Annotated in this window: 51 protein-coding genes (1 of these 51 running past the window's edge); 17 read left to right on the top strand and 34 right to left on the bottom strand. The window is 46.0% G+C overall.

Annotation, left to right across the window (positions count from 1 at the left end; all coding sequences use genetic code 11):
- Both HMPREF1548_RS20680 and HMPREF1548_RS20675 read right to left on the bottom strand, forming a co-directional pair.
- Nucleotides 1-290 carry the beginning of an ABC transporter permease gene (locus tag HMPREF1548_RS20680; protein ID WP_021638489.1) on the bottom strand. 646 nt of this gene lie to the left of the window's left edge, so only the first 290 of its 936 coding nucleotides appear in the window; it begins with the start codon at nt 288-290; its stop codon lies beyond the left edge, outside the window.
- An 82-nt stretch (nt 291-372) separates the two neighbouring features.
- On the bottom strand, nt 373-1,989 hold the full coding sequence (locus tag HMPREF1548_RS20675) for an extracellular solute-binding protein (RefSeq protein WP_021638488.1): 1,617 nt from the start codon (nt 1,987-1,989) through the stop codon (nt 373-375).
- A 283-nt stretch (nt 1,990-2,272) separates the two neighbouring features.
- On the opposite strand from HMPREF1548_RS20675, the gene HMPREF1548_RS20670 reads away from it, so the two are divergent.
- The 4 genes from HMPREF1548_RS20670 (at nt 2,273) to msrB (ending at nt 7,842) form a co-directional block, all read left to right on the top strand.
- A complete protein-coding gene (locus tag HMPREF1548_RS20670) occupies nt 2,273-4,081 on the top strand; it encodes a cache domain-containing sensor histidine kinase (RefSeq protein WP_035323195.1) in 1,809 nt (602 codons plus the stop codon).
- Nucleotides 4,059-5,657 carry a response regulator transcription factor gene (locus HMPREF1548_RS20665; protein ID WP_021638486.1) on the top strand — a complete coding sequence of 533 codons (1,599 nt, stop codon included), beginning with the start codon at nt 4,059-4,061 and terminating at the stop codon, nt 5,655-5,657. The genes HMPREF1548_RS20670 and HMPREF1548_RS20665 overlap by 23 nt, the downstream gene beginning before the upstream one ends.
- 53 nt (nt 5,658-5,710) lie before the next feature.
- Nucleotides 5,711-6,505, top strand: coding sequence for an SGNH/GDSL hydrolase family protein (locus tag HMPREF1548_RS20660; RefSeq protein ID WP_021638485.1), 795 nt, complete (start codon nt 5,711-5,713; stop codon nt 6,503-6,505).
- 329 nt (nt 6,506-6,834) lie between these two features.
- Entirely contained in the window at nt 6,835-7,842 is a 1,008-nt protein-coding gene (msrB, locus tag HMPREF1548_RS20655; protein WP_286138171.1) for a peptide-methionine (R)-S-oxide reductase MsrB, read from the top strand.
- Nucleotides 7,843-8,056: 214 nt separating this feature from the next.
- Here msrB and HMPREF1548_RS29145 read toward each other — a convergent pair whose 3' ends face one another.
- From HMPREF1548_RS29145 to HMPREF1548_RS20615, 9 genes are all read right to left on the bottom strand, one after another.
- The gene (locus tag HMPREF1548_RS29145) at nt 8,057-8,248 is read right to left on the bottom strand and encodes a flavodoxin (protein WP_418504465.1); all 192 of its coding nucleotides are present in this window, start codon (nt 8,246-8,248) and stop codon (nt 8,057-8,059) included.
- A gap of 345 nt (nt 8,249-8,593) precedes the next feature.
- A complete protein-coding gene (locus tag HMPREF1548_RS20650) occupies nt 8,594-8,809 on the bottom strand; it encodes a hypothetical protein (protein WP_021638482.1) in 216 nt (71 codons plus the stop codon).
- 208 nt (nt 8,810-9,017) lie between these two features.
- Nucleotides 9,018-9,548, bottom strand: a complete 531-nt coding sequence (locus HMPREF1548_RS20645; RefSeq protein ID WP_021638481.1) for a hypothetical protein — start codon at nt 9,546-9,548, stop codon at nt 9,018-9,020.
- On the bottom strand, nt 9,524-10,093 hold the full coding sequence (locus HMPREF1548_RS20640; protein WP_021638480.1) for a hypothetical protein: 570 nt from the start codon (nt 10,091-10,093) through the stop codon (nt 9,524-9,526). Before HMPREF1548_RS20640 ends, HMPREF1548_RS20645 begins: the two co-directional genes overlap by 25 nt.
- Nucleotides 10,068-11,015, bottom strand: a complete 948-nt coding sequence (locus HMPREF1548_RS20635) for a ComEC/Rec2 family competence protein (RefSeq protein ID WP_021638479.1) — start codon at nt 11,013-11,015, stop codon at nt 10,068-10,070. The genes HMPREF1548_RS20640 and HMPREF1548_RS20635 overlap by 26 nt, the downstream gene beginning before the upstream one ends.
- Before the next feature lie 111 nt (nt 11,016-11,126).
- Nucleotides 11,127-11,759 carry a hypothetical protein gene (locus tag HMPREF1548_RS20630; protein WP_021638478.1) on the bottom strand — a complete coding sequence of 211 codons (633 nt, stop codon included), beginning with the start codon at nt 11,757-11,759 and terminating at the stop codon, nt 11,127-11,129.
- Nucleotides 11,749-13,032, bottom strand: coding sequence for an AAA family ATPase (locus HMPREF1548_RS20625; protein WP_021638477.1), 1,284 nt, complete (start codon nt 13,030-13,032; stop codon nt 11,749-11,751). Before HMPREF1548_RS20625 ends, HMPREF1548_RS20630 begins: the two co-directional genes overlap by 11 nt.
- Before the next feature lie 282 nt (nt 13,033-13,314).
- The gene (locus HMPREF1548_RS20620; protein ID WP_021638475.1) at nt 13,315-13,605 is read right to left on the bottom strand and encodes a flavodoxin; all 291 of its coding nucleotides are present in this window, start codon (nt 13,603-13,605) and stop codon (nt 13,315-13,317) included.
- A 543-nt stretch (nt 13,606-14,148) separates the two neighbouring features.
- A complete protein-coding gene (locus tag HMPREF1548_RS20615) occupies nt 14,149-15,375 on the bottom strand; it encodes an IS110 family RNA-guided transposase (protein ID WP_021638474.1) in 1,227 nt (408 codons plus the stop codon).
- A gap of 368 nt (nt 15,376-15,743) precedes the next feature.
- On the opposite strand from HMPREF1548_RS20615, the gene HMPREF1548_RS20610 reads away from it, so the two are divergent.
- A complete protein-coding gene (locus HMPREF1548_RS20610) occupies nt 15,744-16,226 on the top strand; it encodes an NUDIX hydrolase (protein WP_021638473.1) in 483 nt (160 codons plus the stop codon).
- A 30-nt stretch (nt 16,227-16,256) separates the two neighbouring features.
- On the opposite strand, the gene HMPREF1548_RS20605 is transcribed toward HMPREF1548_RS20610, so the two are convergent.
- The 9 genes from HMPREF1548_RS20605 to vanR all read right to left on the bottom strand — a co-directional run bounded on the left by HMPREF1548_RS20605 (nt 16,257) and on the right by vanR (nt 27,303).
- Nucleotides 16,257-17,375 carry an ABC transporter ATP-binding protein gene (locus HMPREF1548_RS20605; protein ID WP_035323193.1) on the bottom strand — a complete coding sequence of 373 codons (1,119 nt, stop codon included), beginning with the start codon at nt 17,373-17,375 and terminating at the stop codon, nt 16,257-16,259.
- A gap of 77 nt (nt 17,376-17,452) precedes the next feature.
- A complete protein-coding gene (locus HMPREF1548_RS20600; RefSeq protein ID WP_021638471.1) occupies nt 17,453-18,292 on the bottom strand; it encodes a carbohydrate ABC transporter permease in 840 nt (279 codons plus the stop codon).
- A gap of 132 nt (nt 18,293-18,424) precedes the next feature.
- Nucleotides 18,425-19,285 (bottom strand): carbohydrate ABC transporter permease, encoded by an 861-nt coding sequence (locus HMPREF1548_RS20595; RefSeq protein WP_021638470.1) that lies wholly within the window; start codon nt 19,283-19,285, stop codon nt 18,425-18,427.
- Nucleotides 19,263-20,510: a hypothetical protein gene (locus tag HMPREF1548_RS20590; protein WP_021638469.1), complete on the bottom strand. Its 1,248-nt coding sequence runs from the start codon at nt 20,508-20,510 to the stop codon at nt 19,263-19,265. The genes HMPREF1548_RS20595 and HMPREF1548_RS20590 overlap by 23 nt, the downstream gene beginning before the upstream one ends.
- Entirely contained in the window at nt 20,500-22,491 is a 1,992-nt protein-coding gene (locus HMPREF1548_RS20585; protein WP_021638468.1) for a biotin/lipoyl-binding protein, read from the bottom strand. Before HMPREF1548_RS20585 ends, HMPREF1548_RS20590 begins: the two co-directional genes overlap by 11 nt.
- A 22-nt stretch (nt 22,492-22,513) precedes the next feature.
- The gene (locus tag HMPREF1548_RS20580; protein WP_021638467.1) at nt 22,514-23,194 is read right to left on the bottom strand and encodes a hypothetical protein; all 681 of its coding nucleotides are present in this window, start codon (nt 23,192-23,194) and stop codon (nt 22,514-22,516) included.
- A 20-nt stretch (nt 23,195-23,214) separates the two neighbouring features.
- Entirely contained in the window at nt 23,215-25,332 is a 2,118-nt protein-coding gene (locus HMPREF1548_RS20575; RefSeq protein WP_353612058.1) for an extracellular solute-binding protein, read from the bottom strand.
- A gap of 131 nt (nt 25,333-25,463) precedes the next feature.
- Nucleotides 25,464-26,609 carry a sensor histidine kinase gene (locus tag HMPREF1548_RS20570; RefSeq protein ID WP_021638464.1) on the bottom strand — a complete coding sequence of 382 codons (1,146 nt, stop codon included), beginning with the start codon at nt 26,607-26,609 and terminating at the stop codon, nt 25,464-25,466.
- Nucleotides 26,596-27,303 carry a VanR-ABDEGLN family response regulator transcription factor gene (vanR, locus tag HMPREF1548_RS20565; RefSeq protein WP_021638463.1) on the bottom strand — a complete coding sequence of 236 codons (708 nt, stop codon included), beginning with the start codon at nt 27,301-27,303 and terminating at the stop codon, nt 26,596-26,598. Before vanR ends, HMPREF1548_RS20570 begins: the two co-directional genes overlap by 14 nt.
- Nucleotides 27,304-27,809: 506 nt before the next feature.
- On the opposite strand from vanR, the gene HMPREF1548_RS20560 reads away from it, so the two are divergent.
- From HMPREF1548_RS20560 to HMPREF1548_RS20550, 3 genes are read left to right on the top strand one after another with little or no spacing between them, the layout of a single operon-like run.
- Nucleotides 27,810-28,619, top strand: a complete 810-nt coding sequence (locus HMPREF1548_RS20560; protein ID WP_035323191.1) for a MerR family transcriptional regulator — start codon at nt 27,810-27,812, stop codon at nt 28,617-28,619.
- A complete protein-coding gene (locus HMPREF1548_RS20555; protein WP_021638460.1) occupies nt 28,616-29,443 on the top strand; it encodes a hypothetical protein in 828 nt (275 codons plus the stop codon). Before HMPREF1548_RS20560 ends, HMPREF1548_RS20555 begins: the two co-directional genes overlap by 4 nt.
- Before the next feature lie 50 nt (nt 29,444-29,493).
- A complete protein-coding gene (locus HMPREF1548_RS20550; protein WP_021638459.1) occupies nt 29,494-30,108 on the top strand; it encodes a Type 1 glutamine amidotransferase-like domain-containing protein in 615 nt (204 codons plus the stop codon).
- 81 nt (nt 30,109-30,189) lie between these two features.
- Here the strand turns inward: HMPREF1548_RS20550 and HMPREF1548_RS20545 are convergent, their stop codons facing one another.
- The 3 genes from HMPREF1548_RS20545 to HMPREF1548_RS20535 form a co-directional block, all read right to left on the bottom strand.
- Nucleotides 30,190-30,669: a GNAT family N-acetyltransferase gene (locus HMPREF1548_RS20545; protein WP_021638458.1), complete on the bottom strand. Its 480-nt coding sequence runs from the start codon at nt 30,667-30,669 to the stop codon at nt 30,190-30,192.
- 27 nt (nt 30,670-30,696) lie between these two features.
- Nucleotides 30,697-31,932, bottom strand: coding sequence for a DUF1266 domain-containing protein (locus HMPREF1548_RS20540; RefSeq protein ID WP_021638457.1), 1,236 nt, complete (start codon nt 31,930-31,932; stop codon nt 30,697-30,699).
- A 206-nt stretch (nt 31,933-32,138) separates the two neighbouring features.
- A complete protein-coding gene (locus HMPREF1548_RS20535; protein WP_021638456.1) occupies nt 32,139-32,825 on the bottom strand; it encodes an epoxyqueuosine reductase in 687 nt (228 codons plus the stop codon).
- 277 nt (nt 32,826-33,102) lie between these two features.
- Between HMPREF1548_RS20535 and HMPREF1548_RS20530 the strand changes: the two genes are divergently transcribed.
- From HMPREF1548_RS20530 to HMPREF1548_RS20520, 3 genes are all read left to right on the top strand, one after another.
- Nucleotides 33,103-33,381 carry a TetR/AcrR family transcriptional regulator gene (locus HMPREF1548_RS20530; protein WP_021638455.1) on the top strand — a complete coding sequence of 93 codons (279 nt, stop codon included), beginning with the start codon at nt 33,103-33,105 and terminating at the stop codon, nt 33,379-33,381.
- 14 nt (nt 33,382-33,395) lie between these two features.
- Entirely contained in the window at nt 33,396-33,740 is a 345-nt protein-coding gene (locus tag HMPREF1548_RS20525; RefSeq protein WP_021638454.1) for a hypothetical protein, read from the top strand.
- A gap of 167 nt (nt 33,741-33,907) precedes the next feature.
- On the top strand, nt 33,908-34,114 hold the full coding sequence (locus HMPREF1548_RS20520) for a cysteine-rich KTR domain-containing protein (protein ID WP_502690641.1): 207 nt from the start codon (nt 33,908-33,910) through the stop codon (nt 34,112-34,114).
- Nucleotides 34,115-34,219: 105 nt separating this feature from the next.
- Here HMPREF1548_RS20520 and HMPREF1548_RS20515 read toward each other — a convergent pair whose 3' ends face one another.
- From HMPREF1548_RS20515 to HMPREF1548_RS20475, 9 genes are all read right to left on the bottom strand, one after another.
- Entirely contained in the window at nt 34,220-36,229 is a 2,010-nt protein-coding gene (locus HMPREF1548_RS20515) for an ABC transporter permease (protein WP_021638451.1), read from the bottom strand.
- Complete coding sequence (locus tag HMPREF1548_RS20510) at nt 36,226-36,936, bottom strand: ABC transporter ATP-binding protein (RefSeq protein WP_021638450.1); 711 nt, start codon at nt 36,934-36,936, stop codon at nt 36,226-36,228. The genes HMPREF1548_RS20515 and HMPREF1548_RS20510 overlap by 4 nt, the downstream gene beginning before the upstream one ends.
- A gap of 91 nt (nt 36,937-37,027) precedes the next feature.
- Nucleotides 37,028-37,852 (bottom strand): sensor histidine kinase, encoded by an 825-nt coding sequence (locus tag HMPREF1548_RS20505; protein ID WP_021638449.1) that lies wholly within the window; start codon nt 37,850-37,852, stop codon nt 37,028-37,030.
- Nucleotides 37,842-38,498, bottom strand: a complete 657-nt coding sequence (locus HMPREF1548_RS20500; RefSeq protein WP_021638448.1) for a response regulator transcription factor — start codon at nt 38,496-38,498, stop codon at nt 37,842-37,844. The genes HMPREF1548_RS20505 and HMPREF1548_RS20500 overlap by 11 nt, the downstream gene beginning before the upstream one ends.
- A 37-nt stretch (nt 38,499-38,535) precedes the next feature.
- Nucleotides 38,536-41,373 (bottom strand): ATP-binding protein, encoded by a 2,838-nt coding sequence (locus tag HMPREF1548_RS20495; RefSeq protein WP_021638447.1) that lies wholly within the window; start codon nt 41,371-41,373, stop codon nt 38,536-38,538.
- A 211-nt stretch (nt 41,374-41,584) separates the two neighbouring features.
- On the bottom strand, nt 41,585-43,789 hold the full coding sequence (locus tag HMPREF1548_RS20490; protein ID WP_198168662.1) for an AraC family transcriptional regulator: 2,205 nt from the start codon (nt 43,787-43,789) through the stop codon (nt 41,585-41,587).
- A 157-nt stretch (nt 43,790-43,946) separates the two neighbouring features.
- Nucleotides 43,947-45,611, bottom strand: a complete 1,665-nt coding sequence (locus tag HMPREF1548_RS20485) for an extracellular solute-binding protein (RefSeq protein WP_021638444.1) — start codon at nt 45,609-45,611, stop codon at nt 43,947-43,949.
- A 66-nt stretch (nt 45,612-45,677) separates the two neighbouring features.
- Nucleotides 45,678-46,595, bottom strand: coding sequence for a carbohydrate ABC transporter permease (locus tag HMPREF1548_RS20480; protein WP_021638443.1), 918 nt, complete (start codon nt 46,593-46,595; stop codon nt 45,678-45,680).
- A 25-nt stretch (nt 46,596-46,620) separates the two neighbouring features.
- Nucleotides 46,621-47,562, bottom strand: coding sequence for an ABC transporter permease (locus HMPREF1548_RS20475; protein ID WP_035323185.1), 942 nt, complete (start codon nt 47,560-47,562; stop codon nt 46,621-46,623).
- A 760-nt stretch (nt 47,563-48,322) separates the two neighbouring features.
- Here HMPREF1548_RS20475 and HMPREF1548_RS20470 point away from each other — a divergent pair.
- Nucleotides 48,323-48,931, top strand: a complete 609-nt coding sequence (locus HMPREF1548_RS20470) for a hypothetical protein (RefSeq protein ID WP_035323183.1) — start codon at nt 48,323-48,325, stop codon at nt 48,929-48,931.
- A gap of 82 nt (nt 48,932-49,013) precedes the next feature.
- Here HMPREF1548_RS20470 and HMPREF1548_RS20465 read toward each other — a convergent pair whose 3' ends face one another.
- On the bottom strand, nt 49,014-51,437 hold the full coding sequence (locus tag HMPREF1548_RS20465) for a PAS domain-containing hybrid sensor histidine kinase/response regulator (RefSeq protein WP_021638440.1): 2,424 nt from the start codon (nt 51,435-51,437) through the stop codon (nt 49,014-49,016).
- A 262-nt stretch (nt 51,438-51,699) separates the two neighbouring features.
- Here HMPREF1548_RS20465 and HMPREF1548_RS20460 point away from each other — a divergent pair, with 262 nt between their 5' ends.
- From HMPREF1548_RS20460 to HMPREF1548_RS20440, 5 genes are all read left to right on the top strand, one after another.
- Nucleotides 51,700-53,163, top strand: coding sequence for a GntR family transcriptional regulator (locus HMPREF1548_RS20460; RefSeq protein WP_035323178.1), 1,464 nt, complete (start codon nt 51,700-51,702; stop codon nt 53,161-53,163).
- Nucleotides 53,164-53,332: 169 nt separating this feature from the next.
- The gene (locus HMPREF1548_RS20455) at nt 53,333-54,025 is read left to right on the top strand and encodes a response regulator transcription factor (protein WP_021638436.1); all 693 of its coding nucleotides are present in this window, start codon (nt 53,333-53,335) and stop codon (nt 54,023-54,025) included.
- On the top strand, nt 54,022-54,963 hold the full coding sequence (locus tag HMPREF1548_RS20450; protein WP_021638435.1) for a sensor histidine kinase: 942 nt from the start codon (nt 54,022-54,024) through the stop codon (nt 54,961-54,963). Before HMPREF1548_RS20455 ends, HMPREF1548_RS20450 begins: the two co-directional genes overlap by 4 nt.
- 184 nt (nt 54,964-55,147) lie before the next feature.
- A complete protein-coding gene (locus tag HMPREF1548_RS20445; protein ID WP_021638434.1) occupies nt 55,148-56,059 on the top strand; it encodes an ABC transporter ATP-binding protein in 912 nt (303 codons plus the stop codon).
- 5 nt (nt 56,060-56,064) lie between these two features.
- On the top strand, nt 56,065-56,772 hold the full coding sequence (locus HMPREF1548_RS20440; protein WP_035323217.1) for an ABC-2 transporter permease family protein: 708 nt from the start codon (nt 56,065-56,067) through the stop codon (nt 56,770-56,772).
- A 123-nt stretch (nt 56,773-56,895) separates the two neighbouring features.
- On the opposite strand, the gene HMPREF1548_RS30100 is transcribed toward HMPREF1548_RS20440, so the two are convergent.
- Nucleotides 56,896-57,671, bottom strand: a 776-nt coding sequence (locus HMPREF1548_RS30100; RefSeq protein ID WP_021638432.1) for an anti-sigma-I factor RsgI family protein, incomplete at its 5' end; no start/stop codon positions are given.

The raw sequence follows: 57,671 nt of genomic DNA, 5'->3' as shown, positions 1-57,671 counted from the left end.
CCCAGCAATATGGAATACAGACTGATGGAAAGTGTATTCCAGATAATATCCTTCCAGTAATAGGAGGAAAAAAACTGTTTAAACCAGCGCAGCCCCACAAAGGGACTGTCCAGATATCCCAGTCTTGGATTATAGTCCTTAAAAGCCAGCTGGATGCCATACATAGGCACATAACAGAAAATGATATACCACAAAAGAGGAAGCACAAACATGGCAAGCAACTGCCATTTGCTCCTGAGTACTTTCCCGAGTTTCTTTTTAGGCACAACAGCCATATTTGCTTTTGCCATAATTGAGCCGCCTTTCTGCAAACCAGGAACAGCCTGATATTGCCGGACAGAAACTCTGTCTGGCAATATCACCCGTTGTTTATTAATTATTCAGAGTATCATATGCTGTCTGGTAAATGGACACCCATTCCTCAAGCCCGATCTTGTTCATAGTTTCCACATAAGTATCCCAGTCGCTGTCAAAATTGAGTTCTCCGCGGATAAACTTCGCGATAGCCTCTTTTTCATAGCTCTCCAAATCTGTCCAGAGAACGGAAAGTCTGTCGGAAACCTCCTGCTCCAAAAGAGGCTCCGAATAAATCTTCTCCGGGACACAAGGGTCTAATGCCTTCTGGGCCGCCAGCGTCGCTTCTGAAGCAATAGCCTCACAGTTATTTTCATTCACAAGCTGCGGTGCGCCGCCTCCGGACCAGATGGTAAATTTGCCGATGGCTGTACCGCTGCCCTCAGGGCTGTCCAGGATACCGTCATTGTAATGCGGCATTCCGTCTTCGTCGAAGTACATGTTCTCGCCTTCCACACCATAGCGCATCAGACAGGAGCCTTCCCAGCTATAGAAGTAATCGATCCATCTCATTGCCGCCTCTTTGTTTTCACAATCAGCGCAAATGGCAAAAACACCGTTATCACGGGCGGCAGGCGCAGATTCCACATACTGCTTCTCTGCTTTTCCCTTAAAAGGAGCCACACCTACAAAGTTGGTGGAATCAAAAGTATCATCCGCCTGATTGAAGAAAAGCCCCATCTGCTGTCCTGCCATCTTAGCCGCATATTTTGCATATTCCTGGGTGAAAATTTCAGGATCAATCAGTCCTTCCTCATACATTTTGTTCAGCCACATGAGCATATCCTTGAAATTATCCTCGGTCAGATAGGTGGTTACCTTGCCGTCTCTTACCTCCAGGAACCGGCCAAACTGGTACTGATAGCCCCATACGCCTGCAAAACGGCGGACCAGCCCCTGCGCGTCAGAAATACCCATCGGATATTCATCCGCTTCCCCGTTGCCGTTAAAGTCAACGCCCTTAAATGCGCGCAGCACCTCTTCCAGCTCATCCACCGTCGCGGGCACCTCTTTTCCCACCTGGTCCAGCCAGGATTTATTCATCCAGAACTTATCGTCCCTTGCAGCCGTCAGCGTAAAGATTGCCGGCAGTGTATAAATATGGCCGTCCGGAGCCGTAATTCTGGAAAGGATGGCCGGATCCTCATCAATCAGCTTCTGCAGGTTCGGCGCATATTGGGGAATCAAATCCTCAAGCGGGGCCAGAATTCCCATATTCCCGTATTTTACGATTTCCGCATTGTTGATAAATGCCCTTACGAAAATATCCGGGTACTCATTGCTCGCCCACATCAGGCTCTTCTTCTCGTCGTATCCTTCCGCCGGCAGAACATCTGTGAAATCCAGTTTGATATTGGTCATCTCCTGATACTTTTTCCACATTGCCATTTCATCCCATTTGCCCTGAACCGGACCCTGCTGGCCAAATACCTTCAGCGTGATTTCCTCATTCACAATCGGGAAGCCTTCCGCATTTAGATTGGAGGGCTGCTGTGCGCCGGCCTCCGTCCCCTGTGCTGCCGCCTCCTGCTTTCCCGACATTTCTGCAGTATCCGTTTTGGCACCGCAGCCTGTCAGCATACCGACCGCCATACAGGCAGTCAACACCATAGCAATTACTTTTTTCTTTTTCATGGTAACCTCCTTTTTTTGCAGTTTTCCTGCATCATCCCTCAGGGATCCAATCCTTGTTTCAGCTGTTTTTGAGTATAGCAGAGAGTCCGTACTTTTTAACTACACAAATTTGTGCTTCTGGTTCAATTTTTTAGCATAATGCTTTTATTTTCATGTACCCGCTTTATTTTGTATACAAATTACACAAATATTTTCTGCTTGATAATTGACCGCATCTGTGCTATTTTTGATTCAGCAAATTAAGTATGGTCCCAAAACACCGCCTGGGAGAGGGGAAGAACGGATGAAACAATTTTTTTGCCGGATCAAACAAAAGATAACCGGTTCCATCAACGCAAAATTTCTGGTAATGTTCCTCGTTCTGCTGATTATCCCTCTCATTATACTGACCCAGATTTTCATCGTCCGTCTGCACAGCGTCCTGAAGGCGAAGGAACAGGCCTCTATCGATGAAAAAATACAGTTTGCCGGCTCCGAATTTGACCGGATATTTTCCGATATGGACCGGATTACTACCTCACTGATTCTGGATTATCATGTGACGGATATTCTTAACGATCCCGCGCTTGTTCCCAGCTATGAATGGTTTACCGGCTATAAATCCATGAACAGCCTGCTTTCCCTTCTTACCACAAATTCCGGCCATACCTTTCAGATAACCATTATCAGCGCCGATAACAGACTCTACCGTTCCGGCGCGCTGCATAATGCCATGCAGACTACCGATGCACCGATTTTTACGCATGTCAGTGAAGGAAACGGCCAGCCGGTCATCTTTAACCGGGCGCTGGAGAATTTTGACGAAACTGAGGTCATCACCTTCGGACGTTCCGTCTTTCAGGAGGGAAAGTTCCTCGGAACAATCCTGGTGGAGCTGCCTGTTGATTATTTGAATAGCCTGCTCAGCCCTTTTGACAGCGACTCCACCCAGCTTTACGTCCTGGGGGAAAACAGCAAAATCATCTATGCATCCGTTCCTGTTGAATCTGCCGTCATTCCCCCTGAACTGAATGATGCGTTATACAGCGGCAACTCTACCGTTTCTTTTGGCAGGACTTCCTATCTGTTCCGGCAGATGCCTATGCGTCAGCATCCTCTGTCCATCGTTGCCATGGTGAAAGCCAACACCGTATTCCAGGAATCCACCCACGTTATCAGCGCTTATGTTCTTGGTTTTGGGCTGCTCACGGTAGCCACCATATGCGGTATTTTACTTCTGACCTTCTTTTATACCAGAAACATACGGACGCTGAATGCCGCTGTTTCCAGCTTCGGCGAGCAAACCGTTGCTGAGATTTCCCTGCCGGTCCGTTCCCAGGATGAAATCGGGCAGCTGACGCAGGGCGTTATTTCCATGTCCCACCGTATCAACCGTTTGGTTTCCCAGATCCGGGAAAATGAACGAAACAAGCGGATTCTGGAGTTTAATTCCCTGCAGGCACAGATCAATCCCCACATGATTTATAATACGTTGAATACCATTACCTATCTGGCGGAAATGCAGAACATTTCCAATATCCGGGAGGTTTCTTCTTCCTTTGCACATCTCCTGCGCTCTCTGTCCAACCAAGGGGAGTTCATCACAATTTCCCAGGAAACCGCATATCTGGAATCTTTTATCGCCATCAAAAAATATAACCTGCTCTGCAGCGTGGAAGCGGAATTTAAGATAGACGAATCGGCAAAAAACTGCCGGATTCTTAAGCTGCTCCTTCAGCCCATTGTGGAAAATGCAATCATACACGGTTTTTCCAACCGGCTGGAGGACGGATTGATCCAGCTTTTTGTCAGAAGAAAAGAAGGCCTGATTCTGATAGATATTTCAGATGACGGCAACGGCATGGACGAAAACAGAATCCAGAAAATTTTATCCGGGGAAGAACAAAGCAGCAATACCTTTCTCCGGGTCGGCACGAAAAATATCATTGACCGCCTGAAGCTGCAATATGGCGGCAGCTGTACATTTACCATCGTAAGCGCCCCGGGCTGCGGCACTACGGTACATATTTCTTTTCCGGCGGAAGAAATGGGCGCAGACCATAAACTTACTGCAAAGGAGGAAGCTGCAAATGTTACGAATCCTGCTGGCTGATGATGATATACTGGCTTTAAACCGCTTGTCCGGCCTGATCAACTGGAATGCAAACGGATATGAGGTGGTGGGACAGGCCCTGGGCGGCAGGGATTGTCTGAAACTGGTAAATAAGCTGTCTCCCGATATGCTAATTCTGGATATAGATATGCCTGATGTAAACGGCGTGCAAGTGACAAAAGAGCTGCACAGGCAGAAATCCCGGGTGAAAATACTAATTTTGAGCAATTACGATACCTTCGGTTTTGTCCGGGATGCAATGCGTTACGGCGCCTGTGACTATCTGCTCAAGCACCAGCTGACCGCATCCATTCTGCTGGACAAGCTGAAAGAGACCGAAGAAATCCTGAAAAAAGAAGGTGCAGACTCCTCTCATATGACTTTTTTCACCACAGTGGCAAAGCAGAAATACCTGCGCAGCCTCCTGCTCAATGGAATCGTCAACCAGGAAGAGCACAGTCACATGTCCGCGCAGAAGGATTTCTCACCGGGCTGTTTCTGCCTGTCAGTAATGCAGATTACAAATTTTATCCTTATCACCCATTTTTCCCGGAATATGGAGCGGGAAAAACTGATTGATTCCATCACCACATTGGGCGCCAATATTTTTTCTTCTCTCGGGAACGGGCTGATTACCCACATGGAATATGGGCAGTTTGCCGTTTTATTTCATTTTTCTGAGCATGCCGGGACTCAGGAAATCACAGCGCAGTTAGCCGCGGCTATGCGGCTTTTATCCTCCAATATACGGAAGGTTTTCAGCCTGACCGCCATATATCAGCTCAGCGGCAGCTTCAGCCGGATCGACAGTCTGCCCGCCTGCTATCAGAAAACGGTGGCCGGTCTGGAAAAGCAGGCCTTTCCCGCATCCCAGGAGAACAAAGCCGCCGTTTTGCAGAAGAAAGCTTCAGATCCCGGAAATGCGCCTGCTGCATTGTCTGTCCTAACACTTCAGGAAGAAAAAGATCTGATGGATGCCCTCACATCCCTAGATCTGCCAAAAACAGAATCTCTGCTGGAAACACTTTTTCACCGGTTCCAGCAGGATAAAGGAAGACTGCCGCAGTCCCTTGTCTCCCAGCTTCTTGAAATCGGAGGAAAGTTCCAGGAAAATCAAAATATTGTACTTTATAAAAATGATGTTTTAAAAGCAGATGATTTTTCACAGATGAAGCCCAGCGATGTGACGCAGTTCCTGCTGGACTATTTCCATGACATGATACAGCGGGCGCCCGGTTACGGCAGCCGCAAATACTCCGTACATATCCAGAAGGCACTGCTTTTTATCCATCAGAACTACGCCGGGGATATATCTCTGTCCATGCTGGCGGAGGAGCTGCATGTTTCCCCCACCCATCTTTCCCGGCTTTTTGGCAAAGAGGTGGGAACCTCATTCATTGACTACCTGGTTTCCTACCGCGTACAGCGCGCACAGCAAATGATTCTCCACTCAAACCTGGATTTAAAGAGCATTGGAGAGCAGGTCGGCTTTCACAGCTATAATTATTTTTTACGCGCCTATAAGGAGAAAACAGGCCATACCCCGTCTCAGGATTTTGCAGGACGGTCTGTTTAGTATGTGCTTATCACGAGTCAGTTACAAATTATACACCGAAAGGAAGAATAGCAATGAAAGATTATGATTTGCCTCTGTCAAACATCATATGTGACGGAGGAATGATGAATATTTTCCGCTCTGTCGGCTGTATCGGAGACAGTCTGTCAAGCGGCGAGTTTGAGTATGACAATCATGGGGAAAAGGGCTATTGGGACTGCTATGAATATTCCTGGGGAAAGCAGATAGAGCGCATTACCGGAATTGAAATGACCAATTTTTCCCGGGGAGGGCTTACAGCTTTTCAGCTTTACATGGATGCGGATACGGGAACAAGCCCGGTTGATGATATCAATCAGCTTTTTCATCCGGAGAATGCCAAACAGGCCTATATTATCGCACTGGGCGTTAACGATTTGAAAGGACAGGGCAATCTGCAGACCTTCTACAGCGGTGAGGTGGAAAATGCGGAAACAGATATTGATTTAGAGGATTACACACGCAATAGAGGCACCTTCACCGGCTGGTATGCAAAAATCATCCAGCGGCTGCAGACCATCCAGCCGGATGCAAAATTTTTCCTTGTCACCATGCCCAGGGAGGATGGCAGCGAGGAAGGCTTTGTCCGGATAATAAATGATATCGCAGGAAAGCTGAAGAACTGCTATGTAATTGATCTGTATTCCTATGCGCCGCCCTACGACGAGGCTTTCCGGCAAAAATATTTCTGCGGCCACATGAACGCCATGGGCTACCTGCTGACAGCGCATTATTTTATGACTTATATTGACTGGATTATCAGACACAAGCCAGAGGACTTTACATATGTGCAGTTTATTGGAAGCGGTTTCAGACCGTATGCAGAATAAAACAGCCGACAGACTGCTAATACTATAGATAAATAAATACTTTTGTTAAATTGCTGCTGTAGATAAATTAACACTGTAGAAAAATTCATGTCATAGATAAATCGATGCTGTGGATAAAAGTGATACTTCGGTAAAAACTGCTTGACGTTTTATACTGTAATTGATATTATTACAGTATAAAGTGAGGGATTCTTATGAAATTAAAGGGGATAATTGTATCTATTATTTTATTTTCATTGCTTCTTTATATCTGTTCTGCGGCATCTAACAGCACAGCAGATAATTTACAGGCAGATTCAGCCTTAACGGCAGAAAGCGAGGTATCTTCCATGAGAATTAAGAATGCGGAAAACATGGAAATCATAGAAACAGACCTGGAAAATTTAAGGGAAATCTATTTTGCAGGCGGCTGCTTCTGGGGCGTGGAAGAATATTTTTCAAGAATCCCGGGCGTTTATGATGTGGTTTCCGGCTACGCCAACGGCAATACTGAGAAGCCGACCTATGAAGGGGTCTGCTCCAATACCACAGGCTTTGCGGAGACAGTGCGCGTCCGGTATGATCCGGCAGTGGTTTCCCTGCGCATACTGACCGGGCAGTATTTTAAAATAATCGATCCCATCAGCGTAAACCGGCAGGGCAATGACAGAGGCACTCAGTACCGGACCGGAATCTTTTACACGGAGGAAAAGGACTGTGCCTCCATTCAGCCTCTCATGAATGAAATACAGAATGATTATTCCGAGCCGCTGGCGGTAGAGCTTGCGCCGCTGGAAAATTTCTATCCGGCCGAGGACTACCACCAGGACTATCTGCAGAAGAATCCGGGCGGTTATTGCCACATTGATTTTTCCAGTCTGGAGGATTTGACGGTAAGCGCCAATGGCACCGTGGGAATCCGCATTCCGGAAAAAGAACTGCGGGAAGAGCTGACACCGCTTCAATATGAGGTAACCCGGAATGCCGCCACGGAAAGGCCCTTCACCGGGGAATATTGGGACTGCAACGAACCGGGGTTATATGTAGATATTGTTACCGGAGAGCCGCTCTTTACCTCTGCCGACAAATTCGATTCCGGCTGCGGTTGGCCCAGCTTCACAAAGCCTGTGGAACCGGAAGCCGTAACACAGCTGGAAGACAACAGCCACGGTATGAAGCGCATTGAGGTGCGCAGCCATGACGGTGATTCCCACCTGGGGCATGTGTTCGAGGACGGCCCCGCAGAATCCGGAGGACTCAGATACTGCATCAACAGCGCCTCCCTGCACTTCATTCCACTTTCCCGGATGGAGGAGGAAGGGTACGGTGCCTATATTCCTCAGGTGCTTGCACAGTGAAAAGCTTTTCCTGTCTCCAAATAAAAGCTTGAAATTTCCTAATATGAGACAATGCGCAGAAGCCTCTGCGCATTGTAGTATTTCAGTATAATATGGCTTTCGCCATCTTTTTTAGTTCCTCCCGCTTAACTTTGTTGGCTGTATAACTATATTACTGTATTATAATACGTGTGTTACTATGTTTCTGTATTATCGCATTACCGTATTTCTCATGTTACAGTCCCAGACTCTCCATCCAGGCTTCAAGCTCCTCCTTCTCCGCATATGAGCTGAAGCGCCTGCCGGGCTTCCAGTTTGTTTCCGCGCAGCAGGACTTTTTCAAAATATCTACGGTATTGCCTAATCCGCTTCCGCCGGAGGTACAGAATGGAACAATCGTTTTTCCTGAGAAATCATAGCTTTCCAGGAAGGTTTGGATGATGCGCGGTGCCTCATACCACCAGATTGGGAATTAAAATTTGTCTCTCTTCGTAAAATGTTTATATTTAAAGGATTTCAACACAATACACGCTTTTTTAGTTTTATATTGAATTTGCCTTATAATCTCATTATAAAATTTATTAAAAAGATAAGCAAATACCTGGATTACATAAAACGCTATACACGCAGGACATAAGTTGCTTTCTCTTTTTTCTATCTTCTATAAATATTCATCCAAATACACAAAAAAGCCCAAGCACCATTTCTGATAATTAAGCCTTTTGCTAAAATTGTGTCACCACTGGTGTCACAATTTGCAATCTTAACATTATTACAATTTTAAATATTCTAATCTTGTTTTCTCCAATGCCTTCTCGAGTTTCTGACTTTCTTTTTTCAGTTCTTCGTTTTCCCGCTTTAAATTCTCCAATTCTATCTTATAAATCTCTTTCTGTTTTTCCAGACCATATTGCTTGACTTCCTTCCAAATTTCCGTCATCTGCTCTATATCCTGTTCCCTTTTTACTTCATCAAGAACCGCTCTCACTCTTTCTTTATTTTCATCATGTTCACCTAATTACCAGACTTCGCTTTTTCCTCCAATAACCATATCTCCATCCGCCTATGCGTTCAATTTTTCCAGTTTCCACCATTGACTTCATCAGGCGTTTTGTAGAACGTTCAGAGCCGTCCGCTAAAATCACTGTTTGAGCCTGTGAAAACTTGGTTCTTCCTTTAATTATTGCCAATATTTTTTAATCCCGGGGAGATTTCATCCGCTTATCTTGCTCTCCTTTTGCCTCATCAATGGCTCCTACCCGTTTACATACAAACCTCATCTGTTTCTTATAACTAAACAAAAACAGCGTTGCACAACCTAATAAAAAGCAAAATTCCCAATTTTCCAAGAACCAACCAGTATTTTCCTTAAAGCAACTAAAAATCTTTATAAATAGCAAAATCAAACTGGCTGTCAATATGGAACGATAATAATTACAAATTTCTGCCAAAGTTCTAACTTTTTCGTTTATTTTTTCAGCTTTTACATATTCATTATAGTCAACTTCTTTAATAAAATTGCATTTTAGTAAAAGTGGTTTAATTATAAGTGAACCCAAACGATTAATTATAAATCCCATAAAATAATAAACAACAATTTCTTCTCCTATATTGTCTACAGGAAGTTCCAATCCACACAATAATCTAAGCGCCATTCCAAAAAATGCTCCAGGCAATAAGTTTGTCATGATTTCATATGAATCTAATTTTTCAATAATATTTTCCATCCCATTCCTCCGTAATCTTTCGGCAATAGAACCGGTGAAATCAATTCAAATGCCTCACTTAGTGCATCTTTAAATTCCTTTTTTCGCTTCGCAAATAACACTCTTTCTGATCTTGATGTTGGAAATCCAAAATTTCCAACATCACTAATCAAGTTAGTCTGCCTTAGCTGACATCCACCTTCTATAGACAATTCCTGTTTTGCAAACCACAACTGTATATGTGGATTTATTAGCCTCAACCTGCCAAGCACTTCTTTATCCGCTAACGGTGTCCAAATACAGGTATTAGCAACAACGAACTCACTGTCCGCTACGCAATTCATGGAACTTAACAATATTATATCTCCGATATGTGCCGTTATAAAACTTCCATCTATTTCTTCTTTTGACATGCAAACATAAAATCCTTGAGGTACCCCCTTTATCTGAATATACTTCCATGGTGTTACCTCCGCTTTCGTTACTTTTTGTATATATTTACTTCGTGAAATTAACTGTCCTTCGTTTTGAATAATATCTCTACCTGCCCCTATAATCCACTTCACCTAACTTCACGCCTCCAGAACTTCCACCTCTGCCTCCTGTATACCTTCCAACATTCTCTGGCAAATATACTACTCCGTTTTTGGTGTTTTTTGCAGGTGCAAAGTTCTCATCTGCCATATATTCCTCCAGTTTATCAGAGCCTCCGCTAGTTGCACCAGAGCCAGTATTATCCGATACTAAATACAATTTTTCATACTGATAATCACCTAATTTTTCAAAAATCTTCTGTGCATTATCCAGTTTTCCATGATGCGGAAGCTGAATTATATGATAACTATTCAAGTTATACATGTATTCTGGCGTTGCATCTCCACATAACAGAATACATTGCGCATTATCTAGTTTCACCTTTAACTGAATACTAGCCGCATTCATTACAGTTTCTCCATCAATTTTAGCTCCTGCATTTTCTGAGTCTATTGCCGCAGCAACAACACTTGCGAATTCATCTTCATTCGGCCCAACGACTACTGCCACAGATACATCCGTATTAACTATCGCATTTTTTACTTCAAATTCGTATTCCTCCGCTTTTAAAACAATTTCACAAATTTTATCGAATATTTTTAAAATGCGTTCTCTCGTAGCTTTTGGTGTTCTTCTACCATCATCCAGAATGTCCATAACCTTCTTTGTACTTTTCAGATATAAAGATGTATATAGCGTAACTATATAGCCTTTTGTATAAAGAAAATCCATCAGACTAATTACACCATCGGTATGGTCGCTATCGTTGTGCGATACAACAATATGTACCTGCTTAATCAAACGATTCTTCTGCAGAAAGTCCTCCACTTCTTCTGCATGCCGTTCATGCCCACAATCATACACAATCAGGGTACTGCTATTATATAACAAAATACAATCCCCAAACCTCGTATCTGTGTCCTCATCATAGTGACTTAATGCTTTTAATTTCATAATATGTTCCTTTCTGCAGGTATAACGTCCTGCCCATTTATAATAGCATTCTTTTTATTGGCTGCTATTTTTTATATATCGGGTGGAGATGTGGATATCTCCATCCCGATTTTAATCCTCAATAGCATTATTAATTTCTTGAATCCACTGATCATTATCCGATGAAAAATGTTCCATGAAATTCCCAAAATTACTGCTTCCCTTGATTGAGTCATCCGTTGGAAGTTTCTTTATACGTTTCTGCATTTCCTGATAATTATCCTTTGTAATTCCAGAAAACAATGCCTTCCGTTGATCAGCTCTTCCCTTGTAGCTTTCAACACCTGTAAGGTTAAAAATAATTGGTGCATTCTTTTTCTTTTTATGGGATTCCAACATTACTTCATCCCAATGTTCAATGATAATCTGCATGGTACAAGGATTTCCGAATATCACAACCTGATCTGCTGCATGTTTTGTTCCATGAACTTCGTTAATTTTTCTTTTTATGTCACCATACTGCTCATACGGTTTTTTATCTGTATCACAAAATACAAGAACCAAATCATAAGAGCCATTCTGATATTTATCTTGATAACGGGCCGGAATATTTCCATTTCCCTCTGCGTTCTCCAATACAAATTCGTACATCTTACTCCAGACTTGCAACGAAATCAATTTGTCCAAATATTCATACTCTTCATCACCTTCACAGATAATACATATCCTGCTGCCAGAAAAAATCTGGGGGATTCTATTTGTCATTGGCAAAATCCCCTTTCTGACTTCCTTTTATGCTCAGCAAAGAACGTATCAATTCTGGGTCCGGAACTGCTCCTAACACACCTTTTCTATATTTTTCCATAACATCGGTTGTATCTCTTACTCCCTGCCCCGCTGTAAACTGTGCCAGCGAATATACATATATTCCTTCTTTATCTTTATGGATAAACCAAATCTGTTCTTTTCGGAACATTTTTTTACAGTCCATCAAATTAATATCATGGATTGTAAATATCATCTGTGCATTTGTATTCAACTCGTTATTAAACATCGCAACAATTGCCCTGGTCAATTTAAAATGAATGCTACTATCTAATTCATCAACTACAAGTATCCTCCCCTGTTCCAAACCTTCTATAATATAGCTTGCAAGAGCAGCTATTTTTTTTGTTCCCGTTGAGTCAAAAAGTATACTTGGAACCGCTACCCCCTTATATACTGATACCAAACGAATCTGATCCATTAGCCGGTCTGGAATATCCAGTGCTTTTTCTTCTGGTTTTCCCTCTGGCTTTTCAACATCAATTTTTAACGGGAGTTTATCTATATCCATATATTCAAAGTCATCCATATACAAATCAGCATTTTTTATGAATTCAACCACCTTTTTCTGCAAATCATTTTCATTTTTCATTAGATTAATAGTTCGTTCCATTGGAATATTATTCATATTAACAATGTCAATTTTTGAGGCAAAGCCAACTACAATCTGCTTCATTTCTGCCAAGCGTTTAAATTTACTGATATCAATCATATGAATTAACAGATTACTTTGTGATACAAACGGAATCATTTTTAATAATTCCTCATCCTCATATGCGTATTTTGAATGAATTGAATCTTTCAGAAGCCATACGACTTCTTTTTCATTCCCATATTTGTCTTTCAAAATTTCTGAAAATTTTTCAAATGGATATTCCTTTTTTTCCACATCATACCGAAAATCATACGAAAACTCTCTTCCGTCCCATAAGAAAGTAATTCCAAGCTCACAAATGGAATTGTTATGAAAAAGATTTGGCATAATTGCGGAATTTTGATTTACAAGAGCTTTCTTGACTGCTTTAATACATTTCACAAGGCAAGTCTTACCTACATTATTGGGACCATATATTCCAGCCGTTTTTAAAATATTGAAATTATTTTTCCTGTATACATTAGAAGTGAATTTACTGCTTCTCATGTCCGCTTTCATTGAAAATGCTATCTCATCGTAAAACGAGAAACAATTTTTCGCTCTCAATTCTATAATCATGTCTGTTTCCTCCAGTTTAGGAATGCCCTTATTCTTCTTTCTTTATATTATAACACTTTTAATTTTTTATGCAATATTTTTTCACAAAAAATATACTTTTCTTACTGTCATTTATAGTTAGGTACTAACACCATTGGTATTTATGGTTCTCTTTTTACTATTTTCGATAAATAAAAGGGCCTCCAGAATTGAATATTCTAAAAGCCTATTTTTCACCACACTATGTGCAATTTTTCTTTTTACTTGTGTATACCGTTCTTCTTTACCCTCATTTTTCCAACGCTATATACAAAATATACATCCAAAACCATACTCCATTTTAGGGAATCCAACCATGACAACATCCGCACTCTGAATATTAGCCGCAGAGCCATCAATCGCCGGTCTTGCCTTTTTGTCTTTCATTTCGATAGTACTTCTGCTTCGTTTATCGTTCAAGTCCAAATCTGCGGAACTGTACTTCTGCGCCGACTTAATTTCGTACAGTTCCCCGCCCACAGCATCTGCCAGTGTCCTGGCTAAGCGTGACGTTTCCCCACTTGCCGAAATGTATGCAACCAAAATATTACTCATAATGAAATCTCCTCTCAATAACAAATGGTCTGCCGTTACTGCTTATAATTATAAATTTGGGGGTTCGGTTTTGTCTAATGCCTATTTTAACTGGTGTGTTATTCATTTTTTGTGTTGCCGGACTTCCGAAAAATCACTTGTTGGAATTCGCCTATATTCGTAATACTTTTTATATACTGCTATCCATGAGTATATCTCAAATCAAAGACCCCGCTGCAAGCACGGGGTATCAAACTTGCAGTACTGCAGAGCAACGATGTCTTTGACCCTCGCGGCAGTCGCTAAATATCCATGCAAGCATGGCTACTTGGCTCGTTGCTCGCGGAAATAAAGTAGTGTGTTACTGGCGAACATGTTATACTAAGTTGAAAACCCAACATTATAGATTACATCTTTTAAGAGTCCAGCGGTGATATGTCAAGTATAAATTAAAAGTTTTTTTGAAGCATTTTCATATCATTTGCTGTAAAAAGGGTAACCTTAACAAGCCCTGCAAGGATTTGCTTTTTTTGTAGCAGGGTATTCGTCGGCAGGAATAGAAAGCTATTCTGCCGCCCGGTATAGACGGTTGTCTTTCAGCATCCGAAAGACTAACCGCACGAATTTACGGGCAGTTAATGCGAGTGCGCGTTTGTGTTGGTACCTGTTCACCTCTTTATATTTGGTGTGATAGAAGTTGCTGTACTCTGTGTCGCATCTCACAAGAGACAAAGCACCTTCACACAGGTAATACTTTAGAAATCGGTTGCCGGACTGTATCTGCCTTGTGTTTTCAGCTTCAAAGTCGCCAGACTGATGCTGTTTCCACGCAAGACCGGCATACTTCCCGAGTTGTGACTGGCTCGGGAAACGATTGATATCACCAATCTCCGCCATGATTCCGGCAGAGATCACCGGGCCGATGCCGAGGATGGATATCAATACGTTTGGCAGGAGTTCTGCCTGGGCGGTGATTGCCTTGTCAAACTCCTTGATCTGAGTTTCCAATGCCTTTATTGAGGTTATAGATATGGAAAGCACCTGGTTTACGGAGTCGTTTACCGTCTTGGGCAGGCGGTATGAGCTTCTGGCTGCTTTCTGGATGGCTTTGGCTACGGCATCCGGATCAGGGAAGCGGTTTCTTCCCTTTTCCATGATAAAGTCCGTAAGCTCATGTAAGTCCATGTAGGCCAATGCTTCTGCGGATTCAAACTCTTGGTAGACGGCAAGGGCTGTGGTGCTGAAGGTATCGGAAAATACCTTTTCCTGCGTCATCGAGGAATACTTCTTGAACAGGACATTCAGGAAACGCTGTTTTTCACGAACAAGGTTTTGGACAGCGTAGAAACGTGCCCTTGTGAGGTTTTGGAGCGCTTTGTAGCGGTAGTCTCCAAGGTAGACCTCTTTGTTGATTCTGCCGAAACGCAGGCAGTCCGCAATGATGAAGGAGTCCACAAAATCATTTTTAGGCAGGTCGTTATAAGCTTCTTTGAACTTTTTGACCTGCTTAGGATTGAGGACATGGATCTTCCGGCTGTAAGGAGCCAGAGAGGCATCTTCCCTTAAGAAATACACGAGGTTGTCGCCATAAACGGAAGTGGCTTCGAGACCGATGGTTACCGTGTCAAGGGAGTGGGAGGTCAGTGCGGAAAGAATCCTTTTCACCATCTGAGCAGAACCGTCTTGGGAGTTAGCAACAGAAAAGTTACTGTGCTTGCTGCCGTCAGGGAGCATCAGGTAAATGACATTGGATTTGCTGCTCACATCGATACCGACGTAAAGTGGGTTCATGTAATCACCTTCTTTCTATGTTGGATTTGAGTGTTCAATCGGTTTGGTAAAACCCATGATCACGGAGCATCGACACCCTCGCATATCAGAATCCGGTCTGAGATGGACTGATGCGAACCACACTGCCAGATGGCAGTCCATAGACTCAGACAAACAGCCAGCAGGTTTGAAGCTAACTTCCGTGTCAGGGGAACAGACTCACTATGAAGCAACCATTTCTGGTTCAACAGGAGGAAACAGAACTATTACCTGATTGACACTAAGGAACAATTATACCATGGGCTTTACTAAGCCGATTGAACAAATTTTATTCAGTTATCAAGGTACATTTATTGTATCTGAAAGATATTATACGAGGAGGAAACAGTATGTCTGATATATTGTTTAAGACGGATGATTATGTTTTTTCGTATCGGGCAGCCGGTATCTGCATACAAAATAACAGGATTCTTCTCCAAAAGCCCACAAACGATAATGGATTCGCTTTTCCAGGAGGACATGCTGCGTTTGGGGAAACAAACGAGGAAACGTTAATCCGGGAGTTCAAAGAGGAAATCGGTGCCGACATTTCAGTCGGTGAATTAAAATGGGTTGGTGAAATTTTCTTTCCATGGGGAGAAAAACCTTGTCATCAGATTTGTTTATATTATACAGTGGTAATTGAAGACGGGCATACGCCAAAAGAAGGCGCCTTCCTGGCGCAGGAACAGCTTGATGGCCGAAACTTTGAGCTTGAATTCCACTGGGTTCCGATTGATAAAATAAGCGATATTGAGATATATCCTGCAAACGCAATCCAGCTTTTAGAAAATCTCAATGATAATGTTCAACATTTTGTTTATCGAGAGTAAGGGCAATCGTTATGGTAACAGCCGAACCAGCTATCCCTGGCAATGGCAAAATGCCCGTCCCGTTTCTTTATGGAACAGATGGATTTTCTCAGACAGAAGGCTGATATATACCGCCTGCCCCGGCATCCCGGAATAATCAGCGCCTGTTATCATTGTAAGATCCGGCATTCCGGGAGCCGAGAGAAAAACCGCTGTCTCCCGCCCGGTATTTTCCACAATATTGATTTCCATCCGTATTGCGCCAGGTTCTCCTGGGCTGGCAGGTTTGATATGCTCCGGACGAATGCCTGCCGTTATTTCCCCTTGCACAGGTTCCTTCGGCAGCTTATCTTCATTCACAGGAATCCTGCGCTCTCCCAGGGTAAGGTAACAGCAGCCCTGCTCTGTGACAAGCCCTGTATCCCACAGGTTCATATGGGGAGAGCCTATAAATCCCGCAACGAACACATTCGCAGGATGTCCATATACCTCCTGAGGTGTCCCAAGCTGCTGCAGGACTCCTTCATTTATCACGGCAATGCGTGTTCCCATGGTCATTGCCTCTGTCTGATCATGGGTAACATAGATGGTGGTAACGCCCAGCTCCCTTTGCAGGGTTATGATTTCCCTGCGCATTTCCGTACGGAGCCTGGCATCCAGATTTGCCAACGGCTCATCCATAAGAAAAAGCTTCGGCTTTCTCACCATGGATCGCGCCAGCGCCACTCTCTGGCGTTGTCCGCCGGAAAGAGCGCCCGGTTTCCTTTCAAGTAAAGTATCTAACTCCAGCTTCTGCGCCACCTCAGCCACCCTGCTTTTAATTTCCTTTTTTCCGGAATGCCGCATTTTAGGGGGAAATGCAATATTGTCCTTCACTTTCATATTGGGATACAGGGCATAGTTCTGAAAAACCATGGCAACATCGCGGTTCTTCGGCGGTACCTTGTTCATGCTCCTCCCATCCAAAATGATTTCTCCGCCACTGATATTCTCAAGTCCTGCTATCATGCGCAGCAGCGTTGTTTTTCCGCATCCGGAGGGACCGACAAAAACAATAAATTCACCCTCTTTTATTTCCATATCCATGTCTATGACAGCATGGACATTGCCCGGATACCATTTGTTTACCTTTCGAATCTGCAGGCTTCCAGTTAAACTCTCTTTTTCCATAAAGCCTTCCTCCATTTCTGCCCCGTAGCTGTCCCTCTTTGTTCAGTCTTTATTCTTTACAGACTTTTCCCGTTACTTCAATCCTTCATCCCGGAGGAAATAATGCCCTGTTCCAGATATTTCTGCCCGGACAGGAATATCAAAAGAGGCGGCATCAGCGTGATCAGTGAGGCAATCAGCGATATCCCTGCATTATCGGCAGTAATATTTGCCATATACAATGACAGTGGCCAGAGTTCCTGGTTCTTCAGAAATGCCTGCGGCGCTTCCATGGCATTCCAATATTCCAGGAATCCCAATACTACTGCGGAAAGAATCCCCGATGCCCCCAGGGGAATTCCAAGCCGGGCAAAAATCTGGAAGGGTGAGGCTCCGTCCACCGCCGCTGCCTCCATAACCGTTTCCGGTATCGCCATAAAGAAACGTGTCATAATGAATACGGGAAAGGTTGACGCCGCCCCGGGCAGGATGACGGCCCATACGGTATCAATCAGCCGCAGTTTATTCAGTACAAGATAGCTTGAAACCATGGTCACCTGGAAAGGCATCAGCATAAGGACAATATATAAGGTATAGAGCAGCTTTTTACCCCGGAAATTAAATCTTGCAAACGCCCATGCCGCAGGTGCCCCTAAAAAAATCTGCCCGATTACGACAGGGAAAACCTGCCTGCAGGAATTCCAGAATACTGTAAAAAACTGAGGCGTATCCAAAAGCAGCTCCACATAAGCCTGCAAAGTAGGATACTGCGCAATTACAGGCCATACGGCAGTTCCTTCCCCTCCTTCCAGAACCGGGGCAAGATTTTCAGACAATTCCGCACTCCCCATAATAGTGCCGGATAACAGCATCCAAAGGGGTATCCATATAAAAAAGGCGATAAAAACAAGTATCAACCCTGTCAGCCACTTTTTCATTTACGCTCCTATCTGCGTGCAAGGCACGCATATAATTCAAGGAGGCTGAAAGGCTTTTTTTCCTTTCAGCCTTGCTCCTATCCGCGCGCAAAACGCGCATAGAATTCTGGAGGGCTGAAAGCCCTTTTCCCATCATCCCTTTTCCTCCCGGCCCAAAACTTTCTGCAGCAGCATGATCAGTATAAATACAAAAAGCGCCATCATTACGGCTCCCGCGCACATTTTATCCACATCCAGATTGCCGTACCAGTTGTTGAACAGATGCTGCAGCATATAGATGCTTTCCTCCGGATAGCTTCCGGCAATCAGATAAGCCTCCCGGAATACCTTGAAAGAGTTCAGCAGCGAAAGCACCGTAGTGGTGAAAAAAACCGGCATAAGGTTTGGCAAAGTAATTTGCGTAAACCGCCTGATGCTTCCGGCTCCATCTATCTGCGCCGCCTCATATAAGGCCGGATTTATGGCGCCAAGCCCGGAAAGCCACAGCACCATATCATATCCAAAATTCTTCCATACATAGGCAAATACCAGCACCCCAAAAGCGGCCCTGCTCCCCATCCAGTCCACCGGCGCGGCATCCCAGAGCGCAAGAAAGGCATTGAGCAGGCCGTTTTTATGAAAAATCACACGCCACAAAAGGACAATCGAAGCCACCGGTATTGCCATAGGCACAAGAAATGAGGTTTTAAAAATTCCATGTGATTCCCTGAAGGCAGCCAGCAGCAGCGAAACCGCCAGGGAAATAACCAGCAGCAGCGGTATACAGACAAGGACAAATTTCAGTGTGTTTCCCGCAGCCAGCTTAAATGCGCTATTGTCCAATACTGCCAGATAATTTTCAAATCCCACGAACCTGCCGCCGGCGGCCTGAAAAAAGGAACGCCGCAGCACATCCAGAAGGGGAATGAATACCATAATACTTACAAAAATCAGGCTCGGCGCCAAAAACAGCCATGGCACGATACGTTCCCTAAAAGAAACTTCTTTTCTCATCTGAAAACCTCCCTTCCCCGGGAACAGCGGTAAGCTTCTCCTTCTGCCTGTAAAGCATGAAATCCACGGACAGCCACAGGCAGGGTATCAGGTACATTTCCCTGCAGAATATCATTTGGCAAGTCCGGGCCATGAAAAGGGACAGCAGGCTGAGCGCCAGCGTATATGCCGCACAGCCCAGCGACATGCCACTATAAGACCTTATGGATACCCGCATTGCGGCTATTGTCCCAGGCACAGAGGCGGCTATGGAAAATAATACTGTCATAATTACAGCAGTCATAAGCTCCATATCCCGGAAGGTGGAGCCTTCCGATATCCATGTAACCACATTTTTCCCATGTCCCATAACTAAATTCTCCCAAAACGCAAAGTCGGACCACCTCGTGGGAATAAATCCGGCGGGGATTCCCGGCAGGTCCATACAAAAAAACAAACCAGCCAGAACCAACAGGGCCGACGGTAGCCAGAAGGCCAGCAACGCAGGATAATGCCAAAGCCATTTCCCGCGCCTTATGACACGGCTGAGAATACCTGCTGCCAGAATAATGGCAGGAAACCTGACAATAATACCAAGCGCCCATTCTATCAGCGGCAGTTCAAGAATCATCCCCCCGGAGAAATCCGCGGCCAAAAGATAGCGCTCTGCCTTCTCCCTGGTTCCCGTCCCGGAAAATATCAGCTGCATATAGGACAGAGGCTCTTCTGACCCGGCCTGCGCCTGACGGAATATCCGCGGCTCCTCCCCCTCAAATACGCCGCGCACATAGAGCCTGTCTCCTTCCATTATTACCGGCATCCCGCAAACGTCCGTGCTTCCCCACAGGAAAAACGCCAGCCCCGAGCTGATCGCGCATCCTGCCAGGTCGTTTCCTGCCGGGAAGCCGCCGGAAAGCATGGCCGCTGCTGTAACAGCCCTGCAGTCGCCAAATACCACCACCATATCTGCTGCCATGCTTTTCCTGTCCCCGCTCATAACCTCATATCCTGAAGCCGCCTGCCATAGGGTGACCTCCGGCTGTTCTGCCGCCCCATCCTGCCGCGCAAAGGTCTGCTGTTTCACAAGAGCGGCCGGGCTGACGCCGCCGTTTTCCCATTTAACCTCCACACCCGGACAGAGGTTTACGGCCTTGCTGTAAAAAGTACAGGCTATGCACCAGAAAAAAACTGCCGTCAAACCCGATATCACCAGCGCCGGCCAATGAAAATGTCTTTCAGTTTCCAATACGAACCCTGTCTCCTTCCGCTATTGCCTTATTTGAACCTGTGATCACCTGATCCGCGTAGGTAAGGGCGCCCTCAACGCACATCATCTGGCTGTCCCTGTCTTTCACGGTTATATCAACTCTTGCAGTGACCCACTCCGTTCCCAGCACGGAATTCTGTTTGCGTATCACCAAAACGTGATCTCCTCTGGAATCGCTTCTGAGCGCCGTAATGGGAAGGCAGTTCTGATAAATCTCACTTTTCTTACTCAATGAAAGCTGTGCGGTCATACCGGCCGGATAGTCTCCCTCCGGCAAAACAGCAGTCAGGAAAACCTTCCCCTCCTCATCAGGCATGCTTATGGAGCTGATCTCTGCCGCTGACCTTTGAGTGCTGCCGTCAAGCCTGAACATAAGCTCCCCCTTGTCCCCCACCAGGAAATACCGTGCAGATTCTTCCTCCAAAAAACCTTCGAACAAAAATCCTTTATCATTGCAGGCAAGGGTAACCCCCTCTTCCCCTGCTTTTGTCCTGAATCCCTTTTCCACAGTACGCAGTACCGTTCCGGACACCGGCGCTGACAGGTATCCTCCATTATTTAAAATTTCCTGCAATTTATCCCGTAGTTTTTCTTTCTCCGCCAATTCGGACTCGCAGGTCAGTCTTATGATTTCCCTTTCTTTCTGTGACATCATCGCCTGCTGCTGCGCATTTTCCAACGCCAGCAGAGCCGCCTCGACCGCCCTTTGCGCTTTATAAAGGGCTTCTTCTGCCAGGTACTGATTGTCCTCAAATTCACGCCAGACATCGTTCAGGGTTCCCTTTGCGGCATCAATCGCTGCCCGGGCCTGCCTGACTGCGGCTTCATCGGAAAAATCCGTACGCTCTTTTGCCGCCGTCAACGCCGCATTTGCATCATTGAGAGAAGCCTGGGCTCTCTCTGTTTTTGTTTTCCAGCGTTCCTTTATGGCATTCAGGTTTTCAGCGGCGCTGTCATAGGACGAGGTTTTATATTCCGCATCTGACAGGTTTTTTTCTGCCTGCGTAAATTCCTCCTGTGCTTTGGAAAGCTCTTCCTTTGCAGCCTTCAGCTCCTCCGTATAATCCGTGTCGCCGCCGGGCTCCTGCTCCTCAATTGCTTTTTCAATATCGCTGACCGCCTGCTTTGCGGCATTAAGCGTACTTTCCGCCTGATTGTATGCCTCCAGCAGCTTCTGATAGGCATTCTTTGAAGCGTCCAAATTTTCCGAGGCTTCATCCAGCTCCTTTTCTGCGGCATGGATGGCATCCTCCGCCGCTTCCCTGACGCTATACAGATTTTCCTCCGCCTCCTTAACGACTGCCTCCGCTTCCCTGATAAGCTCCTGCTTTACCGCAGCGGCCGCCCTGTCATCCTCCGTCTCAGCAGCCGCCAGCTTCTCTTCACTTTTTGTATAGTCCTCCTTCAATCTTGTGTCTGACCGGACATATTTTGAAGCCAGGCGTTCATATTCCCTTTGGGCATCCTCAAGGGCGCGTTGCGCCGCAGCCACCTCATTACCGCCCCCGCTTTCGGAAAGATCAATTCTGAGAGTGAGGATATGGATTTCCTCTTCCAGCTTCTTCACCTGCTCTTCCATGGAAGGCACTTCAAAGGCAAGCAGCGGATCGCCCTTGTTTACCTGACTGCCTTCCTGAGCATTGACCGCCGTTACCCAAAGCCCTTCCGGCAATCTAATGCTTCTGTCGGCTGCCGCCTGGATCCTTCCTTCCACGAAAGCCCTTTCCGTAAGCGTCCCGCTTGCAAGGGTCGATACCGAAACGCTTGCTGTTGTGATGGAAAAGGAAACACGGGATATAACCGTGCATACAAACATCAGTGTAAAAAAAACGATAAGAGACTGTACGGCCATGCGCTGCATACTTTTTTTAATGACAGGTCCGTTTTTCTCTCCGGAAGCAAACATTTCCTTTTGCCGCTGAATAATCCTGTTTATTTTTTCTTCCCTATGTAATCGCATCGCTGTTCAGTCTCCTGCATTCTTATTTGAATTCAACCGTAATAATTCTGTCCGCCAGATAAGTGCCGTCTGCTTGCTGCTTTCCAAAGCATAATACGATATCCTTATCCTTGACTTCGCTTTTTCCGCAGTCTTCCAGAGAATAACTGCCCCCATCCGAGCTCACGATTCCTTTTTGAAACACTGTTTCGTCCGTATAAGCAACCTTTATGAAATGCGGCTCCCTGGAGGCTGCGGTTCCATCTGCAAAGGGGGAGGTATTGATGGCCAGGCCCGTTTCTGAACATTCGCTGGCCGCACCGTTTAAATCCGCTGAATTGAACATTTCGTTCGCATCTGCAAAGGTTTCCATTTCTGAATCTTTTTTTCCTGCACCGTTTTCCGTTTTTTCTGAAGCTTCTTCTGAAGTTTTTTCTGAAGTTTCCGCCAAAGCTTCTTCTGAAATCTCCGCTGAAGCTTCTTCTGAAATCTCCGCCGAAGCTTCTTCTGAATTTCCTTCTGAGATTTTCTCCACGCCGGCCGACGTACCGGAATGAGCGGCAGAATCACTATCCTGGTAATTGGCTGCTTCTTTTTCCGCAGCTCCGTTTTCTGTCCCCATATCTGACATATTTGTCCCGGCACAGCCGGTAAATAAAAGCATCCCGGTACAGATAACTGCGTACAGTCCAACCATTTTTACTTTTCCATCCTTCTTTTTCATTGTTTAAAATCCTCTCCTTTTTACATTTGTTCATTTATATAAAGGGTGGCGCGGCTCTGGATTGTTTCAGCCGCTTCCTTTACATTCTTTGCTCCCGAAAAATACGCTACGGCTTCCTCCAGTATGATATTTTCCAGTGCCTGGTTATCATTTACCACATAGGCCGCGCTGCTTAGAAGCTGCCTAGTTGCCTCCGCGTCCTCTGCCGCAGCGCTGCCGTTTTCATAAATCCATGCCCAGACGGATTTCCCTTCCATGGCAGCCTGCATGACGGCATCAAAGGCTCCCTTATGGACAGGAAGCATACTGCAGGACTTCTGATGCTCCTCACTCAGCAGCGTCCTGACGAATTCCCATGCGCCGTCCTTTTGGCTGCCGGCCGAAGCGATTCCTATTTTTACCTCGGGTATGAGCGCATGGTACTCGCCGTTACTGCCCGGAAGGCCAAGCAGCTTCAGATTCCCATGAAAATAGTCCCTGTATTTGGCGATATGGAAAATACTGAGAACAGCTTCATAGGCTGCCATGCAGGTGCTGTCCGGCTCTTCTCCAATGCCCTTTTGGCTGCCCTCCTGAATCTTTCCGGCAAACTCCAGCAATTTTATGAATTCAGGCGAATCAAAGGAACACTTGCCAGAAGTCCAGTCAACAAAGCTGTTGTCTGTCTGGAGCATGATTTTGAGAAAAAAGGCGCCCGACAGGTTGCTTACGGAATCCGCCCCATAGGTATTTAGCAGCTCCTCCAGATCCTGAAGCGTCCACCCGGTTTTGCCATTCATGCTTTCCCCATCCGCCAGCATTGTGGATACGCCCACCCCATCTGTAATATAAGGAAGTTTTCCGTCGAAGCTTATGGCGGTAAACACATTTTCAAAATAGTCTTCCCTGTGAATGTCCGGATCGTTCTCCATGTATGGATAAAGGTCCTCCAGCAGCCCTTTTTTGTGATAAACCTGGACCGGCAGATTGCTCATATCCAGAATATCCGGCATATCGCCTGAAATAATACGGGTGTTAAGATTCAAAACAGCACTCTCCCATTCCTCATCCGACACGTTCTGCTCATATGGAAAATATTCTGTCAGTTCAATCCGGTACCGGCTGTTTGTCTTATTAAAATCAGAAACAGCCTGAACCACCCCCGGCCCTGCCGTCAGGCTCACCATGCTCAGGGCAATTCGCTCATCCACCCCCTGGGAAAGCACGGCCAAATCATACGAAAGCTCTGCCCTCTGATCCGGGGAAGCTGTCAAAACAAGGAACCGTCCATCCGGAAGCTCGCCCAAATGCACATCCGACGCGCCCAGCCCCACATCCGTCCAGCTAAAGAGCTGCCTTCCTTCCCGCGCTCCGGCAGGATAGCCATACAAGCTGGAGGAATCAAACCGGTAGAAATTACTTGTGCTCCCCCCATACAGGCCTGCCGTTGCCCCCAGATGAATCCTGTCCTCACTCCAGTCCCTGCTTTTCATATCCACATGAAGCAAATCATAACTCATCCGATCCGCTGCAGAGGCACACACTCCAATCTGTCCTTCGGCAGTTGTTATTGTGGTCATGAGATTTCCCTCATAGCTAAGGGAAAACAAAAACTGCCCCGCATTATCAAACATATATGCCAGGGTATTTCCGCTTTTTTCCGCCACGCAGATATTCCCCTGCGCATCAATGCTCATAAACAGCTCCCTTTCAATGGAAGAAGGGGCTGAAGCATCCAGCAGCTCCGTCAGCTCAACGGTTTGGGCCTCCCCACCGTTTTTATCGAATTTTTTCAGATGATAGCTTCCAGCCTCCTCCATGGTAACCGCCCATATATTGCCCTTTGGATCAAAGGCAAAATTCAAAAGGGATACTGAGGCTTCCATAGTTAACGGCAGCTTTTGAAATCCCCCGTCCTCAACCGTCATTGATGCCAGATAGGAGACGCCGTTTGCCTCCGAGCAGCACATATACGCTTCATTGTCTTTAATCAGGAGCCTTGAGATACCTGTCACGGTATCCGGGATATCGTAAAAGCTTGCAACATAGGATGCATCGGACTTTTCGATACCGGCCTGTTTTCCGCAGGCTGTCAAGCCCAAAAGCATTGCCGCCAGCCCCAGGACTGTGATGCCCTGCCTTGTCATTTTTATTTTCAATTTCTGCCTCCTTTTTTAAAAAAAATTGCCTGTCCCCTCAGGCATATTCAGCATACCATTCAGGAACAGGCAGTGTTTTAAATTCATATAAACGATTTCTAAGAAACGGTAAATGAATTCTTAAGAAAACGCTAAGGAGCCATGGTGAGTTCCTCCCGTATCGATGGAAGCTCAATCACAAAAGAGGTTAATCCATTACTGCTTTCCGCTTTTATCCGGCCGCCGTGTAAGGTGACAATATCCCTGGCGATGGCAAGCCCAAGCCCGGAGCCTCCGGTTTCACTCTGCCTTGCACTGCTCAGGCGATAGAATTTGTCAAAAATCAGGCTGAGCTTATCGCCCGGAATCTCCCCCCTGTTTTCAAACCGGAGCACCGTTTTTTCGGGAAATTCCTCTGCAAAGACAGATATGACGCTTTCATCCTCGCTGTAAGCTATGGCATTTTTCAGAATATTATTGAAAACCCTGGCCAGCTTCTCAGAATCCCCATACACGGATATATCCTCGCCCACATTGTTTTCTATGCGCTTTTTGCAGGCGCTCAGCTGAGGATACAATTCTTCCGAAATCTGGACAAGCATATAATAAAGATCAATTTTAACCTTTTGAAGCAATATGGGTTCAGAATGATTGCGGGTAATTTCAAAAAATTCATTCACCAGTATCCGAAGGCGGTTCGCTTTTTCCCATGCAGTATGGATATATTTTAATTTCTTATCATCAGGCATATCTGGATTTTCATCCAAAAGACTTAAATATCCGATTACGGAGGTCAGGGGGGTCTTAATATCATGGGCCAGATATACGACAAGCTCATTCTTCTGCCGTTCGGTTTTCCTGGCTTCATCCGCCTGTGTTTTAAGCGTTTGTTTTGCATAATTCAATTTGTGCTCAACCGTTTCCAGCTCCGGAGACAGCGATATGGCGTCCCCATCCTCCATGAGCTTATCAATTCCGGATAAGACTTCATCAAAGTATCTTTTATAGGAATACAGAAGCATATAGAACAGCAAAAATACAAATATAATGATCACAATACCAAGAATAAACTGCATATTCGCCGTAACTGCCTTAAAATATATCATATCGGCCTGCTCCTCATTCAGGAAAAAAATATGCGCAATCCATAGGACAATAGTATCCGCCAGATGCCCTCTGGTCATCGCCCGCAGCAAAAGGACAGCTGACACCGCCCCCAGCATAATTCCCAGTCCCCTGAAAAAAATAATACGGTTAAGTTTTGTATAATCCGAATTTGTTTTTCTAAATTTTTTCAATCTTATATCCGACCCCCCATACCGTTTTTATATATCTGGGCCTTTCTCCGGTATCCTTCATTTTTTCACGAAGGTGGCGGATGTGTACGGTAATCGTATTATTGCTTTTGCTGTAATATTCTTCCTGCCAGACTTCATGGAATAATTCCTCTGAACGGACTACGCTGCCCCTGTTTTCCAAAAGTATTTTCAGTATCAGAAATTCCGTGGGAGTCAGCGTCAGGCTTTCTTCATCAATCCAGCATTCATATGTCTTGAGGTTCATAACCAGCCCGTCTTGCTTAAGAATCCTCTCTGCCGGCGGGATAATGGAATTTACATTATATTTCTTATACCGGCGAAGCTGGGCTTTTATTCTCGCGGTCAGTTCAAGAGGGAGAAAGGGCTTTGTAATATAATCATCCGCGCCAAGCGTAAGCCCGGTGATCTTATCCGTCTCCCCATCCTTTGCCGTAAGCATGATTACCGGATATGTGTATTCCTTATTTCGTATGAACTGGCATATGGAAAGCCCGCTGACATCTGGTAGCATGATATCCAATATGGCCAAATCAAAATCCACTCTCTCAATACAGGCAAGGGCGTCCTTCCCCGTATAGAATTTATATACCTCCATATTTTCGTTTTGAAGATACACTTCTATCAGATCCGCAATTTCTTTCTCATCGTCAACGACAAGTATTTTTTCCTTCATCACCGCTCTCCTTTTTATTTTTTATAAAACCGTTCTTTTTTTGCAGTTGCTTTTCTATACTTATTATATTGAGTCCGAATGCTTCATTTATTATTTATTGATATAAAATTTATTAATTATTTCCTAAGATGCCGTCTGTGTATCTTAAATTTTCATCTGCCAGGCGTACTCCGGTTCCTGTCCTGGTATAAAAAAGATTGGAAAAAGGCTACAGGAGAAAAATGAAATAACGGACTGCCAACCAATGAACAACGCCGCCTATGTAGAAACCAAGGCGGCGTTTTCATGTGTCAGCAACAAAAGCTATATGTGGGTTCATCTTAAAAAGAACGCTTAACCTCGGGCCAAGTTGGCCCGAAGTACACGGGTTTGCGGAACAGGCAAAACTCCGGTATAGAGCCAGAACGGTAATTTGTTATAAAATTAGTTTGTATGATAAAATAAAGAAAAAGTCTTGCTTGTGACGTAGCGTGATGAAATATAATAGAAACTGGGAGGTAGCTATTATGGAAAAGCACAGAGCAATACCCAAAGGATATATGACCGTAGGTGAGCTAGCAAAGAAAATGGGCGTCACTGTTCGCACGCTACAACACTATGACAAAGAAGGTTTTTTTTCTCCCTCCGCAGAAAGCGAGGGAGGACGTAGATTATATACGGATAAAGACTTAATTAGACTTCATCAGATCTTGGCTCTAAAGCATCTTGGCTTTTCATTGGAGGCCATAAAAAACAGGCTTATACCGCTGGACACCCCAACAGAGGTTGCAAAAGTTCTGACAGAACAAGCCGCTCATATTAAAAAAGAAATACAAAGCCTTTCACAAGCCTACGAAGAAATTGAACTATTGAAAGCGGAAGTTATACAAATGCAGTCGGTAGATTTTAAAAAATATGCTGACATTATTACAAACATTCAAATGAAAAACGAATTTTATTGGCTTATAAAACGCTTTGACGAACCAATGCTCGACCATATCAAAGAGCATTTTACGATGGAAGCAAGTATGGAATTTATGCGCCGATTTGAAAGCCTTGGGAATAAAATATTTTCTTTGCAAAAAGAAAATATACCGCCCGACAGTGACGCTGCACAATCGCTCGCAGAATCTTTTTGGGAAATGGTTTTGGAATTTACAGGCGGAGATATGAGTATGTTTTCAAAGCTTATGAAATTTACAGAAGCCGATAAAAGCGGAAATAAATGGGAGAAAAAACAAGCAACTATCAATGCCTATATTGGACTGGCACTGGATATTTATTTTGCAAAATCAGGGCAAAACCCTGTTATGGAAGGATCGAAAGAAATAGAATGAAAGAAAATATAAAATTTGTTATACGGGTGATGGTTATCCATGTTTTGACTTATCTTCTGTGTGGGGTCGTGTTTTCGGCACTGTTTGACTATACAGCATTGTATCAGCAGGAGAATATCAATACTTTTATGCGAGCGGTCGGCAGTGCATCCTCTCTAATAGGCCCTGTAATGCAAGTTGTGCGGGGATTGCTTTTTGGTTTAATCTTGCTGTTGCTGAAAGACAGCATAATTGGAAAAAAGTATGGCTGGCTGAAACTGTGGGCCATCATTGTCGGAATTGGCATCATTAACACCCCAGGGCCTACCCCATGCTCCATTGAAGGAATTATTTATACACAACTGCCTTTGGAGTTTCACATAAAGGCCGCCCCCGAAATACTGCTCCAAACTTTGCTTTTCTCACTTTTTGTTGCAAACCCCGGAAATTTTATATTCCCAGGGCTGAGAGAAAACAAAATCCCACTGATTTCTACTGTTTTGGCAGGTGTCATGTTCTCGCTCTCAGGTGTAATCCTCTCCCTTATTCTACATCTCGAGATGACGGCGGGAATAACCGACATAGGCGCATTTGTTATCATGTTTGTTGCGGTGATTTCTGTGTTTTTGGTCTGTAAATGGTATCTATCCACAACCTCTCGCCTGAAACATTTGGTTTTGCCATTGTGCTGTTACACGGTGCTTGCCATCATGCCAGTTGTATACAACTATATGACACGTTCTTTATTCGCGTCTTGGCTGCCATTGGGAATCAACGTAATTCCTGTGATCATTATCTTTCTTTTAAACTACATGGGCGCGCTACACAATAATAAGAAAATATAGTCAGCCGTTTCCACCTGTTCTAAGGCGTAAACCATAAGGAGAGAAACCAAATGAAAAAAATGCTACTGGTCTCTATGTTTCAAATTGTATTACCTTTGCTCAAATCAATTGAGCCAAATCTAAAAAATAAAACAATAACCTATATTCCAACGGCATACAAGGTGGAGAATCTGAGATTCCTCTTTAAACTTAGTAAATTGGGACTGGAAAAACAGGGGCTGATCCTTGACGAATTGGATATTTCCTCTGCATCCTATGAAACAATTAAAAGCAAACTGGAAAAGAACGATGTTATCTATGTTCCAGGGGGCAACACGTTCTATTTATTGCAGGAGATGAAAAGGACGGGCGCCGATAAGCTGTTAATCGAGGAAGTAAACAAAGGCAAATTATATATTGGCGAGTCAGCGGGTGCTATTGTTGTGGCTCCTGATATTGAATATTCATCTGCAATGGATTCTAAAGAAAAAGCTCCTGATTTGAAAGAATATTCCGGACTTGGATTAATTGATTTCTATGTTGTTCCTCACTCCGAAAACTGGAGCTTTAACAAAACCGTAAAAAGAATAATTAGCACTTATTCTTCAACCTTAGACTTGAAAATTATCCGCGATAGCCAAGCGATTTTAATAGATAATGACAATGTTCACATTTTAGGAAAGTAGCTAAATCCCTCCTGCCTTTCAGAATCTTTTAGCTTACCTTTTTAGTCTATCCGATAGGAGGCATTTACATAATGCGCTTGCTTATTCCGTTAATATATATTCAAATTCAATCTCATGCCGTAAAGGTATGCCATTCTCTCCAATCAGCGGAATTTGCGGCTTCAACCGCCTCGAAGCATCTAACGCGTTATGGTATAGTTTTACCATGTCGAAGCCGCGCTTTTGATAAAAGCGAATGGCATTAATATTGTCATTCGTCGTAATTACAATAACCTTTTTACAATGCTTTTGACGCGCAGCCGCAATAATTTTTTCAATCAGTGAGGAAGCAATGCCTTTGCCTTCTGTCAGACTATCCAAAGAAATAATTTCGCATACATCTGCGTTAACCGCAAAAGTCAGCAGCGCGATAATTTTTTTATCCTCTAATACTGCAATTCCATCAACCTTTGTCATGTCAACAATAGCACCACGGATGACCATTTCTGCTGACAGCCAGTGTTCAACGATAAAGTCTGTCACTTCTTTGCGGTTTTCTTCATTAATGAATACATATTCCATAGCTTCTCCTGACCCCCAAAGAGGGAATTACACACGGAACCCAATTCTGCGGGCTTCCGGCCATGGGCATTCCCTCCATTGTCCTTCGTCCTCCTCAGCGCTTCCGGTAAGAAGATCTGTTGTGGCATCTGCCAGATAGCCAAGATAGCTCTCCGCCGCGCCATCGCCGCAAATAAGCTTCCACATCAGGCCGCCAAATATGTATGACCGGGCAAACTCCCGCCAGCTGTGCAGCTCCTGGACAGCCTTTTGTGAAAGCTCCCACAGAATACCCACAGCCTCGCCTTCGGTGATCCAGCCCAGATAGCAGCCCCAGCGGGCCAGCATAGCCGCCCGTCCTATGTCCCAGCCCAGCAGGAATTCAGGGCGGTACCGGCTCTTAAAATGCTGCACAAACCGCCAGCCCCGGCAGATCGACTCCTGTTCTTCTTCGTCCGTATCCTCTTCAAAAAGCTCCTCCGGCGTATCTGCCTCACAATAGATCTGGTAGCGCAGGGCATATCCTTCCCGGGTGAGGTAACGTACCGTGTCCAGCAGCTCTCCCCGCCCATTGATGCCCCAGGAACGGCGCACCAGGGATACAATCCTCTGTTCCAGAACGGGGATGTGCTCCTCTACGTCCATTCCGTCCAGATCATGATCATTCACTGTGGAAATGATACCGGAAAGCAGGATGCCGAAACGGCTCCACCTGGGATCATTCTTTGCATAGGGAACCGGTTCCGGCTCCGGCAGTGTGTCCAGCCAGGCCAGCTTTTCCTCCAGAACCCGGTAAAGCTCCTGCTCCAATGCCAGGGTAAGCTCCGGTTCCTCCTCTTCATCATCCTCATCTTCTTCCATGGCCAGAGTCTCCATAGCCGCAGAGATGATTCCCATATCCTCACCGAAAAGCTGGTTCATCATGTCCTCAACGCCCATGGCTGCACAGTCGGCAACCTGGCGGGCTATCTCTGCCTGAATCTGCTCCTGGTTGGCCGCCATCTGTTCCATGGCCTCCTGGCTGAACATCTGGCCCAATATCTCCACCTGGCGCTGTTGGTTGGCAGCTTCCTGACCAGCGGACTGTTCCTCCGCCTTCTGTTTTTCGGCAACTCCCTCCATAGCCGCTTTTTTGGCGGCCGCCCTTTCGGCATCCTCTTTTTCGGTGTCCGCCATTGTCTGCTCCGCTATCTTCCGGCTCTTTTCCATAGACTCATTAAGCTGCTGCGACGCCGCATCCCTGGCGGCTTCGGCCCGACGCATAATTTCATCAATATCAAACATGCTTAACCTCCTCCTTTTTTCTTTACCCCTCCGCCTGCACTGTGGTTCCTGAATAACTCAATTTCGTATTTCTCTGAAAACAGCTTTCCTTACCTGTTTACTGTCCCTGTTTTTATTTTAGCAAGCCAGGGGAGCTTCGGCAAGGGAAACATATATTTTATAAAAAACCGATATATTCCGTTGATGACTGAAGGCAGCGGTCCCCCTCAAGTGCCGGCCTTTATCCCAAAAGCATGGGGACATATCCTCCGGCATAAATAGCATTGTATTTCCAGTTTTTTATTTACTATTTTGAAATGGCTGGAGCACTCTTTTTTACCGAATGAGGCAAGGTCATCCAATGCTCTCACAGGGCAGGCTTCGACACATATGCTACAATTATCACAAATGGTAAATCCTGCTTTTTCATCCGGCCTCAGCTCTGCATCGGTAAGAACTGCACTGAGCCACAGAAGGTTGCCATACCGGGGATTGGTGAGTAAATAATTCTTTCCAATGACTCCAAGCCCTGCTATTTCTGCGGCATGTTTCAGTGAAATATATCCAAACTGCTCTTTCCGGCCGCCGCATTCCACCCATTTGCCGCCCGATGCACTTATGACTTTTGTTTTATAGCCATCGGATTTCAGCCGCTTTGCAACCACTTTGGCCATATTCGTCATCCCGGTAAGCATTTTATTACGGCATGCGGTATATTCTGCCGCGTAGTTAAGCACTTCCGGTGAAAACGAAGCACCCAAGACAATAACTGAAAGACATTCCGGCAGTACATCTGTGGGTTTAAAGCCTTCCGGCGCCATGTCAAAATCCTTGGATGCGGCAATACCAACCACATCTGCTCCCGCTTTTATTCCATATTCTTTTACCATTGCACTTGTCAGCTCAATTGCCATTTTACCACCTCCCGTTAATAATTTATTGTATCATACCTAATGCGACAGCAGTGTGTCACATTTCTTGCCTGCCAGTAAATTTTTAATGACAGAATCTAATTCAGCTTACAGATAAAACGGACGCGAAGGCAATACCGTCACCAGAACAGGCAATGTTTCCCAACAATCTTATGGGGCGGCTTATGATGCAGGAAAGCATTGACGCAATGAATTATGTGGCGTATAATAGTTATTGAATCAAGTTCATTAATTTATAGATAAGGAGAAATGGGATAAAATGGCACGGCCTGCAAAGAAACCACCCGAACAATGGGAAAATGAGATTTTAGATGCGGCACAAAATCTGTTCCTGTCGAAAGGCTATGAGGAAACCTCAGTTTCCGATATTATGCAGGCAGCCGGCGGGGCAACAGGAATGTTCTATCGCTGCTATCAAAGCAAGGAGGAACTTCTAAATGTGCTTGTTAAAAAATGGGCAGCGATGTATACGCAAAAAACAGCATGTTTGCTGTGTGATCCCCAAATCACTTCAGCGGCAAATTTGTCGCTATTTTAGATGTAATCAGAGAAATGACCTCACAAACAATCGGTATGGAGGCTTTCTTTACCGCTTCCAACGAAGTCATTTTGAACAGGCTGACCCGACAGATGACCTCAGTGCTGGCTCCATTGCTTGCGTCTGTTTTGGATAAGGGTATAGAGGACGGGATTTTAGCCATTGAAAACACGGAGTTTTACACGAATTATATTATTGACGGTTCTTTAGGCGCACTCAACCGCGGCAGTCGCCTGACTCGTGAAAACATAGCTCACAACTTAGACTATCTTCCACAGGCAATTGCCAATACACTGAAAATAGATGTTGCGTTATTGACAAACGCCCGGAATGGAAAAGGAGCTAATCATACCTGTTGATTGGGGGAAAAGGATATGGAAAATGCAGACTGCCCCTGCAAAAGGACAAAGTGTATTCGATACGGGAATTGTGACGCGTGCCGCGAACACCACCACTGCCCGGAACGAAACACCTTGACAGCATGTGAACGCAGGGATGCGAAAAACGAACGAAAAAATAAACGCAAATGGAAAGGGGGCAGGACATGAATACGAAAGAATGGATATTATGCCCCCCTATGCGGAAAAAGACAAGATTAAAAATCCGGGAAGAAACAGTTCTGGAAAATTTTCCGCTGTTCTGTACGAAGTGCAGACAGGAAACTATAGTCAGCATTAAACAATTTCATTTGTCAGTTATCAAAGAGCCAGATGCAAAGACGCAGAGCCGATAACCTATGAACTTAATACTCATGGTGATCGGCTCTTTTCTTTTGGGTGGTTCTTACGCTAAGTTAACATCTGCAATCCAAACAGATGAATATTGCGCTGACGCCGGGCTATATCCCACCCGCCCTTATGGTTTCAATCAGATTCTGGTTACGGAGTTTTAATGTCGCCGCTTTTGTTATCACTAAAGTAATGACTAAAACAGCCGCGCTGCAGATCAGCATAGGTGCAGCCGGAATCCTGTAGGGAATGGGGAACATGCTTCTTATGGGCAGATTGATCAGATAGGTGAGCGCCAGACCAATGGGGGCCCCCAGAATTATGGCCCGCAGCGAGCACAGGATGCTTTCCAGCGCCAGCATTTTTTCCAAACCTTCCAGCGTCATGCCGATACTCATCAAAACGGCAAATTCTCTTGCGCGCATCAATACATTGGTGGACAGCGTACTGACAACGTTGGTAAAACCAATCAGCATAAGAAATACAGTAAAGCAATACAGAAAATCAATTACCAGGACAATGGCAATGTTCATCACACGCACATAGTCCCGCGTCATATACACCCTTGCGCTGAAGCCGGATTCCATGTAATCCGCATTCTCCTGGTTTGGAAAATGTTCCGCCAAAACACTGTTTGCATATTCTATATAGCCGGTAGTATCCCGGGGAGCATTCATCCAGGAGTATCCCCGGACGGTGGCGTCGGGAACTATGAGCCTTACGGGATTGGTTTTCGGGTAAAATAATTCAGTGGGGATTTCATCCTTTGAAAGCTGCGCCTGTATCTCCACTTCCCTGCTGCCGCCGTCTGCCGTGAAGAGCCGGATCCGCTTCAGCTGGCCGGAATAGGGGGTGATATCTTTTAGATAGCCTTTATCATTATAGCTTAGATGATTCAGCAAGATGACAGCCCCTTCACTGACACCTGCCCTCTTGCACACCTCCCGGTAATGCTGATCGTCCAGGACAATGATTTCCACATCAAGTTCATAGCTGTCCTGCCCGGCCAGTTCGTTTACACGGAGCATATCAGCGGACAGATAAGCAGCGGGAAGCTTTGCAACATAGGTGTCATAATCCTGACCCATACCATATACATCCCCGCCGTCATATTTTTCCAGTTCCTTTGTGATGGAATTGCCCAGCGTTGAATCTATGGGGGCAGGATAGATACTTTCCCACCGTCCGGTATTCTCATTGACCCTGCGCGTCCTGGCAGATTGGTAGTCCGCTGTCACCGTATGGGAGGTAGCATAATAAAGTATCTTCTCCAGACCGCCGGCCAGGCCGTTAAGGGAACCAAGGACGATAAACATTATAATCCCTATCATAAGCGTTATCACAGTGGCTTTGAAATTACGTTTGTTCCTGCTGATGTTTTTCTTTGCAAGCACTCCTTCAAAGCCAAATGTTTTCTGTATCAGAGAGTCTGTAAGCCTGTTTATGCCCTTCCTTTTTCCGTCCTTCCTGATTCGGACCTCCCCGCTTCCCCTTACGCTGTCAATGGCGGAACTTTTTGCCGCCTTTCTCGCCGGAAGCCATGCCGATATCGAGACTGTAATCAAAGAAATAAAAGCAGAGATAAGGATTGACGGCCAGGAGATTACAAATTTCAGTTCAAAATATATATCCTTTATCATAATATGGGACAGGGCATTCAATTCATCCAGGAACAGATTGATCACGCCCACGCCGCCTCTTGTCAGGCAGAGTCCTGCAAGGATTCCAATCGGTATGCCAAGCACGGATAAAAAGATGCTTTCGTACAGGACAGACTTGATAATCTGGCGGCCTGTAGCGCCGACACACTTTAATGTGCCAAACTGGGAAATCCTCTCCCCTGCACTGATACGGAATACATTGGAAATTACAACCACCGCCATAACAAAAATAATGGCGCCCAGAAAAAACGCCGGAATCAGCAGCAGGCTCTTATAGGCGCCGGCATACATGCCATAATCCTCGCCAAGAAATGATACCAGCATAACATTACCGCTGGCCACAAGGCTGCAAACGCAGGTGGTCAGCGCGGTTGCCAAAACAATGGCAGCTATTGCCCAAAAAGTCCTGCTTTTATTTTTCTTTACCTGGCTGAGGGAAAGCTTCGCAATTACATTCATACCATGCGGCCTCCCTTCGAACGGGAAGCCTTCAAATCCTCGTCTGAAATAATCTCTCCATCGCCGATGGTGATGATCCTGTCTGCCATGACGGCAATTTTTTCATCATGGGTAATCAATAGAAGGGTCTGGTGATACTTCTTATTCGCAAGCTGCAGCAAGTCTATAATTTCCCTGCCGGATTTGCTGTCCAGATTACCTGTTGGCTCATCCGCCAGAATAAAAGCAGGATCATTGATCAGCGCCCTCCCAATGGACACCCTCTGCTGCTGCCCTCCGGACAGTTCACTTGGCAGATGGGTCCTCCGGTCGGCCAGTCCTGTCATATTAAGAATGTAAGAGAGCTTTTCAGGATCAGGCCTGCGATTATCCAAAAGACGCGGCAGCATAATATTTTCCTCCGTCGTAAGCGTGGGGATCAGATTATAGAACTGAAACACCATACCGATATTCCTGCGCCTGAAGATGGCACGCTGGCTTTCGTCCAGGCTGTAGATATCTTTTCCGTCAATGGTCACGGTGCCTGAAGAAGGGCGATCGATTCCGCCGATGAGATTCATAAGTGTAGATTTGCCTGACCCGGAAGAGCCTATAATTGCAATGAATTCTCCTTTGTTTACCTGAAAACTCACATTTTTAAGGGCAGTTACGGCAGTGTCCCCTTTGCCATATGTTTTTGTCAGATTTCTGACCGTTAATACTTCCATGTAAATTCCTCCTGTTTCACAAGTACTATCATCATAACAGAAGAAAATGACTGTCTGGTGACAAATTCCCATACTCAAAATGACAGTTTAGTCACTTATACAGTTTTATGGTAAAAGTCGCTCCGCTGCCCTCTTTGCCGCAGTCCACATCAATATCACCGTTATGCCTGCGTACTATGGCGAGGGCAAGAGGAAGGCCGATGCCATACCCGCTTGTATTTCCGGAACCTTCAAACCGCGTGAACAGCCGGGCAATTTCCTCCTTTCTGATTCCCTTCCCCATGTCTGTGACAGATATCCATTGATAAATGGGATTTTCCCCACAGTCAATGGTGATACACGTATGATCCCCGGAATGCTCCGAGGCGTTTTTAATCAGGTTGGTAAGCGCCTCCGACATCCAGCGTTTATCACAGTACAGCTCCAGGTCGTTCCTGAGATCTGTGGCCTGGTTTTTTATCTCCAGTAAAATAGCCAGCGGTTTTAACGCGGCTTCCAGGAGTGCACGGACAGAGACTTTCTCCATATCAAAGGTAATTGCGTCAGCATCCAGTTTTGCCATCTTTAGCAGTGTGCCCACCAGCCATTCCATCCGGTTCAGGCTGGTCTGGATATTATGGATAAATTCTTCCTGCTTATCGGGAGCGGCAGTTTGCAGCAGGTCAGCCATGATCATCATGGAGGTAACAGGTGTTTTCAGCTGGTGGCTAATATTTTCCATAAACTCTATAAACAGCGCATGCTCCTGTTCCACTGCACTCAGCTGCTCATTCTTTATGTTTACCAGGGTATGGATATCATTTTTTAAAATACTGAGGGAACCTTCTTTGTTGTCCCGGAATTCCACTTTCTGTCCGTCAATGGCTTTTCTTATTTTCTCCGAAAGTTCCTTTATTTCGCTATTTCTAATCAGCACGGTAACCAAGCCCCCTTACAGTTTCAATGGTTACAGCGCTGCCCATCTTCTCCCGCAGGCGTTTGATATATACTGTAAGAGTATTGTCCTCAACAAAATTGCTGCCCTGGTCCCATATACTGTCCAGTATCTGCGTCCTTGTGAGAAGATTTCCTTTGTTATTAGCAAAAATCAGCAGCAGACGGTATTCTAAGGCCGTCAGTTCTACAGGACTGCTTCCCACATACACTTTTCCGGCAATGGGATCGATTTCCGCATTTCCGATTTTTAAAAATCCTGTGGGATTTTCCCCCTTTGCTGCCTGTAAGGTCCGTTTCACTCTTGCCAGTAATTCCCGCAGCCGAAAAGGCTTTGTAACATAATCAGCCGCCCCGTTTTCAAAAGCGGAAACAATTTTGCTCTCATCATCCACCACGGTCAGGAATATAATGGGAGTGCTGTTTTCCTTCAGCTCCCGGCTTACATCAAATCCGGTCCCGTCAGGAAGCTGCATATCCAATATTGCCAAATCGTACAGTTCCGTTTTTATCCTGTGAACCGCATCCGAAGCGGTCATACAATGAAATGGCTCATAGCCTTCCTGTTCCAGGGCATACATAAGGCCGGAGGCGATCATGGTATCGTCTTCTACAAGCAGAATTTTCATGCTGAATCCTTTCTTAATCTTTTAAAATTCCGGCGGATTATTTCCCGGCAGCCTCTTTCAAAGCCCGATACAGCTGCTCCACATCAAAGGGCTTGGGCAAAAATCCGGTCATTCCGCATTGCTGTGCCTTGTTGCGGTCATCCTGGAAGGTATTGGCCGTCATGGCCAGAATCGGAACCGACGCCGCATCCCTGCGTTTCATCGACCTGATCTCCCTTGTCGCAGCAAGACCGTCCAGCACCGGCATATTGACATCCATCAATATCACATCATAGAGCCCCTCCGGGCTTTCCGCAAACATGCTGACTGCCTCCCGGCCGTCAGAGGCCCGGTCTGCAATAATTTTTTTCAGAGCAAGCAGCTCCTCTGCAATTTCCGCATTCAAATCATTATCCTCAGCCAGAAGCACATGCAGGCCCTCCAGCCTGATATCGCCCTCCTGCACATGCGGTGCCTGTAATTCTCCCTGATATACAGGAAGCACAAGTGAAAAATAGAATTCAGAGCCCGCGCCGTAAGTGCTTTCCACCTGCAGCCTTCCGCCCATCAGCTCCACCATCTTGCTGCTGATGGATAGTCCCAGGCCTGTCCCGGGCCCTCTCTGGTTGCTGTTCTCCAGCTGCTCAAAGGATGCGAATATCCTTGTTATATCCTCCCTGCGGATACCGATACCGTTGTCCTTCACGCTGAAATATATCTCCGCCTTTCCCGAAACGCTGCTTCTCTCCTCAACAGACAACACAACCGTTCCGCCCGGATCGGTAAATTTGCAGGCATTGGACAGCAGGTTCGTCAGCACCTGCTGTATCCGCATCTTATCGCCTGTATAGCAGTCCTCCTGCAGTCTGCAGTTCATCTCCAGCCGCAGCTTCCTGTCCGTTTCCTGGGCGCTGAACATGCTTTTAAGGTCTTCCGTCATCTGCCGCAGGTTAAACGGGGCAGCTTCGATCTTCATCTTTTCGCTTTCGATTTTAGACATGTCCAGGACATCATTCAGCAGCGAAAGAAGAAACTTTGCGGAAGAATCAATTTTTGACAGGTTCTCTTCGATTTTCGGCGTTGCTTCCCCTGAAATCCGGGTGAGATTGGTCAGCCCGATAATTGCGTTCATGGGGGTACGGATTTCGTGACTCATCCTTGAGAGGAAATCCGACTTGGCCCTGCTCATCTCCTCCGCCTTTTCCAGCCTCACCTGCATTACCTTTGCCCTCATGCTGTAAAACACAACCAGAATGATAATGCCTGAAATTAATATAATGGCCCCCACGCTAAGGCTTACTGCCAATGCGGGATTCGAATAATAAAAAGATTCCAGCGTCACGGCGCTTTGCTGCGGGACAAGGGTATTATCCGATAAAATGCGGTAGCTTTCCTCCTCGGAAAAATTGTTTATGGATTTATTCAGGATGGAATACAGCGGCACATTTACAGGCAGCGGCAGCGCAATTGTCACTTCCTCACGCAGGTTTGTATCCGTTACCAGATTAATATTGGCATAATAATTCCGCGCATAAAACTGTCCCACAAAGGACGCCGGCATGCGGGTATAGTCCGCTTCCACACCGTTATTAACCGCATTCAGACATTCCTGGTAATCTTCAAAATACCTTATGGTATCGGAAGGATTGCCCGGCTTCATCACCCTGCCCTCCGGTACGGCCATCACCTGCCCTTCTTCCTTTCCTGCGGACTGCTTGCTGCGCAGGACAAGGGAATCCAGGGATACATAGCTGGCAGTCCGGGCAAGCCCAAGGGATGCGGCCGTCAAATCATTGTCCATAAAACTGCCCGCCAAATCCGCTTTACCCTCCCGGACTAAATTGATTATTTCCTGATTATTCTCCGCATACACATACTCAAATTCAAGCCCGCTGCGTCCCGTTATGAGCTCCAGTGTCTCCGGAATAATACCCATAGCGGCTCCGTCCTGTTCATAATACAGCGGATAACGATCCCTGATAACCGCTACTTTTAAAGGGGCGCTCTGCTGTATAAATGCCCTTTCCTCATCTGTAAAGGAAATGGAATTCAGATACCTGTCGGGAAAATACTTACTGTACAGTTCACTGGCAAAATTGGGATCTGCCGCATAAATCTGCTCAATTGCCCAGGAAAGCTCGCTGCACAGCTCCGGCTCATCCCTGGCGGTAACAATATAATAAGGCTCGGCGGGAATCATGGCCGCCACATTGTAGTCCTCCTGCATGTATACATCCGCTCCAAGCATCAGATCCACATCACCGCTTTCCAGGCAGTTCTCATACTCCGTCGTATCCTCATAGTATACAAGCTCACAGGAAATATTATTGAATGTCAGAAATTCCTGCAGCCGTTCAATTTTCTGGACCGCTCTTTTCAAAACGCCTATCCGTTTTCCATTCAGTGTATTATAGTCATAGCCTTTTATATCCGTATCTTCCCGATGATAGATAAGCAGGGAATAATTGGATCCCATTATATAAGAGGGATAATTATAAAGATCCTTGAATTCTTCCCTGTAGAACATGCCTCCCATCAGGTCATATTCACAATCGACCATTTTATTCAGCTGTTCTGATGCATTTTCTTCTGTCATAAATTCATATTGCCAGCCTGTATACTTGGCAATCTCAATGAGCCAGTCATATACACAGCCGCCATAAGTGCCGTCATCATAAACCTCATTGATACCAGAAGTATAGGGAAATGCAACCTTCAGGACTCTTGGTTCCTCCTCCTGCGCATTTACCTCCGGGCAATACAGCATAAAAGGGGCGCAAGAGGCCAACAGTACGGCAAAAAGAAGCAGGACCTTCCGATACTGCTTCTTTTTGCCATATATTTGATTTATCCCCGTTCTTTTCCCTCTTTTACCTAACTCCGTTGTATGTCCCATCCTGGAAGCCTCCCGTCCCGTATCCGCTGCAGCGTTGACAGCTCTGATTGTCTGCAGCCTCCCCGGTTCAGGCAGGAGATCTGCTGATTTACATTATACCAATCAGGCAGTAACAAAACAAGACACTTCGTATGTATTCGGAAATTCTGTGTTACTCAATAAGACGGACGGCGGAAAGCTTTCCAACTCTCCTGTTAAATTTTCCGTAAAACTATATCGTATGCTCCTCCCGGTACTGTCCCGGCGTTTTTCCTGTATATTTCTTAAAGCGGCGGGTAAAGACATGATCGTCCTCATAGCCCACCGACAGGCTGATTTCCCGGACGAGCATATTGGTGGAAACGAGAAGCTCCCTGGCCCGTTCCATCCTCAGGTTGGCAAGATAATCCGAAGGACGGATGCCCATCTGGTTCTTAAATTCCACCGCCAGTGTAACCGAGCTGATATCCAGGTGATCCGCCAGCAGGCTCATGGTCAGCTCCGGCCTGGAAAAATTCTCCTTCATATAAGCGGCCGCCTCCTCCACAATCCTGGATCGATCCACGCTTTCCTCCGGCTTGGTTTCGATGATAAGACTGCAGGCCTCACAGAGAAGATCGTTAAAATCCTGGATAGTCAGGCACTGGGAAAGTGTGAATACGTTGTAAATGCTTTCCAGCCCGGTATTTTCCGCCTTCCATTCCGAAATCAGCACATGGATGATATCATTGTACAACAGTCGGAACAGGGGCAGGGACGGGCTTTTCTTCGTCATTCTCCTGCAGATATCCTCCACGGCCTGCTCTACTGCGGCTTTATCCCGGCTGCGCAGCGCCGCCTTCAGCTTCTGCAGATAGGAATCGGGAAGCACATTCACCACATCCGTCAGCGCCACGTCGCCAAAACGGATGATTTTGTTATTATCCTGCAGGAAACGGTTGTCAAACGCGGTATCCGCCTCCAGATAGGCCGCTGAACCTTCCAGGAAATCCTGATGATAATTGCTTACGGACATTACAAATTCCCCATGGCATTCCTTGCCGATGGTAAACAGCATACCCAGCGTCTCTTCGATCCGTTCCGCTGAATCGGAAAAAAGGACAAAAAGGCTCTGGTTATTGCTGACCAGATGGATGCCGTAGCCGTCAAGATGCGCCGCCTGCGCGATTACATCCAGCATCATCGCATGGGCGCGGCTTTCATTGCTGTCGCTGCGCTCTCCCAGCAGGACGGCCAGGTACATGGTGTTTTCAATCTCTATGGACGCTTTCTGCGCCGCCTGAAGCACTTCCTTCCGGCTTTTGAAGTCATTCCGGATAAAATTCCTGACAAACCGGGTCTTCTTCAGCTGCAGATTTTCCTTCTCCTTCTGCTCGTTCGCCTCCACCAGCATCTGGATGCCGCTTTCTATGCTGCTTAAGTTATAATTTGTTTCCTCCTGGGAATCCAGCAGCTGGTTCATTTTTTTCACCTTTGCCGCCATGCGTCTGGAAAATACCATGATAAAAAACGCCGCAGGGATGGCGCATACGCTCAGCAGCACAATAATCCCCCACTGTCCGGTTACAATTTTATCGTAAAAAACTTCCATCGACTGCAGGGAGCAGTAAGTCAGGCCGCTTGTCCCCTGCCGGACGCTCAGCAGGTATTTTTTCCCATCTATCTTCACCTGGCGCTGTCCCTCCTCTTCCCCTGTCAGCGACAGGATCGCATCGGAAGGCAGCTCCAGGCTTCCCCGGGAAACAATGACTTCACCCTTATAAATAATAAAATCTTCCCTCAGATCCTCTTCGTCTTTTTCCATCAGCGAATCATAATAGGAACCCGGCACAACGAACAAAAGCGTTTCCTGGAAAGCCGGAGGAATGGCCTGCATATAAAGCACCATGTCCTCCCCGCCCATATACTTCTGTATCCAGAAGCCGGAAACAGATTGTTCCGGCCAAATGCGCAGTTCTTTGTCCGTGGATCGGATCTCCGCTTTTACCTCTTCCGCGTCCAAAAGCTCCATCACACAGCCCTGTTCCGCAAAATAGTCCACTCCCACCGAAGTGGTTCCGGTGTACATATAATCGTCTTCATGATACTGGTAAAGCAGCATCTGAAAAAACTGGCTTACCGTTATATATTGAAACAGGTGCTTCTCCAGCTGGAGAGCCGCCTGCGGTTTTTCCGAAAGTCTGAATTTGGTCACATCCTCAGTTATACCCATTTGATATACGATATTCCTGATAATCTGCATATCATTTTCATGCCTGTTTATTTCTGCGTCAAGATGTTCCTCATTAGAAACAAGGAAGTCCGAATAAATCGTCTTATAATAAAACTGGTATAGATAACTCCCCAGCGATGTAATGATCAGTATTACAATGATACTGAACACAATAATATAGTAAAAAATATTTTGTGATTTTAATTCATCCCATATTTTTTTCACAAAAGCCTCCCCCATTTCCCTGTTATATTTCTTAACGTGCCCTGCAAAAAAGTAACAGTCAGGACGTCCATGCTTATTTTTTATTATAGCACAAAATATTTATAACACACAAACGGCTCTGCCGCCAACCGGCAGCAGAGCTTTTTGTGTGTTATTATTATTCCAGTTCCATAGTATCAATTGCATCCTGATACATCTGTACATAATCGGCAACGCCCATTCCGTCAAACATGGAAACAAAGGAATTCCAGTTGTCATCGGTTACACCGCCGGTTACAAAAGCAGCGATATTTTCAACAACAGCGTTGTTAATATCTGTTTCCTTCAGCGTGCTTTCCTGAAGCTGCTCGGAGGTCAGAGGCGCCATATCAAGATAGTCGTTGGAATATTTCTGGATATTGCCGGCCTCGTCATACTTCTGGCAGTACTCCGTTTTTTCGGTACGCTGCAGAGGCATATTGAAGGTTTCGCTCAGATATTTGCCGGGTGCGAAGAACAGGGTATTACAGTCAATATAATTCTTAACGTCAGCGCTTCCGTCGTTGGTAACGGTGATCTTGCCGTTGTCATCATATTTCCAGCCAAGGGTATCGCCTGCATCCTTTTCGCCGTAGTACAGGGAGAACATCATTTCCGTATCAAGCAGGGCGTCCAGCCATCTCATGGTAGCGGGTACGTTTTCATTTGTGCTTGTCACGAAAGCGCCCTGTTTGCACAGTTCCAGGTAACGGTAAAGCTTTGCATTGCTGTCGGGCATCCAGAGAACGGAATTGGAAGCCACGCCGTCGTCATAAGCCATGGCAACCAGGCGCCATGCGGTAAAGAAGCCCACATTTCCTTCTTTTAACTTGGTTTCTACAGTATTGAAGTCCTGGGATACCAGTTCCGGGTCAACAAGGCCTTCATCATAGAGCATATGCAGCCATTCCATGCAGTCACGGAAGCCTTCCTGTGTAGGCAGGAACTGTACTTTTTTATCATCGTCGATATAAATCCATTTGTCAGGGTCGCAGGGAAGGCCGAACAGAGGAAGCATATATCTGATGCCGTTAAATCCGGTATCCAGACCCATTTCCAGAGGTATCTCATCTGCTTCGCCGTTGCCGTTGGGATCGCCAGTCTTAAATGCGCGGAATACTTCGGTCAGCTCGTCCACATTTTTGGGTGTTTCCAGGTTCAGGGCATCCAGCCATTCCTGGTTGATAAAAAAGTGCTGGTTGGTATTGATATTCTGCCCTACCAGATAGCCTACGGAATAAATTTTCCCGTCGCTGGCCACCAGGCTGACTGTAGGGTCATTGTCTTCCGCATCTCTTCTGGAAGTGAAGTTAGGCATATACTGGTCAATCAGGTCGTCCAAAGGGATAACGATTCCCTGTGTCACGCCGTATTCCTCATCGTCCACACCGCCGTTTCCGCCATTGGTTGCAAGGATAACGTCAGGATATTCGCCGGAAGCAAAAGCCAGGTTCAGCTTTGTGCTCCAGTCGGAGCCTTTGATGGGTTCCCATTCCACATGGATGCCGGTCTGCTCTTCCAGACGCTGTACCGCGGGCATTTCATCAAAGCTTGTCAGGGAATCGGAGTCACGGACCGCAATCATAACCTTTAAGGTAATGGGTTCATTCACGATAGGATAACCTGTCTCATTAAAATTACCATCCGCTGCAGCTGCTTCTCCTGTTCCTGCGCTTCCCGCTTCGGAAGCAGCTTCGCTGGAAGCATTTCCGGCAGTTGTTGTCCCGGACGAACTTCCACAGCCGGCCAGGGCCGTCATTGTCATGGCTGCCGCCAACATAAGTGCAATTGCTTTCTTCTTCATAAAGAAAAACCTCCTTTTTCTATTACAACACATACTGTGCTGATACCATAATTTTACGATGGTGCATCAGCCCTTAAGAGAGCCGATCATAACACCCTTTTCAAAATACTTCTGCATCACTGCGTAGAGAATCACCACAGGGCCTGTTGCCACTACAATGATACAGTATTTGGAAACATTGGCAATACGCATTGCCTCACTCATGGACGCCGCGCTGTCCGCCATGGACATCATGTAATCCCCGGATTTGTCCACCTGCAGCGTCGCCAGGATTTCACGAAGCACTGTCTGCAGCGGCAGCAGGCTTCTGTCTCTTAAATAAACCAGGCCGTTAAAGTAATCGTTCCATTTTGCCACCCCGTAATACACAGCCAGAACTGCAATAATCGTTTTACTTAAGGGCAGAACCACTTTGGAAAAATACTGGAAATGCGTGGCGCCGTCCAGCATGGCCGCTTCATACAATTCCCCGGGAATATTGGTCTGTATGTAGGTCCTTGCAACCATCAGATTCCAGACGCTGACGCAGCCCATAAAAATAATGATCGCTCTGGTATTATATAATCCCAGGTTCTTCATGACAAGGAAGGTGGGGATCAGGCCGCCGTTGAAAAACATGGTAAATACAAAGAATAAGTTAATAACTCCTTTTCCCGCGAATTTCGGTCTTGACAGCGCATAAGCCGCCGACAGCGTTACCAGAATACTGATGACTACGCTTGCAAAGGTATAGAAGATGGAATTCGCATAGGAAGACCACAGTTCCTTATACTGAAAAACCGCCTGATAGCCAATCAGGGAAAAATCCACCGGGTGCCAGATTACCTGCCCCCTTACAATCGCATCCGGGTCGGATACGGAGGCGATGCACACCAGATAGAGCGGATACAGGATAATCAGCATGATGACAATCCAGAATATCGAATTAAACATGTAAAAAATACGATTGCTGAAGCTCATCTGCTTTTTTGCTTTATTTTTCATCGAAAAAACCTCTCAATCACTTTTATCAGAACAATCCCACGTCAGTCATACGTTTGGATACCTGGTTGACGGATATTATCAATATGAAGTTGATGATATTGACAAACAGGCCAATGGCCGCCGTGTAGGAGAACTGTCCGCTTCCAAGACCTACATTGTAAACATAAACGCCGATGATATCTGAGGTAGGAATATTGCCGGGCGTCTGCATAACCAGCGCTTTGTTCGTATCGGAGGCAAGCATCTTGCCGCAGTCCAGGATGAATACCATCATGGCCGTTGGAATCAGGCTCGGGATATCTATAAAGCGTATTTTCTGCCAGATGCTGGCGCCATCGATTTCGGCCGCTTCATATAATGACGGGTCGATGCCGGTCAGCGTGGCAATATAAAGGATGGTTCCGTAGCCCGCCGCCTGCCAGATGCCTGATATAATGTAGACAGGACGGAATGCCGTAGCCTCGGACATGAAGTCAACCGCCTTCAATCCCAGGGCTGTCCTGGCAAAATTCAGGATACCGCTGGTGGGTGAGAGGAAAATATAGAGCATACCTGCCAGTACGACAGTTGATATAAAGTAGGGAACATAAATACTTGTCTGTATAAACCTCTTCTTCTTTTTCCCCCGGATCTGATTCAGGAATATGGCCAGAATCAAGGGAACAGGGAAACTCCACAACAGGTAATACACGTTCAATAATAAGGTATTGGACAATAACCTCTTAAAATAGTAGGCGTTGAAAAAATTCTTGAAATGCTTCAACCCCACCCAGGCGCTGCCTGCAATGCCATCCACCGCCTTATAATCCTTAAAGGCAATCTGAATCCCATACAGAGGCAGGTAATTGAAAACCACAAAATAAATGATAGCCGGTAGTACTAATATGTACAGCTGCCAGTTGTCCCTCATGGCTGCCGCCAGGCTTTTCTTCTTTCTTATGGCTTTCGGTTTTCCGGATGCTTTCACTAAAAACCTCTCCCTTCTTTTTTTGTAACTTTCTTGCATGTTGCATGGTTAGAATATAATAAATGTCCGGCATATTATCAACGTTATAAATTTTTATACCCCGGTTTTCATTCGAAAAGTACCTGTTTTCCTGGGAAATGCAGGTTTATTTTATGCATACTACACATAGATCGAAAAGGGCATGGAAGTGTGATTTCCATGCCTTACAAAAATTTATACCGTTGTTTTTTATTCAGTCACTATTGCCGGCTTACGCCATTCTGTTAAAACTGCCCTGTAGGCATCGTTCATAATCCTGCTGCCGTCCTGTAAGCACAGCTGGTAATGCCCTGGAAGAATTATATCTCCTTCGCCTTAACACCGACTGGACATGGAGTATAAGGCTTTTACTTTGGAAATCAAGAAATATCAATACTAATAATAAATGTATTTATAAAGTTCGCGAAGAATATTTTTATCTCTTTGTATTTATTATTAAGACAAACTAAGATTTTGTATATAAACAGACAAATATATAACGATTTAGGCTAAAAAGTATACCAATTTTCTTATTTATTTTCTACTACGACAATTATTAAAAATCCGTATATGGAATTAATTAAGGAATAAATAGTTGTATAATTTAATTATAAGGGAAAACTTATTGCCAGAGCAAATTCAACAGTCAACTTTTTGGTAGTGACCCAGGACTGGTGAGTTTAACATGCACGAATTACGTTATATCCAAATAATCCCCAAGATGATCCATGGAGTTAACATTATGTTTAAAAAAATATTATGTGTTTTTATAACATTCCTTTTTTGCGGCATTGTAATTACCGCATGTGGAAAACCAAAAGAGATAAAATATTGTAATAGCACAAGTCTGTTTGGCGCTTCCTTATCAGAGGCATGTGAACTTCTGGGAATTGAAGTTGATTCTGAAAATTATTCAGAAGCCATGTTGGCAGGGCACAACTATAAAATATATACGCCGGAAGAATTATATACAATCAATGGTTATGAAACCTCGGTGGCACTTTATATTTCACAGTTGCAGGCCCCGGATGGACAGGAAATAGGTTTAACGATGATACGCTTTTCTTTTGAAAAATCAGTCAGCTTAGATGAATTTTCCGACTACCTTGAGGAAAATTATATACTTCAAAATAAATATGGTAATGAAACAGAAATAGGATGGCAGGGAGAATACTATTTTAATCTGGATAAATCCGATAAATTTGTAAAAGTATATACTGAATTATATGGCGTTAAGCCGCTGATACCAACATGGATTTTGCAACTGAATCAGGTGAAGGGAAATCATACGGAGTTAACACTTATTTGTGAAGAAGCTGCTCTTTACCGTTATATTGATTCCTTCGATTAAGCAAAGGGTAAAAAAGGTATTGCAGATCCGGTAACTTGGATCTGCAATACCTTTTTTTCATCCTATCCCGGCAGACTCTCGCCTACCTCTGCCCGGCCATCGTCTCCGAAATCACTTGGTAAAGCACCTTCTGATCAATCGGCTTTGCAATATGTCCGTTCATGCCGGCAGAATAAGCCCGCATAACATCTTCATGAAATGCATCCGCAGTCATGGCGACAATCGGAATGGTCCGCGCCCGGGGATACTCCGACTTCCTGATGGCATCCGTCGCCTGGTATCCGTCCATTACAGGCATCTGCACATCCATCAGTATCAAATCATAACGTTCCCGGCAGGAAAGGAATTTGTCCACGGCTTCCCTGCCGTCCCTGGCACAATCCACTGTAATCCCTGCCATCTTAAGCAGCTCCAGGGCAATTTCCCTGTTCAGATCATTGTCCTCGGCCAGCAGTACATGATACCCCTCCATTCCCATCTGCCGCGTAATCATTCCCGGTGCTGAAAACTCCACGGCCCTGCCGATACCTGTTACGGAAAGCAGGGTGTTATAGAGTGACGAAGCAAAAATCGGTTTGGATAAAAAAGCATTGGCTCCGGCATCTCGCGCGCTTTGTTCAATCACACTCCAATCATAGGCGGTAATGATGATAATTGTCGTATCCGGCCCTGATACCTCACGGATACGGCACGTTACCTCCACCCCGTTAATATCCGGCATCCTCCAGTCCACCAGACAGACATCGTAGTCTGCGCCTTCCCGGCATGCGCCGCTTATCTTTTCCACACATTCCTTTCCTGTCAGCACCCAGTCCGAATGAATTCCCAAAGTCTCCAGCAGCAGCGCCGCATGGATGCAGCTGTCCCTGTCGTCATCCGCCACCAGCACCTTCAGTGCTTCCAGCGCCGGCTGTTTTTGCAGCTTTTCCTTTCCGGCCTTCCCTGAAATATCGAATTCCAGCTCTATGGCAAAGGCGCTGCCCTCCCCCGGCTCACTTTGTATGGATATCGTGCCGCCCATCAGCGTCACCAGATTCTTGCTAATCGCCATACCAAGTCCTGTTCCGCCATATTTCTTTCCTGTGGCAGCGTTTTCCTGTTCGAACGGCAGAAACAGGCGATCCATAAATTCCTGATTCATCCCAATCCCTGTATCGCTCACCGTAAAACGCAGTCTGACACAATTTTCATAACGCCGCAGCTGACGGATCTCTAATCGGATCGAACCGCCCTCAGGCGTAAATTTAAGCGCATTGGACAGAAGGTTGAGCAGAACCTGGTTCAGCCTGAGATCGTCTCCAATCAGTTCGGTATCCACAACATCCACAAGCGGCACGGTAAAATGAAGCCCCTTGGCCACGGCCTGGGGGTAGATAATGGAGGTAATGGATTCCGCCACATTTTCAAGATTAAAAGGCTCATGGGCGATTTTCATTTTTCCCTCATCAATTTTGGACATATCCAGCACATCATTGATCAGCATCATTAAATGCCTGGAGGAATAGCCGATCTTTTCCAGACAGTCAGCCACCCTCTTTTGATCCTCAATATAAGCCGCTGCTATGGTTGTCATTCCAATGATAGCATTCATTGGCGTGCGTATCTCATGGCTCATCCGGGAAAGGAAATCCGATTTTGCCCGATTGGCGCTTTCCGCTGCGGCCAGGGCATCCTTCAGGGCTTCGGTCTGCTCTGTCAGCTTTTTGTGCATCTTCCTAAGCTCCGTCACATCCGTGATGTCAATAAAAATAATAAGATAAACCGGGCATCCGTCCTGCCAGTCCACACAGGAAGCATTCACCTGCAGCCACAGGAACTGGCCAAACCGGCTTTTCACATGCATGACAAAATGAACCGACCTGCCTGACATCAGGTTTTCCTTCTGCTCTAAAATGGCTTCCATATTAGCTTCTATGTTCCACAGATGCAGTCCTCCGCTCCCATCTCCCGCATCATATCCAAAATAGTTCATATAACGGGTATTTCCTTCAAGCAGCGTCATCCGCAGGTCATTATCAATCCGGTATTTTGCCACAAATCCGGGAAGGCTCTCATAGGTAACGGACTGTTCCTTTTGCATCCTCACCAAATCATCCACATTTGTAAGCACGGTATATGCCACCTGGCAGCCGTCAATATATTCCTCCGCAAACTGGGTGGAAAATTGTACCCAGACGAAATTACCGTCCCTTCTGCGTATACGTGACAGCAGGCGATAGCCGCTCTGCCCTTCGGCCATAGCATTCTGAACCACATTGGTAAGGCGGATCCATTCCTCGGGATCATTCTGATAGTATATGTCAGGCTGGTTATGAAAGGTCGCTTCATACTCCTCCTTCGGCCATCCGATAAGCTCATAGTAAAATTCATTCGCCCAGACTACCGTATAATGTTCATCAAGAAGATGCTTGCTGACACTGACTCCCATCAGCTGCATCAGCGTACTGTATTCATAATCGGCCGCTGTTATATGTAACCCCCTGTTACCTGCTTCTTTCTCCTGCATTACTGACCTCCTCATCTCCGGTTCTTTTCGCGTCTTTCCTGATATCCTGCTGCCTTATCCTCCCGCTGCGGCCTGATGCGGCCTTTTCGTTTATACACACCTTGTTCATATTTATATCTTTAGATTATAAAACAGAAGATGTGAAATTACAACGCACTTATTGGATGCAGCTTAAAATAATGATAAAATAAAGCAATAGTTCAATTGTGAACCGTTATAAGATAAGCTTCAGCAATGCATGATTTTAAAAGGAGACGGACAATTGCAGAATGAACAGGACTTTTCCAATCTGATATATGAATATTTTTTCCTGCGCATCCGCTTTGGATATTACCGCTGCGGGGACAGCCTTCCTCCCATTGATACCCTGTGCAGGGAATTCAATGTCGCTCCGCTTACCGTGACAGCCGCACTTCGCCGCCTGCGCTCGGAGGGTTTTATTTCCATGCACAACGGCCGCCCCACCATGGTCCTCTACCAGCTGAAAGAAAGGGAGGAGGAAGAATTCTGCCTCCGCTTTTTCTCAGAACGGTGGCCTGCATTTATGGATTTATATGCATCCTCCGAACTGATTCTGGTTCCTCTGGAAATTGAAGGGCTGCGCAGAATGGACGATGGGGATCTGGCTGAAATTTCCCGCCTGGCAAAGTGGGGCGATGCGGATGATCTGCTGCTTTTTTTCTGGTTTACCCTGCAGAAGCTGGACAATCCTCTGGCATTAAATCTTTTCTGGGAGTCAACTCAGTTCATGGGCTTCCCCTTTGCCAAAAAAAGCCGGACATACGGCAGCTACAGCCCCGGCATCGTCCGCCGGCGCCTGAATAAACTTATCCAATACATAAAAGCCCGGGACTGGAATACCGTCCGGGAGCTCCTGCTGCGGTATCAGAGAGATGATGTCCGCCGTATGGTTGAAGCGTTCGGCAAGGATATCAGGTCTTTGACAAAGGAGGAAATGGTACCGTTTACCTGGAGGATCTACCGGGAGCGTCCTCAGGTCCGCTATGACCTTGCCTTCCGCCTCCTGCATGAAATTTATATGGGAGAATACCGGGAAAAAGACTTTCTTCCCTCTTATGAAAAAATGGCGCAGAAATATCAGGTATCCGTCAGCACGATACGCCGCACCGTCAACACCTTATGCCAGACAGGGGCGGCACGCACTATAAACGGCAGGGGAACGCAGATATTTACAGCGGGACAGCCATGCGATGCGCCGGATTTTGAAAGTCCGGCCATCCGCAGGAGCCTGGCTTACTTTGTACAGTCCTTTGAGCTTCTGATCTATACCTGTGAAGGCGTAACCCGCAGCCTCCTCTCCTCCGTATCCCAGGCGGACAAGGACATACTGGCCGGAGAGCTGAAAAACAACCTCCTTACCGGCCGGACTGAATTTTCCCTCTGGTGTTATCTGCTCTACGTGGGAAAATACAGTCCGCTGGAAGGCATCCGTGTAATCTACAGGGGCATCTACAGCCTGTTTCTATGGGGATACCCGTTGAAGGCCTCCTTTGGGAACTCAGAAAGGGTAGACAATGCGCTGCTGCATTTCACGGAGCTGATGCTTTCAAAGCTTGCCCAAAATGATGTTGACGGTTGTGCTGTAACTGTCCGGGAACTGCTTTCTCAGATGTTTCCTTACGCCCGGCAGTATTTGCTGGAGCATGGGATAAAGGAAGAGGAGATGCGGCTGACGCCTTGCATCCATTTGCAGCTGACTACCTAGGCTGCGGGTATCGGATTCGCTGCCGCCCTCGGAGTAAGCCGTATGTGCCAAAGCTGGGTATTTATTACAGCATCTGCTTATTTGTAAAGTATCCCGGAATGTACTATAATAAAAGCCGGACCGGCAGAAACAAACTACGTACAAAGAACAGGCAGGGGAGAAGAATCTGATGAAGCTATTACTGGTTGAAGATGATCCGGAAATCTGCGGAATGCTGAAAAAATTTCTGGAAAAAGAAAATTTTGAAATTATCACCGCCAATGACGGGGAAGAGGCCTGCAGCAAATTCAGACAGGAAACCTGCGATCTTGTTCTCCTTGATCTGATGCTGCCAAAAATCAGCGGCATGGATGTGCTACAGCAAATCCGTGCCCAAAGTACGGTGCCGATTATCATTATGTCCGCAAAAGATACGGATTCCGATATCACGCTTGGGCTGGGCCTGGGCGCTGACGATTATGTGACCAAACCCTTTTCCATGGTCCAGGTACTCGCCCGGATCAAGGCCAATCTGCGAAGGACCGGCCAGTATGCCGCTTCCTCCCCTGCCCGCCCCTCCCTGCTTACTGTGGGAGAACTGCGAATGAATCTGGAGGATTACACCGTTTCAAAGCAGGGAAAGGAAATTGAGCTCACGGCGAAGGAATTTGAAATTCTGCGCCTCCTTCTGCAGAATCCCAGGAAGGTATATACCAAGGAACAGATTTATTCCCTCATCTGGAATGACGCCTATCTCGGCGATGAAAACGCGGTTAACGTCCATATCAGCCGGCTGAGGAATAAAATTGAAGATAACCCCCGTTCTCCCAAATATGTGATTACGGTGTGGGGTATCGGTTACAAGTCAGGAGAATTCAAATGAGCGAAGCTGCAATCATATTTCTTCTCATTCTCTGCATTATCCTTCTTTTTTCCATTATCCTTTACCAACGGTTCCATTTTAAAAAAGGGATACACGCAAGGCTGAAGGAAGTGAGCGACAAGCTGGAGGATATCCTTGTATCGGGAAGTGATGAAAAGGTCATGGTTTTCACGGACGACAGTGCATTGATAGAGCTATCCGGCCAGATTAACCTCCTGCTGGAGGGATATCAGAAAATAAAGGTGGACTACCGGCGTTCCCAGGCCGCTTCCAAGAAGATGCTTTCCAACATATCCCATGATATCAAGACCCCTATGACCGTTATTCTGGGATACCTCGAAATGATCCGCCTGGAAAGCCCGGAGGAAAATGAACTTCTGGAAAAGGTGGAGGAAAAAGCACGGAAGATGATGGAACTGATCAGCCAGTTTTTTACCCTGGCAAAGCTGGAGGCCGGCGATACCAGCCTGGAGCTGTCCAGCGTCAGCCTGAATGAATGCTGCCGGGAAGCGGTTCTTGATTTCTATGAGCTGCTGACCCAGAAAAATTTCCAGGTGGAAGTTGATATCCCGGAGCAATCCGTGTGTATTATGGGAAACAGGGACGCCCTGGGACGGATTCTGGAAAATCTCATATCAAATGCCATCCGTTATGGCGGAGACGGCAAATATCTGGGAGTTTTTCTTCATTCGGACGAAAAATATGTCTATATCGACATATCCGACAAGGGCAAAGGTATCGACAAAGCCTTTTCCACCCGGATTTTCGACCGTCTCTTCACCCTGGAGGATTCCCGGAACCAGGAAATACAGGGTAACGGACTCGGCCTGACCATCGCCAAAAGCCTCGCAAACCAGCTTGGCGGCGATATATTACTCAAAAGCGATCCCCACATCCTCACCACCTTCACATTGAAATTCCGGAAACTGATATATTAAAGGAAGCAAAGCAGAATGATCCGCCGAGGCTGCGGCAAAAAGCCGGGAGGCCGGCATACAGCGGCCACAGGGCGGCGGATCATTCTGCTTTATTTTCGGTAACGAAAGAAATTCGTAAGAATTGGTCAAGAGTTTTGCAAAGTTCTTTCTATATGATAGGGTTTAACAGGAAAGGAGAACTATTATGGAATATATTTTACAGACGAATCATCTTACGAAGGTTATTGACAAAAAGGAAATCGTTCATGATGTGGGGCTTCATGTGCAGAAGGGGGAAATTTACGGGTTTTTGGGGCCGAATGGAGCCGGGAAAACCTCTGTGATGAAGATGCTTACCAACATATGGAAGCCTTCCGGCGGGTCGGTTGAGATATTCGGGGAGACGCTTATGCCCTCTTCCTATCAGGTCCTGAAACGGATGGGCAGCATTCTGGAGTTTCCTACCTTCTATGACCATATGAGCGGGCGGGAAAATCTTAAGCTTCATTGCGAATATATGGGATACTATCATCCCGGAAGCGTTGAAAATGCGCTGGAAATGCTGCATTTATCAGATGCGGCCGACAAGCCGGTGAAAAGCTATTCCCTGGGAATGAAGCAAAGGCTTGGAATTGCCAGGGCGGTTTTGTGCAAGCCGGAGCTGCTGATACTGGATGAGCCGACGAACGGGCTGGACCCCGCCGGGATGAAACAAATCCGCGATTTGATGAAAATGCTCTGTGCGGATTACGGAATTACCATTATGATTTCTTCCCATATTCTTTCCGAGGTGGAAAGCATTGCCCATACAATCGGCATGATTCATCACGGCAGGCTTATCAATGAAATATCCATGGAGGAAATTGAGGAAAAAAACACTGCATATATTGAGCTTGGGGTTAACGATACAAAACGGACGGCATATCTGCTTTCAGAGGAGCTGAAGCTGTTAAGCTTCAGGATTATGGATACGGGGGAAATCAGGATCTATGATAAACAGATCAGTCCGCAGGCCATCTCAAAGGTTCTGGGTGCAAATGGTGTGGAAATCCGGGTCCTGCGGAAAAAATCGGAGACTCTGGAAGACTATTTTCTGAAAATGACGGCGGAGGTATGATAGATATGATTAAGTTAATCAAGTTGGAATGGAAGAAAAACCAGATTGGGAAGTATATTCGAAATGCCGTGATTCTGACGGCGCTGCTGTGCCTGTTTATTTTCGCCATGGATTTTCTGGGAATTGCCAACGATCCGGAGACAGGCGTACCGGATACGGCTCCCGGAATGAACAATATTTCTTCTACCATTGAATTATTTTCCAGCATGGCCTTTCTGGTATTTACCGGAGTAATGCTGTCTTCCTTTATCGTAAGCGCTTATAAAAACAAGACGATGAACCTGATGTTTTCCTATCCCGTAAAGAGGCAGAAAATACTGGTATCTCAGATGCTCGCCGTCTGGATTTTTAATTTCTGCGCGCTGGTTCTGGCAAAGCTGCTTATGTATGGCTGTATTCTTGCCGGCTCACGTTTCTTGCCAGCCTCTTTTTCCTCAGGCTATGATATGGGCAGCCTTAATTTTTATGTACAGCTTCTGCTGAAGTCGGCCGTTATAGTGAGTATGGGTTTCATTGCCCTGTTTATCGGCCTTGCCATGAGGTCCTCCAAGGCCACGATTATCACCTCATTTCTGCTGATATTCCTCACGCAGGCTAATATCGGTGATTTTACCATGGCTGACAACGCCGTTTTCCCTTTGGCGCTTACCCTGGTTTCCATTCTTTTCGCTTTTCTTTCCGTTTATAAGGTGGAAACGAGAGATTTAATGTAAGTAAGATTCAATGAAAGAGATTTAACATAACCAAAATCCAGGCCGGCGGCGCTTATCCTGCGCCGCTGCCTGGATTATTTTTTCCCATATATCCATTATCTTACTAAGTGCCGCCGAAAAAAACTATTCGTGATGTTCCTTTTTCTCTTTATGGTCATGATGCTCTTCCCGGTTTTCATAACCATCCTTCGTATCACCGACGGTTTCTTCTCCGGTTTTATTTTCATTTCTGGCTCCGTGTTCTTCCCCGGTTCCGGTATCTTCCCCGCTTCTGGTTTCTTCCCCGCTTCCGGTTTCTTCCCCGCTTTCGTTCCCGCCGCCCCCTTCTTCATGGTGCCCGCCGCAGTGCTCCTGTGTAAGCTCCTTTATTTCGCTGATGGAGTGCTCTGCGCACCGGTCATAGGAGGCGCTGGGATCCACCTCCTGCAGCTGGGTGATGGCCAGATATTTGGCGGGGCTTAAGTTATGGTCGTGGGCACAGTCCCTGACCTCCTCCGACACCGCGAAAACATCCGCCGATGCCGTGGAATGATGGGAATCCAGGAGTGTATCTACCGAAGCCCTGATTTTTCCCAGCATCTTTTCCTGCGCACTGTTATTTTCGGTCTGTATGGTAACGGACACCAGGCCGTCCTCCTTCACATATCCCTGCCGCAGCATTTCGGTCAGCAGCAGTTCAACGGCCTGTTCGCAGGATTTATGGCGCACATCCATGTTTTCCAGGATGGCCGCCCCGTCATCATTGTATGGGGATGCCTCCAGCACAAAGCCGAAGCAGTTGAGCGAAAGGGCAATGGATGGATTCACATCCATATCCACATAAGCGCTGGGTGTAAAACAGGCAAAGCCGCCCGCGAACAGAAGCAGGGCAAGGCAGGTACAGGCGGCAGCGAACCGCT

It is taken from the genome of Clostridium sp. KLE 1755, from assembly GCF_000466465.2.
Lineage (GTDB): Bacteria > Bacillota > Clostridia > Lachnospirales > Lachnospiraceae > Eisenbergiella > Eisenbergiella porci.
Note: the sequence above shows the minus strand (reverse complement) of the source record. Positions and strands in the feature narration are given on the sequence as shown.

Coding starts and splice junctions, on each gene's coding strand:
- HMPREF1548_RS20670 (WP_035323195.1), top strand. CDS start 2,273: ATGAAACAATTTTTTTGCCGGATCAAACAAAAGATAACCGGTTCCATC.
- HMPREF1548_RS20620 (WP_021638475.1), bottom strand. CDS start 13,605: ATGAGTAATATTTTGGTTGCATACATTTCGGCAAGTGGGGAAACGTCA.
- HMPREF1548_RS20535 (WP_021638456.1), bottom strand. CDS start 32,825: ATGGCAATTGAGCTGACAAGTGCAATGGTAAAAGAATATGGAATAAAA.
- HMPREF1548_RS20540 (WP_021638457.1), bottom strand. CDS start 31,932: ATGTTTGATATTGATGAAATTATGCGTCGGGCCGAAGCCGCCAGGGAT.
- HMPREF1548_RS20515 (WP_021638451.1), bottom strand. CDS start 36,229: ATGAATGTAATTGCGAAGCTTTCCCTCAGCCAGGTAAAGAAAAATAAA.
- HMPREF1548_RS20645 (WP_021638481.1), bottom strand. CDS start 9,548: ATGGAAAATATTATTGAAAAATTAGATTCATATGAAATCATGACAAAC.
- HMPREF1548_RS20610 (WP_021638473.1), top strand. CDS start 15,744: ATGTCTGATATATTGTTTAAGACGGATGATTATGTTTTTTCGTATCGG.
- HMPREF1548_RS20560 (WP_035323191.1), top strand. CDS start 27,810: ATGGAAAAGCACAGAGCAATACCCAAAGGATATATGACCGTAGGTGAG.
- HMPREF1548_RS20470 (WP_035323183.1), top strand. CDS start 48,323: ATGTTTAAAAAAATATTATGTGTTTTTATAACATTCCTTTTTTGCGGC.
- HMPREF1548_RS20545 (WP_021638458.1), bottom strand. CDS start 30,669: ATGGAATATGTATTCATTAATGAAGAAAACCGCAAAGAAGTGACAGAC.
- HMPREF1548_RS20510 (WP_021638450.1), bottom strand. CDS start 36,936: ATGGAAGTATTAACGGTCAGAAATCTGACAAAAACATATGGCAAAGGG.
- HMPREF1548_RS20525 (WP_021638454.1), top strand. CDS start 33,396: ATGACCTCACAAACAATCGGTATGGAGGCTTTCTTTACCGCTTCCAAC.
- HMPREF1548_RS20465 (WP_021638440.1), bottom strand. CDS start 51,437: ATGCAGGAGAAAGAAGCAGGTAACAGGGGGTTACATATAACAGCGGCC.
- HMPREF1548_RS20500 (WP_021638448.1), bottom strand. CDS start 38,498: ATGAAAATTCTGCTTGTAGAAGACGATACCATGATCGCCTCCGGCCTT.
- HMPREF1548_RS20445 (WP_021638434.1), top strand. CDS start 55,148: ATGGAATATATTTTACAGACGAATCATCTTACGAAGGTTATTGACAAA.
- HMPREF1548_RS20585 (WP_021638468.1), bottom strand. CDS start 22,491: ATGCGATTACATAGGGAAGAAAAAATAAACAGGATTATTCAGCGGCAA.
- HMPREF1548_RS20480 (WP_021638443.1), bottom strand. CDS start 46,595: ATGAAAAATAAAGCAAAAAAGCAGATGAGCTTCAGCAATCGTATTTTT.
- HMPREF1548_RS20485 (WP_021638444.1), bottom strand. CDS start 45,611: ATGAAGAAGAAAGCAATTGCACTTATGTTGGCGGCAGCCATGACAATG.
- HMPREF1548_RS20580 (WP_021638467.1), bottom strand. CDS start 23,194: ATGAAAAAGAAGGATGGAAAAGTAAAAATGGTTGGACTGTACGCAGTT.
- HMPREF1548_RS20665 (WP_021638486.1), top strand. CDS start 4,059: ATGTTACGAATCCTGCTGGCTGATGATGATATACTGGCTTTAAACCGC.
- HMPREF1548_RS20675 (WP_021638488.1), bottom strand. CDS start 1,989: ATGAAAAAGAAAAAAGTAATTGCTATGGTGTTGACTGCCTGTATGGCG.
- HMPREF1548_RS20455 (WP_021638436.1), top strand. CDS start 53,333: ATGAAGCTATTACTGGTTGAAGATGATCCGGAAATCTGCGGAATGCTG.
- msrB (WP_286138171.1), top strand. CDS start 6,835: ATGAGAATTAAGAATGCGGAAAACATGGAAATCATAGAAACAGACCTG.
- HMPREF1548_RS20440 (WP_035323217.1), top strand. CDS start 56,065: ATGATTAAGTTAATCAAGTTGGAATGGAAGAAAAACCAGATTGGGAAG.
- HMPREF1548_RS20660 (WP_021638485.1), top strand. CDS start 5,711: ATGAAAGATTATGATTTGCCTCTGTCAAACATCATATGTGACGGAGGA.
- HMPREF1548_RS20555 (WP_021638460.1), top strand. CDS start 28,616: ATGAAAGAAAATATAAAATTTGTTATACGGGTGATGGTTATCCATGTT.
- HMPREF1548_RS20625 (WP_021638477.1), bottom strand. CDS start 13,032: ATGATTATAGAATTGAGAGCGAAAAATTGTTTCTCGTTTTACGATGAG.
- HMPREF1548_RS20605 (WP_035323193.1), bottom strand. CDS start 17,375: ATGGAAAAAGAGAGTTTAACTGGAAGCCTGCAGATTCGAAAGGTAAAC.
- HMPREF1548_RS20615 (WP_021638474.1), bottom strand. CDS start 15,375: ATGAACCCACTTTACGTCGGTATCGATGTGAGCAGCAAATCCAATGTC.
- HMPREF1548_RS20520 (WP_502690641.1), top strand. CDS start 33,908: ATGGAAAGGGGGCAGGACATGAATACGAAAGAATGGATATTATGCCCC.
- HMPREF1548_RS20495 (WP_021638447.1), bottom strand. CDS start 41,373: ATGGGACATACAACGGAGTTAGGTAAAAGAGGGAAAAGAACGGGGATA.
- HMPREF1548_RS20595 (WP_021638470.1), bottom strand. CDS start 19,285: ATGAGAAAAGAAGTTTCTTTTAGGGAACGTATCGTGCCATGGCTGTTT.
- HMPREF1548_RS20600 (WP_021638471.1), bottom strand. CDS start 18,292: ATGAAAAAGTGGCTGACAGGGTTGATACTTGTTTTTATCGCCTTTTTT.
- HMPREF1548_RS20550 (WP_021638459.1), top strand. CDS start 29,494: ATGAAAAAAATGCTACTGGTCTCTATGTTTCAAATTGTATTACCTTTG.
- HMPREF1548_RS20630 (WP_021638478.1), bottom strand. CDS start 11,759: ATGACAAATAGAATCCCCCAGATTTTTTCTGGCAGCAGGATATGTATT.
- vanR (WP_021638463.1), bottom strand. CDS start 27,303: ATGAAGGAAAAAATACTTGTCGTTGACGATGAGAAAGAAATTGCGGAT.
- HMPREF1548_RS20530 (WP_021638455.1), top strand. CDS start 33,103: ATGGCACGGCCTGCAAAGAAACCACCCGAACAATGGGAAAATGAGATT.
- HMPREF1548_RS20635 (WP_021638479.1), bottom strand. CDS start 11,015: ATGAAATTAAAAGCATTAAGTCACTATGATGAGGACACAGATACGAGG.
- HMPREF1548_RS20450 (WP_021638435.1), top strand. CDS start 54,022: ATGAGCGAAGCTGCAATCATATTTCTTCTCATTCTCTGCATTATCCTT.